We start from the raw sequence: 54,487 nt of genomic DNA, 5'->3' as shown, positions 1-54,487 counted from the left end.
AGCGAGGCACCGAGTGGTGGGGCGAGGACTTTTTGGTTACTTTTTGGTCCTTCAAAAAGTGACCCGCTGTAAGAGCGGAACCCTACGAAGCCGTTACCGCAGCAACGGATATGTACTCACATCTACCTAAAAACCCCGTCAAAAGCTCAGCGCAACACAAAAAGTTGCGTAGATACCCATGCCGCGATGGCACCAACCCGGTCTTCAGCCAACCACCACTTAAGGCGCCAACTCGAAAAACGCCTGGATCAGCCGCAACGAGCGGCGCCGCTCCATGCAGCCGAGCATGTGCCGGTTGAGCAACCCATCGCCCTGGATCGCAATCGCTTGCACCCGTGGGTCCGGACTGACCTCCATCGATGAGACCACGCCCACGCCCAGCTCGGCGGCGACGGCTTCGGTCACCGCCTCGCGGCTGTCCAGCTCCAGCAACACCTTGGGTTGCACCTTGGCCACCCGGCAGGCGTCATCGAAGGTGCGGCGGGTGATGGAAGTCGGTTCGCGCAACACCATGATCACCTCGTGCAGCTGTTGCAGACGAATGCCGTCGGGCTGCGCAGCCAACGGGTGACTGACGGGCACCAACGCGCAGATGCGCGACTCACTCAGCGGTTGCAGGTGCAGGCCGTTACGCGGTTCCACCTCAGTGAGCACCGCCACGTCCGCATGCTCGGACAACAGCGCCGCCAAGGTTTCCTGGGCATTGCCCAGCCGCAAGTTGACGGTAATGCCGGGATAGCGGGCGCGCAGGCTGGCGATCATCGGCATCACCAGGTGTGGGCCATCCGCCGCGACTTCGAGGCGCCCGGTAAGCAACTGGCGATTGGCCTCTAACAGCGTCTGCGCCTCGTCCACCAGGCCGAAGATCGCCCGAGTGATCGCCGCCAGGCGAATGCCCTCCTCGGTCAGCTCCACGCGCCGAGCTGTGCGGCGCAACAGCGGGATCTGGTAGTGCTCTTCCAGCGCCTTGATATGCCCGGTCACCGCCGGCTGGCTGATGAACAGCCGCGCCGCCGCTCGGGTAAAGCTGCCCTCGCGGGCCACCGCATCGAATGCACGCAGTTGGAACAAGTTCATAGCTATCGGCCTCACTGATAGCTCGCATAACAACAAACAATTTGATTGATGACAAGCCAAACTGCAATTTAGGCGCCGTAGATTCAACCCCCGATACCTTGCGAGGAATTGAGATGAGCCCTGCCGCGCCGATTCTGCTGACCCCTGGCCCACTGACCACATCAAACCGCACCCGTCAGGCAATGATGGTGGATTGGGGCTCCTGGGATGACCGTTTCAACCAACTCACCGCGAGTGTCTGCGAGCAGTTGCTGGCGATCCTCAACGGCCAAGGCAGCCACCATTGCGTGCCCTTGCAAGGCAGCGGCACCTTTGCCGTCGAAGCCGCCATCGGCACCCTGGTGCCGCGCGACGGCAAGGTACTGGTGCTGATCAACGGCGCCTACGGCAAGCGCCTGGCGAAGATCTGCGAAGTGCTCGGCCGCGATTTCAGCACCTTCGAAACCGCCGAGGATGAACCCACCACCGCCGCTGACGTCGACCGCCTGCTGCACGCCGACCCGGCCATTACCCACGTGGCGCTGATCCACTGCGAAACCAGCACTGGCATTCTCAACCCGCTGCCGCAGATCGCCGATGCAGTGAAAAGCCACGGCAAACGCCTGATTATCGATGCCATGAGCTCCTTCGGTGCACTGCCGATCGATGCTCGCGAAGTGCCGTTCGACGCACTGATCGCAGCCTCCGGCAAATGCCTGGAAGGCGTGCCGGGCATGGGTTTCGTCTTCGCCGACAAACAGGCACTGGCCGCCGCACAGGGCAACTGCCATTCCCTGGCGATGGACCTGTTCGACCAACACAGCTACATGGCCAAGACCGGCCAATGGCGCTTCACCCCACCCACCCATGTGGTCGCGGCCCTGCACGAAGCACTGCTGCAATATCAAGAAGAAGGCGGCCTGCCCGCGCGTCACCAACGCTACGCCCGCAACTGCCAGGCACTGCTGGACGGCATGGCCGAACTGGGCCTGCGCAGTTTTCTGCCGGCGGCGATCCAGGCCCCGATCATCGTGACCTTTCACGCCCCAAAAGACCCGCGCTACCAGTTCAAGGACTTTTATGAGCGGGTCAAGGCCAAGGGTTTCATCCTCTACCCCGGCAAATTGACCCAAGTGGAAACCTTCCGCGTGGGCTGCATCGGCCACGTCGATGCGCCCGGCATGCGCGCAGCGGTCAAGGCGATCGCCGAGGTGCTGCAAGCAATGGAAGTGTTGGACGTTTGACTGCCCCCATTACCCACAGGATCTGAACCATGAACTATCAAAACCCCAACACCCTCCAGGCCGTTATCCTCGACTGGGCCGGCACCGTGGTCGACTTCGGCTCCTTCGCCCCCACGCAAATCTTTGTCGAAGCCTTCGCCGAGTTCGACGTACAAGTCTCGATCGAAGAAGCCCGTGGCCCGATGGGCATGGGCAAGTGGGACCATATCCGCACTCTTTGCAACCAGCCAGAAGTCGCCGAGCGCTACCGCAAGGCCTTCGGCCGCACACCGACCGACGACGACGTCACTGCCATCTATCAGCGCTTCATGCCGTTGCAAATCGAGAAAATCGCCGAACACTCGGCGCTGATCCCTGGCGCCCTCGACACCATTGCCCGGCTGCGTGTGCAAGGCATCAAGATCGGCTCCTGCTCCGGCTACCCCAAGCAAGTGATGGACAAAGTTGTCGCCCTGGCGGCCACCAATGGCTACATCGCCGACCACGTGGTCGCCACCGACGAAGTACCCAACGGCCGCCCGTGGCCAGCCCAGGCGTTGGCCAACGTGATCGCGCTGGGCATCGATGATGTGGCGGCCTGCGTGAAGGTCGACGACACTGTGCCAGGCATTCTCGAAGGCCGTCGCGCCGGCATGTGGACCGTGGCGCTGACCTGCTCGGGCAACGCGCTGGGCCTGACGTACGAGCAGTTCCGTGCCCTGGACAGCAGCACCTTGGCCCGCGAGCGCAAGCGTATCGAAGCGATGTTCAAAGACTCGCGCCCGCACTACTTGATCGACACCATCAACGACTTGCCGGATGTCATCGCGGATATCAACCAGCGCCTGAAAAAAGGAGAAATGCCTCAGAGCCTATAGCCTTCGACGTGCCCACTAATACTCACCTTGCCGAGCGGGGTGAGTGAATGCAGTCAGAGGGCAAAGCCTGTGCGCTGCAGAGCGCAAAGTTGAGATTGCTTGAGCCACTTTGGGCACAAGCGTAGTGGCTATACCAATTCATGTGCCATGAGTTCTTGCTCGTCGCCCCAAATATCACGCCGAGTCGATACCCCCAGCTTTTCTGGGCCATACATGTCTACATACCCCTTCGACATGAGCATCGCATCATAACCAACAGTAACAACACCTATACCGCCCTTCGCTTCAAGTTCGGACACTGGCACCTGTCGTACATTACCCGTCAACCCTAGAGCGGCGAGCGCTTTATGTGCCCAAAAATTATCATTTAGCTGCTGCATCGCGGCCTCAAAGGGGTCGCTCAGGTGCCGCCTGGCATAAGAAATCCCGGCGTGCTTGATTCGCTCCTGCTCGCGCTTGGCCGTCACTGCATACATGAATACGGCATCTTTAATCATTCCAGGGTCGGTGCCCCTGAAATCCGCAACGTCCTTGGCCTTCGCGAGTTCGTCCTTGGTGATCATGACTTTATAGCCATCCCTCATAACCACTTCGCAACCCATTGGATGCTCACGAACACTGGAATAGACCCCTCGAGGGCTCTGACCAAACCGCATCATCCCCGCCTTAATACCTGCCAATACGCCTGAGTTGCTTCCCTCCCCTTCACTGAGCCCCAGCCAAACATCGCCAGGTGGTTGTCCAGGCGGGCTGTTGGAAATACAAGAGATGGGTTCATTCTCGGGAACGACAACGGTTGGGCGATTGGGCACAACGGTCGTTCGGTCCTTATCCTTATCAATACTTGATTCTTTATCTATGTGTACTTTGGCCTTTTCAAGCAGACCGAGTAACGCGTTCAACAACACGGCTATTTGAGCAATCAGGTTATCAGGATCGGTAGTATCCGATAGTAAGTGGTCTGCCCGAATAGGATGAGACGCCAGCGTAGGCTGATGCATCTCCCGACTCGATACGGCCCAACCAGATCCGCCCCCCAACGCTACCCCGGATGCCACTGCATTAGACTCAGCAGCGCTTTGTCTCGAAATGCTATTGCCGACCATGTGCCCCTCCTTCTCTCAGTTGATTCACTTCACACTCAGATTAACTCGTACGTCACGCCACGATGGTTATCCGGCAGTCTTTGTTTGGTCGTGCACCCATCCACCATTCCCTCAAATGCAAAGTTTGTGTTACCGCCAATTTTGACAACACCGATACCACCGCTCTGAAGCAGCGCCGGCCACGTGGTCAGGCGCATCACCCCTTCAAGCCCAAGTTGCTTGAGACTGGTCGCGGGGTCCTGGTTACTACACAAGGTATTTAGGCCATCCATAAAGCTTTTCGGGGTACCGCCAACGTGTTCCAACTGCGCTCGCTTGGCACTCGCGGCGTACATGAATGCCACGTCTTTATACATACCGCCATCTTCCGGATTAGGGCCGTGCTGAAACCCCGAGAACACTTTCGCCCGCGCTATTTCCTTCAACGTAAGGTGAAGTTCAAAACCATCTCTCATGACTACTTTGTAACCACTGTCCGACCGCACCACACTTGAAAATACGCCCAAAGGGCTTTGACCATACTTCATCATTGCCGCTTTGATCGCCGACAGAGCAGGCTCATTGTTTTTGGTCCCATACATGACACCCGCCCAGACATCCGTTGGTCGCTCACCTTTTTTCTTTTTAGACAGCGCTGGGTACTGATGACTATCAACCGGCGACTGCAATGATTGCTTGCTATCGTTGATTGCAAACTTATCAATGAGTGTTTTTTTAACCGTTGTTTGCTCCGGGCGCTGCGTTTTATTTTGAAGTAATCGCTCCAGCGCTGGCATGAGCGCATTCAGGGTTGAAAACAGTGATTTAACGGAGGCCTGTGTATCTGAGTCCGGGGCAACCGCCCGCTGACCAGAATGTTTGAACACTTGCGTTTCCTGCAGGCCCGCTGACACTTCATGACGTTTCGAGCTCGGCCCCTCCAATCCATTCGAATAATCTTTCGAACCCATGGAGCGATTGCCCAAGTAACCACTGATCATTTGCACTTCTCCACGACAATAAGAGCCCCCTATTTGAAGCTGAGCTCAATAGATGAACATTCACCGTAACGTCACGAGCAGAATTCAACGTACATCGGCTCGCCCCTAACTCTGTGATCGTCACAAGTCATCGAGTTCCTTCCTAGGGGCGTTAGCGCTGTAACCAAACGCTGCGAATCCATAGGAAAATTCGGAATACTGCCGCGCAATAATCCTGTTGAGCCCTAACAACCCAGGTGAAAAATTGATTTACCGCAGGCAGTTCCTGAGAAACCGGCTTACAGTTACAGGACTCCGTCGCTAAAGAACGGAGGTTTGCCCTGATGAGTGAGGAAGAAAGCGATGCCGTGGAAAAACTCCGATACGCGCTACAGCACCATGTCGATTGCGTTGCACTGGTTGATGGTGCTGCTGCTGGCAGTGGTTTACGCCTGCATAGAGTTACGCGGCCAGTTCCCCAAAGGCAGTGGCGCGCGAACACTGATTGTCGAAATGCACTTTATGTTCGGCCTCACCGTATTTGTGCTGGTGTGGCTACGCCTGTTTGCCCGCAGCCTGGGCGTGGCGCCGAAGATCGTGCCGACACCGCCGCAATGGCAAAGCCTGCTGGCGACCCTGATGCATGTGGCGTTGTATGCGCTGATGATCGGCATGCCGATTGCGGGTTGGCTGATCGTCAGTGCCGAGGGCCATTCGGTAATGTTTTACGGGATTGAGTTGCCGCCGTTGATCGCTGAAAACAAGGCGCTGGCCAAAGAGATTGAGCACTGGCATGTGCTGTTCGGCCAGGTCGGCTACTGGCTGATCGGGCTGCATGCGCTGGCCGGGATCATTCACCACTACATCCTGCGAGACAACACGGCGCTGCGCATGATGCCGGGCAAGAAGGCTATCCCATAAACCCTCGGCGGCCTTGCAGGCCGCCGGTATGCACGAAGATCAGGCGAGTGCCGGGAGTAAAACGCCCGGCCTCGATCTGTTGCTTGAGCGCCAGCAAGGCCTTGGCGGTGTAAAGCGGTTCCAGCGGTAAACCGCAGGCCTGTTCCGTGGCGTGCATGAACTCAAGCAATAGCGGGCCTACCTTGGCGAAACCGCCTCGGCTTGCATCCAACAATTCATACCCCTGCTGCACAATAGCCTGCACGTTCTGTGCAACACCGTGATCCTCCGGCACCGCCATTGCGCCGTATACCGGATGTGCCCCCGCCTCTGCCAGCGCCAGCCCGGCCAACGTGGTGCCGGTGCCCGCCGCCAGCCACCACGCGTCGTAATCGGCCCAACCGAGGTTGCTCAACTGCCCGCGCGCTTGCTCGACCAGCACCGCGCAACCCACTGCACCGGTTATGCCACCGCCGCCTTCGGGCACGGGGTACAACTGCGGATACTGTTCGCGCCATGGCAGCCAGAAACCTGGCTCGTGACGTGCACGATAGCCGCCATAGCCCAGCCAATGCAGCTGCATGCCGAAGGCTTTCAGATCAAGGACGGTGGGCGTGTCTTGAGGGTGGCCGCGCAGCAGGCCCACGGTGGGGAAATCAAAGCGTTTGCCGGCTGCCGCGAGTGCGTGCAGGTGGTTGGAGTGAGCACCGCCCAGGCTGATGACCCCGCTGGCACCGGCGGCTTGCGCCTGGGCCAGGTGTTCGGTGAGTTTGAACCACTTGTTGCCGCTGATCAGCGGGTCGATGCAATCCAGGCGCAACACGGCCACCTCGACGCCGTTCAGCCAGTCCAGCTGCAAGGGTTCAAGGGGCGCGTGGGGAAGCCAGTCGAAAGGGCCCATCGGGAGGCATCTGAATGAAAAAAGGGGCGGTAGTCTAACACCGCCCCTTCTTTCGTCTTACAGCTCGGCAGCGAGGCGCGAGCCCTGGTTGATGGCCCGTTTGGCATCCAGCTCGGCCGCTACATCGGCGCCGCCGATCAGGTGCACGTTCTGGCCGGCGGCGACCAGGCCGTCCTGCAGTTCGCGCAGCGGGTCTTGCCCGGCGCAGATGACGATGTTGTCCACCGCCAGCACCTGCGGCTCGCCCTCGGCGCCGATGCGGATATGCAGGCCTTGATCATCAATGCTCAGGTACTCGACGCTGTTGAGCATCTGCACGCGCTTGTTCTTAAGGCCCGTGCGGTGGATCCAGCCGGTGGTCTTGCCCAGGCCGTCGCCGACCTTGGAGGTCTTGCGTTGCAGCAGGAACACTTCACGCGCCGGGGCATGCGGCGCAGGCTTGATGCCGGCCACGCCACCACGGGCTTGCAGCTGGGTGTCGATGCCCCACTCTTTCCAGAACGCGTCGCGGTCCAGGCTGGTGGACACGCCCTCGTGCACGAGGAACTCGGACACGTCGAAACCGATGCCGCCGGCGCCAATCACGGCCACGCGCTTGCCCACCGGTTTACGCTCGAGGATCACGTCCAGGTAGCTCAGCACCTTGGCGTTGTCGATACCCGGGATGGCTGGCGTGCGCGGCGCAATGCCGGTGGCCAGGATGATTTCGTCGTAACCACCTGCCGCGAGTTGCGCAACATCCACGCGGGTGTTGAGGCACAGCTCGACGTGGGTGGTCTGCAATTTGCGCTTGAAGTAGCGCAGGGTTTCGAAAAATTCTTCTTTGCCCGGCACACGCTTGGCGATGTTGAACTGGCCGCCGATCTCGCTGGCGGAGTCGAACAAGGTCACTTGGTGACCGCGCTCTGCCGCCACAGTGGCCGCCGCCAAGCCCGCGGGGCCAGCGCCCACCACGGCGATTTTCTTGATCTGCTTCACCGGCAGGTAATTCAGCTCGGTTTCGTAGCACGCGCGCGGGTTGACCAGGCAGGTGGTCAGCTTGCCGCCGAAGGTGTGGTCCAGGCAGGCCTGGTTGCAGCCGATGCAGGTGTTGATTTCATCGGCGCGGCCGGCTGCGGCCTTGTTGACGAACTCCGGGTCGGCAAGGAACGGCCGCGCCATCGAGACCATGTCGGCATCGCCTTCGGCGAGGATCTGCTCGGCAATTTCCGGGGTGTTGATACGGTTGGTTGTGATCAGCGGAATCTGCACCGCACCGCGCAGCTTGGCGGTGACTTTGCTGAACGCGCCACGCGGCACTTTGGTAGCGATGGTCGGGATGCGCGCTTCGTGCCAGCCGATACCGGTGTTGATAAGGGTCGCACCGGCCTGCTCGATGGCCTTGGCCAACTGCACGATCTCTTCCCAGGTGCTGCCGCCTTCGACCAGGTCGAGCATCGACAGGCGGAAAATAATGATGAAGTTCGGGCCTACCGCTTCGCGTACGCGGCGTACGATTTCCACCGCCAGGCGCATGCGGTTTTCGTAGCTGCCGCCCCAACGGTCGGTGCGGTGGTTGGTGTGGGCGGCCAGGAACTGATTAATGAAGTAGCCTTCGGAGCCCATGATTTCGACGCCGTCGTACTCGGCGACCTGGGCCAGCAGCGAGCAGGTGACAAAATCCTGGATCTGCTTTTCGATGCCTTCTTCGTCCAGCGCCTTGGGCTTGAACGGGTTGATCGGCGCCTGGATCGCGCTCGGTGCAACCTGCTTGGGGCTGTAGGCATACCGGCCGGCGTGGAGGATCTGCATGCAGATCTTGCCGCCGGCTTCGTGTACGGCCTGGGTGACGATCTTGTGCTTCTGCGCTTCTTCGTCGGTGGTCAGCTTGGCAGCACCGGCGTACACGCCGCCTTCATCGTTCGGGCCAATACCGCCGGTGACCATCAGGCCGACGCCGCCACGGGCACGTTCGGCAAAATACGCGGCCATGCGTTCGAAGCCGCCGGGTTTTTCTTCAAGCCCGGTGTGCATCGAGCCCATTAGGGTGCGATTGCGCAACGTGGTAAAACCCAGGTCCAACGGGGCCAGCAGGTGCGGGTAGGCAGCAGCGGTCATGGTACAGCTCCACAACGGATCATCACGGGACGTGGAAGGCTCGAATGGCCTGCCATCGGTTTATGTCCCACAGACTAAGAGGCGATGGACTACTGCTCAATGACCTAAACTGACAACTTATTGATCGAAATGTACAGCGCCCCTTGGCAAGCGGGCACATGGGCCCTACCCTAGTCGCGAACCCTGCACACGGTCTGTTGTCTGTTGCCCCATGCGTAAACTTCTAGCATTCACTCTGATCATGGCCCTGGTTGCCGCCGTTTCTGCCTATCTGGTCTGGACCCAGGAGCGCCCCGTGGCGCACTACCTGTCGGACTTGCGCATCACCTTGGCCGTCAATGAAGGCGAGCCTGCCGATCGCGGCAACTTGTTGGGCATCCAGCCGGAGCTGTTCCCCGCCGATTACCAGAGCCTGGAACGCCTGCACCTGAAGCTTGCGGCCTACCTGCAAAAGGCCCAGGACCAAGGGCTGATCAATGAAAAAACCATCGTGGTGCTGCCGGAACATATCGGCACCTGGCTGATGCTCAGCGGCGAAAAAAACGAGCTGTACCAGGCAGTGCATTTGAAGGATGCAATGAACTGGCTCTCGGCGAGTAACCCGCTGCAGTTCGCACGTGCGTGGATCAGCGCCAAGGGCGATAACCGCATGGACGACGCGTACCTGCGCATGAAAGCCCCCGCCATGGCCCGCGACTATCAAGTGCTGTTCGGCGGCCTGGCCAAGGAATTTGGCGTCACGCTGGTGGCCGGCTCCATTGCCCTGCCCAACCCGAGTGTCGAACAAGGGCAACTGCACATCGGCCATGGCGCGTTGTACAACGCAAGCCTGGTGTTTGGTGCCGACGGCTTGCCGGTGGGCCAGCCGCAGCGCCAGTTCTATCCGATCTACGATGAGCGCGGGTTTATCGAACCGGGCGATGAAAACATCGTCAGCGTGGTCGATACCCCGGCCGGGCGTCTGGGTATCCTGATCGGCAGCGACAGCTGGTACCCGGACAACTACCGCAAACTCAATGAGCAAGGCGCGCAATTGGTCGCGGTGCCGGCCTTTGTCATTGGCCGCGACACCTGGGACCGCCCATGGCGCGGCTTCAAAAGCGTCTCGACGCCGCCCGAAATCAGCCTCAAGCCCGAAGAACTCAGCGAAGGCGAAGCCTGGCGCCGCCTGACCCTGATCAGCCAACAGCCGATCAGCCAGGCGACCGCCGGCATGAGCGTGTTCCTGCGCGGGCAGTTCTGGGATTTGGGCACCGCCGGGCACAGCTTCCTCAGCAGCAACGGGCAAATCAACGCCGACAGCGGTGCCCGTGGTGCGCGCCTGCTGAATATCTGGCTGTAGCGCCTTGAAGCCGGTGCGCCTTGGCGATCTGTCGGTGGGCTTCGTGCACACCCTGGCGGATGCTATTCAAAGCCATGGCCTGGACCCGCAACCGCTTTTGCTGCAATACGGTCTCGACCCGGCGCGCCTTGCCGAAGCCGGCGCGCGTTTGTCGATCCCGCGCTATATGCGCCTGGGCCACGCGGCCATCCAACTGACCGGCGACCCCAGCCTGGGCCTGCGCATGGGCCAGCTCAGCCGCTTGAGCCAGGCCGGCCTCGCGGGTGTCACCGCCGCCCAAGCCCCCACTGTGCGTGAAGCCGCGCGCACGCTGACCCGCTTTGAAGCGCTGTACGGCTCCAACTATCGCGGGCAGTCGAGTTTTCATGAGGATGCCGAAGGCGCCTGGCTGCGCTTTTATTCCATCAGCCCGTACAACGCCTACAACCGTTTTGTGGTGGATTCGATTATCGCCGGCTGGTTGCAGCAATTGTCCAGCCTGGCTCAGCAACCGCTGCAAGCGCAGCGCATCGACATCGAATTCCAAGCCCCCGAGTACAGCGAGCAGTACAGCGTACTGGGCGACAGCCCGGTGCACTTCGGCGCCGAGGCCAATCAATTGCGCCTCAGCCAACAGACGTTGGCACTGCGAAACCCGCAGCATTGCCCGAGTACCTGGCAGCTGTTGTTGAAGTTGTGTGAACACGAGTTGGAGCAGTTGACCCGCACCCGCAGCCTGCGCGAGCGCATTACCCGGTTGCTGGGGCCGATGCTCAATGGCGGCCGGGAACCCGACCTGGAAGAAGTGGCGGCACGCTTGAAGCTGCCAACCTGGACGCTGCGCCGCAAACTGGCCGAAGAAGGCACTCAGTTTCGCGCGATTCTCAACGATACCCGCCGCGATTTGGCCATGACCTACATTCGCGATACGGAACTGGCGTTCGGCGAGATCGCCTACTTGCTCGGTTTTGCCTCAGCCCAAGCCTTTCAACGGGCGTTCAGGCGCTGGAACAACCAGACCCCAGGGGAATTTCGCCGCAGTCAGCGGCATTCCGCCTGAAGTCGGTATTACAGCTCAGTTGCGTCATCGACCGGATCCAGCGGATCCAATTCAAACGCGTGGTACTCCAGCAGTTCTTCTTGGTAATCGTCCATGGTGGACTCCTTGTGGGTTTAAAGCGGCTGCCAATAAATGACCTGCACAGCCAGCCTAAAGTGCCGCGATGACAAAAAAATGTCTGCGCCATGACGTTCCTGCACGTGCTGATTAAACGTAGCAACGTTGGGTTGATTTAGCATTTGGGTGTTGATGCGCGATTGCAATCATTGCAAGTGCAATTACTTTTCCATTAGGGTACGAACTTCTGCTGCCAGGAGCCTCGCCCCATGCCCGCCTCTACCGCAAACGCCGCGCAGCTGTGCATCGACGCACTCAACACAGCCGTAGATTCGCGCAGCTCGCCGCTGTACACGGTCATGCACATGGCCAATACCCTGGAGTTCAGCCGACAAGCCTGGGTGATTCGGGGCCAGTCACGCAGCCGGCGCGTGGGTAATTGGCCTAGCTGGTTCGCGCGCAATACTGGGGAAAAACCACTGCTGTACCTGCACAGCGCGGCGTCGTCGGCGCAGTTATGTGCCCTGGCGGACGAAACCGCGCAGCGTGGCATCCTGTGCAACGACATCGAAAATCAACCGTCTGCGTGGCCCAAGGGCGCTCAACCGTCATTGCCGTTGTGGCTGGCGGCCCATCCACGTTGCACGCCGTATGACCCGGCCTCGGGCGAGGAAGCCCGCGCAATTGTGCTGGCGGGGTTGCGCACGCTATATGTCGACGGCAAGCCGGGGTTTTATTACTTGGCGCTGCATGATCAGGAAAGCGCAGTGACGCTGGATGCACAGGATCGTGAAGATGCGCTCAAAGGGATGTACCCAATCCAACGTCGCCAAGGGGATGTGCGATTGCTCGGCGCGGGACGGGCATTGGGCGAAGTGGTGCACGCCGCACACTTGCTGGAACAGGACTGGGGCGTCACGGCAGCGGTGTGGAGCTGCCCCAGCTACACGCGACTGGCCCGCGAAGCGGCAGCGGCTGAACGCTGGAATCGGCTGCATCCCACAGCGCCCAAGCAAAGCTGCCATTTACGTGATTGCCTGGCCGGGAGTACCACGCCAGTGATTGCCGTCACCGGTTATCCGCAGCCGATTGTCGATCAGTTGGCGGGGTATGTGGACGCGCGTTTTGTAGCGCTGGGCGCAGGCTCGGTGCAGGCGTCTGCGCCCAGCCGTTATTGGATTGTGGTGTGTGCGTTGAGGGCGTTGGCGGATGAAGGGGCTATCGATGCACAGCAGGTGGTACAGGCGATGAACCGGTATCCACTCAAGTGAATGGGAAAACCGTCAACTGTGGGAGCTGGGTCGCCTGCGATAGCAGCGTGTCAGGCACTGTATCTGATGCGGATGTACCGCTATCGCAGGCAAGCCAGCTCCCACATGGGTTCCTCGTATGCCTCAGATCTTGCGTCGACTGCGGGTTTGCACACCCGCCTCCACCGCCAACCCCGCTGCACGCTCCAAGGTATCGGCAAACAACTGGCGCTGCTCAGGCTCGATGTGCGACAGGAACAACTCGTCCACGGTGCTTTCGTAGATCTTCCACATCTTTTTGCGCAACACACGACCCGCGTCGGTGATCGAGGCAAATGCCGCACGGCCGTCGCCGTCAGACCGCGAACGTACCACCAGGCCGTCCTTTTCCAGGCGGTCCACCAGGCGCGTCAGGTTGTAGCGCTCGATCGCCAGCACATCGGCCAATTCGTGCATGCGGCGAGTGCCCTCGGGACCGCTTTCCAGGCCCCACAGCGCGTCATACCAGGCATACGGCGGCAGGTCAGCCTCGGCCAAGCGGCGTTCGATTTCACGGATGACCGTCCTGTGGGCCCTGACAAAACGGAACCATACATCAGGCTCTTTCGACGACATGCAACACCATCCGGGAAATTTCAAGAAGGTTGCAATAGTAGCTCATCCCGGGCTAGATTTAGGCATGTCGTTGCAATTGCAATTACATTTGCACTACTCCCACAAGGAGCTTGCCGCTTGAAATCCGCCTACCCTGGAGCCTCACATGACCCCCAATAACGCAGTAAGACTGGACGACGATCCACAGGAAACCCGCGAGTGGCTGGAGTCCATCGAATCGGTGCTGTCCACCGAAGGCCGCCCGCGCGCCCACTACCTGATTGATCAGTTGCTGGATTTCGACGTTGCGCGCCATGGCGACTTCTACGGGCGGGTGACTACGCCATACGTCAACACCATCCCCGTCGACCGCCAACTGCCCTACCCCGGCAACCTGGCCATCGAGCGGCGCACCAATGCGTTTATCCGCTGGAACGCGATGGCGATGGTATTGCGTGCAGGCAAACATTCCGGAGTGGGTGGGCATATCGCGACGTATGCGTCAGCCGCTGTGCTGTACGACGTAGGCTTTGACCACTTCTTCCGTGGGCGCACCGACAGCTTCGACGGCGACCTGGTGTACATCCAGGGCCATTCCTCCCCTGGCATCTACGGCCGCGCCTACTTGGAAGGCCGCATCAGCGAAGCGCAGCTGGACAACTTCCGCCGCGAGGCGGGTGGCGAAGGGTTGTCGTCCTACCCGCACCCACGCTTGATGCCGGACTTTTGGCAATTCCCCACCGTGTCCATGGGCCTGGGTCCGATCACCGCCGCCTACCAGGCGCGCTTTATGCGTTACCTGGAGTTTCGTGACCTCAAGCAGCACCAAGGCCGCAAGGTCTGGGCGTTCCTCGGTGATGGCGAAATGGACCAGCCGGAATCCCTCGCCGCGATTTCCGTGGCCGGCCGCGAGAAACTCGACAACCTGATCTTCGTGGTCAACTGCAACCTGCAACGCCTGGACGGCCCGGTGCGCGGTAATGCCAAGGTGATCCAGGAATTCGAAAGCCTGTACCGCGCCGCCGGTTGTAATGTGATCAAGGTGATCTGGGGCGGTGGCTGGGATGCGCTGCTGGAAAAGGACCACAGCGGCCTGCTGCGCCAACGCATGATGGAATGCGTGGACGGCGACTATCAGAACTACAAATCGCAGAACGGCGCCTATGTGCGCGAACATTTCTTCGGCAAATACCCCGAATTGCTAGCATTGGTTGCGGACATGTCCGACGACGAAATCTGGAAACTCTCACGCGGCGGCCATGACCCAGATAAGGTCTATAACGCCTACGCGGCCGCCGTGCGCCACAAAGGCCAGCCTACGGTGATCCTGGCCAAGACGGTGAAAGGCTTCGGCATGGGTGAAGCTGGCGAAGGCCAGAACATCAACCATCAGTTGAAGAAGATGGGCGCCGAGGCGGTAAAAGCCTTCCGCGACCGCTTCGGGCTGGAAGTGGCGGATGACCAACTCGACGAAATCCCCTACCTCAAGCCCGCGGCCGACAGCGAAGAAGCTCGCTACTTCGCCGCTCGACGCCAGGCCTTGGGCGGCTATGTGCCCGCGCGGCACACTGCCGTACAGTCCTTGCAGATCCCCGAACTGAGTGCCTTTGCAACCCAACTCAAAGACACCGGCGAACGCGCGATCTCCACCACCATGGCATTCGTACGGATCCTCGGCACGCTGCTCAAGGACCCGCACCTGGGAAAACTGATCGTGCCCATCGTGCCGGATGAGTCGCGCACCTTCGGCATGGAAAGCTTGTTTCGTCAGATCGGCATCCACTCGGCTGTAGGCCAGCTCTACACGCCGCAGGACGCCGGGCAATTGAGCTACTACAAGGAGAGCAAGGACGGACAGATCATGCAGGAAGGCCTGAATGAGTCCGGCGCCATTTCCTCGTGGATCGCGGCAAGTACGTCCTACAGCAACCACGGCCTGATGACCGTGCCGTTCTACATTTTCTACTCGATGTTCGGCTTCCAGCGCGTCGGCGACCTGGCCTGGGCGGCGGGCGACGCACGGGCGCGTGGCTTCCTGCTCGGCGCCACGGCCGGGCGCACCACGTTGATGGGCGAAGGTTTGCAGCATGACGATGGCCACAGCCACATCTTGTCGTCGGTGATCCCGTGCTGCGTCTCGTATGACCCGACGTTTGCCTACGAGCTGGCAGTGATTATTCGCGAGGGCATGCGGCGTATGTATGTCGAGCAGGAGGACATTTATTACTACATCACCCTGCTCAATGAAAACTACCCGCACCCGGCAATGCCCGAAGGCGTTGAGGAGGGGATTCTCAAGGGCATGTACCCACTGAGCAGCCACCCGCAAGCGCAGGTGCAACTGATGGGCAGTGGTTCGATATTGCGCGAAGTGATTGCCGCCAGCGAATTGCTCGACAAGGACTTCGCCATCCACAGCAATGTGTGGAGTGTGACCAGCCTGACCGAGCTACGCCGTGACGGGCACGCGGTGGAGCGCTGGAACCTGCTGCATCCGCAGAACGAGCCGCGCACCAGTTATGTCGAGCAATGCCTGGCCGGGCAAACCGGGCCGGTGGTGGTCGCCACGGACTACATGAAATTATTTGCCGACCAGATTCGCCCTTTCGTTCACGGCCGACGTTTTGTGGCGTTGGGCACCGATGGCTTCGGGCAATCGGATACCCGGGAAACCTTGCGCGAATTCTTTGAAGTGGACCGCCACTTCATTGTGCTGGCGACCCTGAAGGCGTTAGCGGATGACGGGCTGATCGGACGCGAGAACGTCAGTGAGGCGATCAGCCGCTACGGGATCAACGTCGACAAGGCGAACCCCGTAGCGGTCTGAGTTACTGCGCAGGTGTCGGCAGTGGTGGAATGGCTTCTGTTGGCGCCGGCAAGACCGGATTGGTCGGCGCTGCCGCTGGCGCCGGTGAAGGTGCAGGTGCAGGTGAAGGTTCTGCCTGCGGGGCAATCGGCGCCGCCTCCACTGGCGGTGCCAGGGGTTCGGAGGCGGCAGGCGCTGCCGGTGCTTCTTTCGGTGCCTCGACCTTCTCGGCGGCCGGAGCCGCCTTGGGTTCCGGCACACCGAGTTCAGCCTTGGGCTTCTCAGGAATATGCTCGGCCTTCTTCACTTCCTGCGGCAGAAACACGTCCACCAGCGCGAAGTAACGCTCATAAAACTTTGGCGCTGAGACCGTCTCGCTCGCGACCTTCACCATCGAGTCATCGGTGGAGCCAATCGGCATCGACACCGAACCCAACACGCCGACACCCAGGCTCGCGGAGTTGTTGACCTTCTTCAGCGCGTAGCGATCCTGCAAGGCATTGGCAAACATCGTCGAATGCTTAGCGCCTTTGCCATCATCGGCACACACCACGTTGAAGCTGATCTGCAGGTGGGTTTCGCCCGTCTGCTGGAAGCTCTTGTTACCGACCACCAGCTTAGGATCGCTGCTGGTGATGATGTAGCCCTGGCTCAACAGCGCACGGCGCGCCGCTTCACAGGCCGCCACGTCGCTGACCGGGTAATCACGGGAGAACGTACCGGAGTCGTCGAAATTCTCATGTTCGTAAATAGCGGTCTTGGGTGACGAGCAGCCCGCGGCGCCCGCCAGCACCAGCGCCAGCCCGAGGCTACGCAAGTGAAATGATGTCGACATCGAAAATCCTGAGGAAAACAGTCCGGGCGGTATTGTGCAACAGAACGAGGCCTTGGCGCGCGCATTCCTGTCGGTAAAACGTCACAGGCCTACAGGACGGCGCCTGCAGGAAAAAGCCCGGCACACATATGATCAATAAACACGCGCAGCTTGGCCGAGGCATGGCGACTTGATGGCCATAACATCCAGAAGCTGCCACGGTGCTCAAGATAATCGTCCAGCACCCGCTGCAAACGCCCTTCACGCACCGCCTGATTGACCATGAAATCCGGCAGGCAGGCAATGCCCAACCCTTCGTGCACCACATGGTTGAGGGACTCGATGGTGGTGCTGACCAGCGGTGCGCGCAGTGTGGGTTCCATTGAGCCGGGTACGTGCCGCAACGGCCAGGGTTCCAACTTGCCGGTGGCGCAAAATTTGTGGCGCAGGCAGGCGTGACCGTTCAAGTCCTGGGGCTGTTGCGGAGTGCCATATCGAGTGAAGTATTCCGGAGTGCCGACCAATACCAACTGGTAATGCCCCAGGTGACGCGCCATCAAACGCGAGTCTTCCGGCTTGCCGGTACGAATCACCGCGTCGAAGCCTTCTTCGATCACGTCGACCATGCGGTCGGAAAAGTCCACATCCAACTCGATGTCCGGGTAAGCCCGCATAAAGTCGCTGAGCACCGGCATCAACAGGCCGCGTACTTGCGGCAAGCTGATACGCAGCTTGCCCCGAGGCGTGGCGCTGGCCTCGGTCAACTCCTGCTCGGCCGCCTCGACCTCAGCGAGAATCCGCCGCGAACGCTCGAGGAACAGCGCGCCTTCACTGGTCAAAGTAATGCTGCGCGTACTGCGATGAAACAAGCGCACGCCCAGGCGCTCTTCGGTGCGCGCGATGCTTTTGCCCACGGCCGAAGACGACACCCCAAGCACGCGGCCAGCCGCGGTGAAGCTGCGAGTCTCCGCAACCTGCACAAAAACCGAGAGGCTACCCAAACTGTCCATCGCCCTACCCTTGAAGATTGCGGACATCAATGTCCGATAAGTTCGGAACCTTAGCCTGTTTTTCCGTAAGCAACAGCCCCCTACTCTGCCTGCTTGCCCTTTTTCATGGATAGCACGCGATGAGCAACAGCCCTTCACTGACCGATTCCCCCTCTGCAACCCAGCGTGACGCACTGCCACTCGGTGGTTTGCTGGCCTTGGCCGCGGCCGGGTTTATCACCATCCTCACCGAAGCCATGCCTGCCGGGCTATTGCCGCAGATGAGCGACGGGCTAAGCGTTTCGCCGGCATGGGTGGGCCAGTTGGTCACCGTGTATGCCCTCGGTTCATTGCTCGCGGCCATTCCCCTCACACTGCTGACGCGAGGCTGGCGGCGCCGGCCGTTGCTGCTGATCGCCATCGCCGGTTTTGCTTTGGTCAACAGCGTGACGGCGCTTTCCAGCCATTACGGCTTGACCCTGGTGGCGCGTTTTTTCGCCGGGGTCTTTGCGGGGCTGCTCTGGGCGCTGCTGGCCGGGTATGCCAGCCGTATGGTCGCGCCACACCTGCAAGGCCGGGCGATTGCCGTGGCGATGCTTGGCGCACCGTTGGCATTGTCACTGGGTGTACCGGCGGGCACCTTTCTCGGTACTGCCGTCGGCTGGCGCCTGAGTTTTGCGATCATGACGGGGCTGACGCTATTACTACTGGTTTGGGCGCGTTGGCAGCTCCCGGACTTCGCCGGCGAACCGGCAGGAAAACGCTTGGGGCTGCACAAAGTGCTGACCTTGCCAGGCATTCGTCCGGTGCTGTGGGTGACGTTTACCTACGTACTGGCCCACAACATTCTCTATACCTACATCGCGCCACTGCTCGAACCCGCCGGGATAGTTGCCGATATTGATCGCGTGCTGCTGGTGTTTGGCCTTGCTGCGTTGTTGAGCATCTGGCTGGCCGGTGTGCTGATTGATCGATGGTTGCGCGTGCTGCTGGTGATCAGTTGTGCGCTGTTTGGCTTGGTCGCGCTGGCATTGGCGTTCTGGATCACCTCGCCCGTGGTCATCTACGGCGCCGTGGCGTTATGGGGCCTAGCGTTTGGTGGGTTGCCGGCGTTACTGCAAACGGCATTGGCCAAGGCCGCGGGAGCGTCGGCGGATGCGGCCCAGTCGATGCTGGTCACTGTGTGGAACCTGGGCATCGCCGGTGGCGGGTTGGCCGGTGGTGTGTTGCTTCAGGGCTGGGGCGTCGGCGCTTTTGCTTGGGCGGTTGTGCTGCTGATGCTGTTGGCCTTGGCCGGTAGCCTGAATCGCGGTTAAAAAAAAGCCCCCGGTCTGAAAAGACCGGGGGCTGATCGTTCCCACACTCGCAGAGCGTGGGAGCGATCACCAACATCAGAATTTCTTGATGTCAGCCTTGGTTTCCAACTGCTTGCGGAACGCAGCAAAGTCTTGCTGGCCGATACGCGAAGCGAGGAAGCGGCGGTATTGCGCCTTTTCTTCGTCCGTCGGCGCAGCCGCTTCGTTCACGCCGTTCAAGCGCACGATCACCAGGCTACCGTCAGCCAGGGTCACGGTGGTGAAGGTCGGCTTGTCCTTGGCCGCAGGCTTAGGCATGCGGAACAGGGCTTGCAGCACGGCAGGTTCGACCCCTTCGGCGCTACGGGTAGCCGCTTCAGTGACTTTCCACGCCTGGCCGTCGATCGGCTGGTTCAGCGGGGTCTTGCCATCGCGCAGGCTGGCGATCAACTCGTCAGCATGAGCCTTGGCAGCCGCGCTGGCGCGTTCCTTGGTCATCTGCGCACGGATCGCGGCAGAGACGCTTTCCAGTGGCAGTTGCGTAGGCTTCAGGTGCTCTTTGGCTCGCAGCACGATGATGGTTTCAGGGTCCAGCTCGATGGCGGTGCTGTTGGCACCCTCATCAAGCACTTCCGGGCTGAACGCTGCGGTGACCACGGCGCGGTTGGCTGCAACGCCTTCGCCACCTTCACGACCGAACGGCGCGGAGGTGTGCACGGTCAGCTTCAGGTCAGACGCCGGCTGGGCCAAGTCGGAAGCTTCGAATGCCGCATCTTCCAATTGCTTGGAGGCATCGACAAAGCGCTGCTCAACTTGCTGGGTCTTGAGCTCGCGGGTCAGCTTGTCTTTCAGGCTGGCAAACGATGGCACTTGGGGTGCTTCAACGCCCAACAGCTTGATCAAGTGCCAACCGAACGTGGTGCGTACCGGCGCCGAAACCTGATCCTTGTTCAACGCGTACAGCGCCGTTTCGAAGTCCGGGTCGTAGACGCCTGGGCCGGCAAAACCGAGGTCGCCGCCATTGTTGGCCGAACCTGGATCCTGGGAGAACTCCTTGGCCAGGGCTTCAAACTTCTCACCCTTGGCCAGGCGTGCCTGGATTTCTTCGATCTTGGCCTTGGCTTGCGCCTCGGTGACCTTGTCGTTGACTTCAATCAGGATATGCGCGGCACGACGCTGTTCAGCGAGGTTGGCGGTTTCTTTCTGATAGGCAGCCTGCAGCTCTTCGTCCTTGACGGTGACCTGGTCGAAGAAGGAAGACTTCTTCAGTTCCAGATAGTCGATAACCACCTGGTCCGGGGTCATGAACTCTTTGGCGTGCTGGTCGTAGTAAGCCTTGACCTCGTCGTCGGTGAGCTTCACCGCCGCAGGGTTGGCCTTGATGTTGACGGTGGCGAAATCGCGGGTCTGTTTTTCCAGACGGGCGAATGCCAGCACTTCGGCGTCGGTGACGAAACCGCTGCCGGCGATACCTGCGCGAACCTGGCCGATCAGCATTTCCTGGGTCAACATCTGACGGAATTGCATGCGGCTGTAGCCCAGTTGACGGATCACCTGGTCAAAGCGTTCGGCGCTGAACTTGCCGTCCACCTGGAATTCCGGAGTCTGCAGGATCACCTGATCCAGGGCCGCTTCAGAGAAGCCGAACTTGGAATCAGCCGCGCCTTGCAGCAACAGCTTGCGATCGATCAGACCCTTGAGGGCCGCATCGCGCAGCAGTTTTTCGTCCAGCAGAGAAGCATCGAAATCCTTGCCCAGCTGTTGCATCAGCTGGCGACGTTGCATGTCGACGGCCTGGCTCAATTCGGTTTGGGTGATTTCTTCACCGTTGACCTTGGCCACGTCCTGCGTGTTGTTGGTCGAAGCCTGGAAAATAGCCTCGATACCGGTGAACGCCATCAATGCGACGATGATCCCGATAATAGTTTTGGCAATCCAGCCTTGTGAATTGTCCCTGATATTCTGCAGCATGCGTCCCCCAGAAACGGTTGATCTTCAAGAATTAGGCAACCGTGGAGCGTGGGTAGAGTCCGGATAGAAGAAAGGCGCATCCGAGGATGCGCCTTCTCGTAACTGGCGGAGCGGACGGGGGTTTGAACCCACACCCCCGGCGTGGCGACCCGATGGATACTTGGGTCAGCTGCCGCTCCGCTGCCAGGCCAGACCTGCGTCCGACCCGGGTAGGTAAGGCTTGAACGAAGCTTAGTTAACGGCTTCTTTCAGGGCTTTACCGGCTTTGAAACCTGGTTTCTTGGCAGCAGCGATTTGCAGTGCTTTGCCAGTCTGTGGGTTACGGCCAGTACGCGCTGGGCGGTCAGTCACAGAGAAAGTACCGAAGCCTACCAGCACTACGGAGTCGCCGGCCTTCAGAGCGCCAGTGACGGATTCGATTACTGCGTCCAGCGCACGGCCAGCAGCAGCTTTCGGGATATCAGCGGATGCGGCGATAGCATCAATCAGTTCCGACTTGTTCACTCTAAGTCCCCTTATATATCTATTGAGTATGATTCTAAGTTTTTTGGTGAAAGCAAAAACCAGTGCTGAATGGCCTACAGACACTTAAGAGCCGCTTTATAACAAGGGCTCTAAAAAGCTGTCAAGGAAGCCCCCAGGCTTATTCGCATTAATGCGTGCTAATTCTTTCCTTGGAATCAGACTCACGTTTTTCGTCCTTAGCGACAATCTCCGGAGCCACATCCGGCAAGGGCTCCGGCGCGTATTGCAGCGCAATTTGCAGGACCTCGTCAATCCATTTAACCGGTTTAATCTGAAGATCCGCCTTAATATTGTCCGGAATTTCCTTCAAGTCGCGAACATTCTCTTCAGGAATGATCACGGTCTTGATTCCACCCCGGTGCGCAGCGAGCAATTTCTCTTTCAGACCACCGATGGCCAATACCTGGCCACGCAGGGTAATTTCGCCAGTCATTGCCACATCGGCGCGCACAGGGATGCCGGTCAATGCCGACACCAGGGCCGTGCACATGCCTACGCCAGCGCTAGGGCCGTCTTTGGGCGTTGCCCCTTCCGGCATATGGATGTGGGTGTCGTGCTTCTCGTGGAAGTCCAGGGGGATCCCCAGGCTCTTCGCGCGGCTGCGCACCACGGTCTGCGCGGCCGTGATGGATTCGACCATCACATCGCCCAGCGAACCCGTTTTGATCAGTTGGCCTTTGCCCGGGATCACCGCGGCTTCAATGGTCAGCAATTCGCCGCCCACCTGGGTCCACGCCAGGCCAGTCACCTGCCCTACTTGATCCTGCTGCTCAGCCAGGCCGTAACGGAATTTTTTCACACCCAGGAAGTGTTCCAGGGAGTCGGCAACCACCTTCACCGAGAAGCGTTTTTCCAGTGCGTGTTCTTTGACCGCCTTACGGCAAATCTTCGCGATCTGGCGCTCAAGGCCCCGTACACCCGCCTCGCGGGTGTAGTAACGCACGATGTCACGGATCGATTCGACATCAAATTCGATCTCGCCCTTTTTCAGACCGTTGGCCGAAATTTGCTTGGGCGCGAGGTATTTGACAGCGATGTTGATCTTCTCGTCTTCGGTATAACCCGGCAGACGAATCACCTCCATCCGGTCCAGCAAGGCTGGCGGAATGTTCATGGAGTTGGAGGTGCACAGGAACATTACGTCGGACAGGTCGTAGTCGACTTCCAGGTAATGGTCGTTGAAATTGTGGTTCTGCTCAGGGTCGAGGACTTCGAGCAATGCCGAGGCCGGATCGCCACGCATGTCGCTGCCCATTTTGTCGATTTCATCGAGCAGGAACAGCGGGTTGCGCACACCCACTTTTGTCATCTTTTGAATCAATCTTCCCGGCATCGAACCGATGTAAGTCCGACGATGGCCGCGAATTTCCGCTTCATCGCGCACACCACCGAGGGCCATGCGCACGAATTTACGGTTGGTGGCGTTGGCAATCGACTCAGCCAGGGACGTTTTACCGACACCAGGAGGACCCACCAGGCACAACACCGGGCCACGAATCTTCTTCACACGCTTTTGCACGGCGAGGTATTCGAGGATGCGTTCTTTGACTTCTTCGAGGCCATAATGGTCGGCGTCGAGAATATCTTCGGCACGGGCCAAGTCCAGGCGCACTTTGGTCTGGGCCTTCCACGGCACTTGCACCAGCCAGTCGATGTAGGAACGCACCACGGTGGCTTCGGCCGACATCGGCGACATTTGCTTGAGCTTGTTCAGCTCGGCGTTAGCCTTGGTCAGGGCGTCTTTCGGCAGGCCGGCGGCGTCGATGCGCTTTTTCAGCTCTTCGATTTCGTTGTGGCCTTCCTCGCTGTCGCCGAGTTCTTTCTGAATGGCCTTCATCTGCTCATTCAGGTAGTACTCGCGCTGGCTGCGCTCCATTTGTTTCTTCACACGACCACGGATGCGCTTCTCAACCTGCAGCAGGTCGATCTCGCCATCCAGCAGTGCCAGCACGTGTTCGACACGGGCCGACAGGTCGATGATTTCGAGGATGTCTTGCTTCTGCTCAATTTTCAGCGCCATGTGCGCAGCCATGGTGTCAACCAGGCGGCTTGGCTCATCAATGCTGTTGAGGGACGACAGGACTTCAGCCGGGACTTTCTTGCCCAACTGCACATACTGCTCGAACTGCGAGAGCAGGCTGCGCACAAACACTTCGGATTCGCGCTCAGGGGCTTCGACTTCGTCGATCAGCGCCACTTCGGCGCGCAGGTGGCCATCCACCTCCATGAAACGTTCCACCGCGCCGCGCTGCTCGCCCTCTACCAGCACCTTGACGGTGCCATCGGGCAACTTGAGCAATTGCAGGACAGTAGCAATGGTACCGACGCGATACAGGGCGTCTTCGCCTGGATCATCATCAGCTGGATTCTTCTGGGCTAACAGCAGAATCTGCTTGTCGCCCGTCATCGCAGCCTCGAGGGCTTCGATAGACTTCTCGCGCCCCACGAACAGCGGGATAACCATGTGCGGATAGACGACGACATCACGCAACGGCAGGAGAGGCAATTCGATGGTTGTCTTCATGATTTCGCCTCTATGACAGTTGAAAAGTAAGCTTGAAACCAAGATGGGGGCTGCTTGCAAAAAAAACAAGCTCAATGCCAGCAGTTAAACGCATGAATAAACGCGAATTTAAAATAACTGCCGAAAAAAACCGACCACAAAAAAACAAGGGGCCCCGAAAGGCCCCTTGCTTGTACTGCGACGACTAAACGCTTACGCGTCGGGTGCAGCCTTGGCAGCCGGCTCACTGTTTTCGTAGATATACAGTGGCTTGGACTTGCCCTCAATAACGCTTTCGTCGATCACCACTTTACTCACCTCGGACTGCGAGGGAATTTCATACATGGTGTCGAGCAACACGCCTTCGAGGATCGAACGCAAACCACGTGCACCGGTCTTGCGCTCCAGTGCCCGCTTGGCCACTGATTTGAGTGCGTCGGTACGGAACTCGAGGTCTACACCTTCCATCTCGAACAACTTGGCATATTGCTTGGTCAGGGCGTTTTTCGGCTCGGTGAGGATCTGAATCAACGCAGCCTCATCCAGCTCGTCCAACGTGGCCAGGACCGGCAGACGGCCAACGAATTCCGGGATCAGACCGAACTTGACCAAATCGTCAGGCTCGACTTCACGCAGGGACTCGCCCACCTTCTTGCCTTCTTCCTTGCTGCGCACTTCCGCACCGAAACCGATGCCGCCACGCGTGGAACGCTGCTGAATAACCTTCTCCAGACCGGAGAACGCACCGCCACAGATGAACAGGATGTTGCGCGTATCAACCTGAAGGAATTCCTGCTGCGGGTGCTTGCGGCCGCCTTGTGGCGGTACGGAAGCAACCGTGCCTTCGATCAGTTTCAAAAGAGCTTGCTGCACGCCTTCACCGGAAACGTCCCGAGTGATCGACGGGTTGTCGGACTTGCGCGAAATCTTGTCGATTTCGTCGATGTAGACAATACCCATCTGGGCTTTCTCTACGTCGTAGTCGCACTTCTGCAGCAGTTTCTGAATGATGTTCTCGACATCTTCACCCACGTAGCCAGCCTCAGTGAGGGTGGTGGCGTCGGCGATGGTGAACGGAACGTTCAGCAGACGAGCGAGGGTTTCTGCAAGCAAGGTTTTACCCGAGCCTGTAGGACCGATCAGCAAGATGTTGCTCTTGCCGAGTTCGACTTCGTCGCCTTTCTTGTCACGCTGGTTCAAGCGCTTGTAGTGGTTGTACACCGCTACGGCCAGAACCTTCTTTGCACGCTCTTGACCAATCACGTACTGATCAAGGATGCCGCTGATTTCTTTAGGCGAAGGTAATTTATGCGCGCTGCTCTCGGCCTGGGCTTCCTGCACCTCCTCGCGGATGATGTCATTGCACAGGTCGACGCACTCGTCGCAGATAAACACCGAGGGGCCGGCAATCAATTTGCGCACTTCATGCTGGCTTTTGCCGCAGAAGGAGCAATAGAGCAGCTTGCCGTTGTCCTCGCCGTTGCGGGTGTCAGTCATTCGTTCGATCCAAATCCGATAGGCTTGCAACACAAGATGAAGGCTTATGCGGGCTTTTTCAAGCCCGCCGGTGGTCGGACATGCCGACCAGCCCTATTTTGAGGTGCTTATATTAAGCGGGGCGCTTTTCGATCACTGCGTCGATCAACCCATAGTCGCGCGCAGCTTCGGCGCTCATGAAGTTGTCACGATTGGTGTCACGCTCGATTTCTTCCAGGGTGTGCCCGCTGTGCTTGGCCATCAATGTGTTGAGGCGCTCACGAATAAACAGGATTTCCTTGGCGTGAATCTCGATGTCCGACGCCTGGCCCTGGAAACCGCCCAGAGGCTGGTGAATCATCACGCGCGAGTTAGGCAGGCAGTAACGCTTGCCCTCGGCACCTGCGGTGAGCAGGAACGCGCCCATGCTGCAGGCCTGACCGATGCAGGTGGTCGATACGTTTGGCTTGATGAACTGCATGGTGTCGTAGATCGACATGCCCGCCGTTACCGAACCGCCCGGAGAGTTAATGTAAAGATGGATGTCCTTGTCCGGGTTTTCCGCTTCAAGGAACAGCAGTTGCGCGCAGATCAGGTTGGCCATGTAGTCCTCTACAGGGCCGACCAGAAAGATCACTCGCTCCTTGAGCAGGCGCGAGTAGATGTCATAGGCGCGTTCGCCACGAGCAGATTGCTCGACAACCATCGGGACCAGGCCGCCAGCGGCCTGGACATCAGAGTTCTGCTGAATATAGGAATTAAGGAACATGCTCTGCAGTTACTCCCAAATAGTCATGTCTTGAAAACGCATAAGCCAGCGCGAGGCTGGCTTATGGTTGTATTTCCAACGAGTTGGACAATCAGTCGGCTTGTGCTGCTTCCGCCGGTTTGACTGCTTCTTCGTAAGAGACCGCTTTATCGGTCACCTTAGCCTTCTGCAGAACAGTATCCACAACTTGTTCTTCCAGCACAACCGAACGCACTTCGTTCAGCTGCTGGTCGTTCTTGTAGTACCAAGCCACAACCTGCTCAGGCTCCTGGTAGGCCGAAGCCATTTCCTGGATCATTTCGCGAACACGGTCTTCGTCAGGCTTGAGGTCGAATTGCTTGACCACTTCAGCCACAACCAGGCCCAGCACAACGCGGCGCTTGGCTTGTTCTTCGAACAGCTCGGCCGGCAGTTGGTCAGGCTTGATGTTGCCACCGAACTGCTGAACCGCTTGAACGCGCAGGCGATCCACTTCGTTGGACAGCAGGGCCTTAGGCACTTCGATCGGGTTGGCGGCCAGCAGACCGTCCATGACCTGGTTCTTGACCTTGGACTTGATGGCCTGACGCAGCTCGCGCTCCATGTTCTTGCGAACTTCGGTGCGGAAGCCTTCGATACCGGTTTCCTTGATACCGAATTGAGCGAAGAACTCTTCGTTCAGTTCTGGCAGCTTAGGCTCGGACACACTGTTGACAGTCACAGTGAACTCGGCGGCCTTACCAGCCAGGTCCAGGTTCTGGTAGTCAGCAGGGAACGTCAGGTTCAGAACGCGCTCTTCGCCGGCTTTGGCGCCAACCAGGCCATCTTCAAAGCCTGGGATCATACGGTTGGAACCCAGCACCAGCTGAGTGCCCTTGGCGGAGCCGCCAGCGAATACTTCGCCGTCAACCTTGCCAACGAAATCGATGTTCAGTTGGTCTTCGTTCTGGGCAGCGCGATCGGCCACTTCGAAACGCGTGTTCTGCTTGCGCAGGATTTCCAGCATGTTGTCCAGATCGGCATCCGCCACGTCAGCGCTCAGGCGCTCAACAGCGATGCCTTCGAAACCGGCAACGGTGAACTCTGGGAACACTTCGAATACAGCGACGTATTCCAGGTCTTTACCAGCTTCCAGAGACTTAGGCTCGATCGAAGGCGAGCCGGCTGGGTTCAGCTTGTGCTCGACAACCGCTTCATAGAAAGAAGCCTGGATCACGTCACCAATCGCTTCCTGACGCGCATCGGCACCAAAACGACGCTTGATTTCGCTCATTGGCACTTTGCCTGGACGGAAACCAGCGATTTTGGCCTTTTGGGCAGTCTGCTGCAGACGCTTGTTGACCGCAGTCTCAATACGCTCTGCCGGCACGGTGATGCTCAGGCGGCGCTCGATAGCAGTAGGTTTTTCAACAGAAACTTGCATGGATATTCCTCGTTGCACAGACGTTAGCCGGCCGTTTCCGACCCCAGAATCAAGGGCATGCATTCTAGTGGGTCAAACTCAAGAAGTCACCCTACTGAAAACGGGTGGAAAAACAGCAGACCATTTATAGGTTCAAGTGCACGCATGCACCTCATCCCGTTAGCAAATACAGCTCATCACGCCAGGGCTCTGCATCAACCCTTCTATATAGAAGGGCGTGGACACACACCCTCGGCGACCGGCCTTGCAGGCAAGGCCGTAGGGCACGGCAGCAGCATCGAGAAACACAAATACGACGAAACGCCCCACCCTCGAAACTCAAAACACTTAAACAAAAACGGCACAGCCCTTTTTCAGGTACTGCGCCGTTATTCGCTATTAAATAGCTGCACTGACCCTCATATAGCCTCGGATCAGTTCTACACGCTCAAAACCGGCAACGATTCTAACGCCAAGGCATTGAGAATGCTTGTTTTTTCTTGGCGTCAAGATCCACCGCACAAGCGATAGGAAATATCCGACACAAAAAAAGCGCCAGATCATTGATCTGGCGCTTTTTAATAATATGGGGTGGACGAAGGGGATCGAACCCTCGACAACGGGAGTCACAATCCCGTGCTCTACCAACTGAGCTACGCCCACCATATTGCATTAACAAAGAACTCAAACATCTTCTTTGTTGAACCCTGCACCACCTGACGGCGGCACAACGTTTTAATTGGTGCGGATGAAGAGACTCGAACTCTTACGCCTCGCGGCGCTGGAACCTAAATCATACGCATCAACGTAAACCAGTGCAACATCAATAGGTTACGGCGCCCGCAACCGTCACAACCGTTCAGAAGGATCGCATCATGTCACAATGTGCCATGACGTGCGACACAATATCGTCACAAGACCTTTATGCACCCCTCCCCGGCGTCCTGCCGACCGAACACAAACCACCCAAAGAACACCGGCTGCTAAGCTGTTCACTCTGCCGGAGGAACGCCGATGCCCAACTCAGACCTGCTCCCTTCCCTGCTCTCCAAGCTCTACGAAAACCAGCTGGCCCTCTCTTGGCGAATCATCAACCGCTGTACTAGCCAGTGTACTTTTTCAGCATCGCTGGGGCGACATCTAAGCATTTCTGCCAGCCGATCATAGGTCAGCTGCCGAACCAAGAATAGACCACACAGCGGCGACTGTATCAAGCCTGTCAAAAGACAGGTTTCCAGCTATAGAATGCCGCCACTATCAGAAGGGAATACTGATGTCTTCGATCACGCATAACAAAAATCTAGAAATTGAGGCGTTACGCGCCATTGCCGTTTTCCTCCCCGTCATGGGCCACCTAGGAAACCTTCTATTCTGGTATCCAGAAATAGGAAACTGGTCGTACGGGCTATGGGCAGGCGTAGATATATTTTTCTGCATATCTGGGTACGTAATCGCCAACGCTTTTTATAAAACCTTTTACGCATCAGCGAGATTAGAAAGCAAGGCAACCTTCGTTAAGGAAATGGTCTCGTTCTACATACGTCGCGCGTACAGAATAATGCCGTCTGCAATGCTATGGATTTTAATAGTCTGCGCGCTATCGGTCACATTCAATCAAACGGGAATATTCACGACGCTCAAGGCGAACATCTTTGACGGACTGTCGGTGGCAATGTTTATGTCAAACATCCATTTCGCCAGCTGTTATTTATCCACACTGGGAAACAAAGTTTGTGGGAGCAATGGGATTTATTGGAGCATCTCTCTTGAAGAACAGTTCTATTTTATATTCCCTTTCCTGTTCCTCCTAAGGCTGCGCTGGATATTCTGGCTCGCCGCTGCGGTTCTGGTGGGTACCGGTATTGCCTACTTTAACTTGACCATGCTGTATGTGCTGTACACCAGGATGGATGGGATTATGTTGGGCGTATGCCTAGCGATATTCAGGAACACAGCGGCCTACTCGTTGATTGAACCAAAGTTTATTGCAAATAGCCTGCTGAAATACTTCACAGCAATTGCATTGATAAGCGCAATCTTAATCGTCCCTTCCAATGGCGGTGTGGTTCCTTTCGTGTTCACAGCCGTTACACTGCTTTGCACGCTGACGGTGTGGCTTGGCTCATATCAAGGCGGCTACCTATTCCCTAAAGGCATTGTTCGCAACGCACTCGCGTATGTAGGTGTCAGGTCATTTGCAATTTACTTGGTTCACAACCCGGCGTTTTGGCTCACAAGAGAAATATGGGCGAGAGTTGAAGGTGTGGGATTCCAGTTTGATTCGCAGTATGACGTCAAGTTTTGCATAACCGCCATTACGCTGATCGCGATATTTTCCGAACTAAACTATAGGTTTATAGAAAAGCCTTTCAGGAAAATAGGCATAGAAAAGTCCAAGGCTTACCTACGCAGCAGGACTTCGACCGCCGAACCTGCTCACTCGTAAACGAAAGCGGGTGGTCGGCTACAGCCAGACCACCCAAGGATCAAAGATTGCCTCTCACAAAGCCTTGCCCACCCCACGAAGCTGATATGAATACTTGAGTGGCCGCACCAACAACAAGAAGCGTTAGGCTGCCGTCTGTCCCGACTGCTATACGGCACGGCACGTACTGGCTGGAAACGATAGCAATTGCTCCAAAATCGATGCCGGACGTATACCTGAAACCAACTGGCAAGACTCCGATCTGCAAACCATTCCCGCCACCGGACGGACAGTTCAGCGAGCCGTTAAGGAACAGACGGCCATCTGCCGGGGAGCTCATGACGTTCAACGGTTCTGCTCCGCCACCCGGGGTAGTGAAACTATTTAGAAGCGTAATTTGCTTGCGCAATCCGCGAGTTCCGACACCTAGGTCTGTAATGGCCTGAGGGAACGTGGTGCCGATTTCATTCTTTTCAATAATTGTGTCTGTAGCTGAGCCAGTTATAAAAATTGCAGAAGCTGCGTTGCTCGCCAGCGCCGAAGAAAATCTGTTATGCGAAACCTCAGTTTGTGCGGCGTTATTGATACGTAGAATCGTCGATAATGCTGCGGTGCCAAATGATCCGACACTATTCCCAGAAAACACCGCCCACGCCATCCCCCCTTCAGTCCCATCGAAATCTATGCACGCGCTAGATCCAGTGCCGGTACCATGACTTTGCTCGATGTTGTTGTTTATCATTGTCAGCTTTAGACCGTTGAGGGCAACGACCGCCCCGCCATCGCAATCAAAGTTAGACTGCTCAATGGTTAGTTGCGACGACTGGCCGCCACCCGCAAAAATACTTTTGTTGCTTACCCCGATGTGGCCAGTCCCCGGACTTGATCGAAAAATGCAGTTCCTGAATGTGTTGCTATCTCCTGCGTTTGTAAGCTTAGTCCCCTCCCAAAACGCGTTGCGCTCAAACAAGCTATTCGCTGGTCCGCCCTGCGGGTTGACGGTGTTGGTAAACCATTCGAATGAGTAATCGTTCCCTGGGCCGAAGTAGCACCCTTCCATATGAAAGCAGGAAGAGTTTGAAACAGCGCTCATATCCACATAGACAGATCGCTTGCCGCGCTTATTTCCGGGGTTGTTCGGATACGTAAATAATCCTTTAATCTCCACAAAGTCCAAAATAGTGGCGACTGTCGGCTTTATTAAAATGTAGTCGGCAGTATTAGGCAGGGTAGGCACAGGGACGATTTGCACGCGCAGTGCGCCCTCCCCAATCATTGATACGCCCTTGTTGAGAATACAGTACCCGGACCCTGGCGCGGATTCATCAACCATGTAAACGCCTGTTGGAAAATAAACCCCCTTGCGGGCAGATACGGCGGCCTCCATCGCGAGGTTGATAAACGGCGTATCGTTCGCGGTCCCATCCCCGCGGGCGCCAAACTGGCGAACATTCAACGGGCCGTTAGAGATGAGCTGCCAACTTGAGCCGGTGTAGAAATATTCGCCGCCACCACCATCTCCAGGACTGTAATAGCCGAGCGTTCGTGCGCGCTGGTTGCGGGTGGGCGATAGTGCGATCAGGGCGGCATGGGTATCAACTGTGCGTTGAACGCCGAAACGCAGATAGTCAAAAAGGGTTCCGGCGTCGTAAAGGATCCCTGTTGTGGTGTTGATCAACCCTGTCACGCCATCCAGAAGAAGGGACACCCAGTTCTTGGTTGCGGCATCTTGCGCATCTACTGGATCCTTAACGCTGGTGATCCGACGGTCCTCAGCGAAGAAGTAGTCTCGACCCAGCGGCCTGGTAAGCGCTCGCTTGAACGTTGATAGTCCCTGCTGAATCAGCATAGTCAGCTTGTCGAACACATCCTCATGCGTCTCGGCCAGGAACTTGCCCTGGTTGCGCAGGCTAGTTTGTTGAAACGCTTCCATTTCTCGCGACACGACAAGCTGGCCAGGACCCGCCAGGGCTGTGTTGGTAATGACACTCCCGCCCTGGTCATTGCCTGCACCGTTGGCCGTGTAGTGCGTTCCAAGCGTCAATATCGAACTGACACCCAGCGGGTTGACGTACGTTACGACCAAGTCCTCATTTGCCAGGAACTTGAAATAGAACGGGTAATTGGTCGTCACCCCATTGGTCTCAAACTCTGCAACGCTGCTGATTGTGTTGACGGTCACGGTTGTGACTCCTTTCCTGAAGGCAAAAAAAATCCCGCTCAATGGCGGGATTCCGTGGGGTTGTTCTTTTAGTTGCCGGCGGCGGCGCCGAGGTCTGGCGGCCTGGACGGGGACATTTCCCCAGGCTCCCACCAATAGCTTTGCCCGAAGTCGCGCTGTGCACGCCGCTCCATTCGGCCCAGATAGCCAGGCGAAAAGTACTCTTGCAGTTGGTGGAAAATCATGTGGTCGGTCGCCGCCTTGGTGTACCAAAGATTGGCGCCGGGAATATGCCCCTTACCCAGCTGGAGCAGGCGTGCGCCAATGCTTGATGGATCTTTATCGTCAAGCACGGCATTGGCGGTCATGCCGCGCAGGTTGAGCAGTGTTTCCACGTCGCCGGCGAGAGGCCCGCCGAAAGCAGCCAATGCGGATGTACCGCCCTGCGTGGTGTTGGAAAACAGGAAGTCCCCGTAGAGCGACAGCGCGCCGCCCTTGAGCATGGCGGCCATGCCGAAGCGAAGGCCAGGAATCCCGCCCAGTTCGTCGTCCGCCATGTTCTTGGGGTCTCGACCGCTGACAACCTCATTGAGTTGCAGCGCCATAGCCCCCAGCACGGTGGTGGTGGCGAATAGCGCAGCGGTGTAACCAGCTTTCCCCCAACCGGTTTCCTGTGCCAACGCCCGCTTGAAGTGCTTAGAAATCATCGATACGGAGAAGGATTTGAACTGCCAGAAGCTGCGCATCAGCTCCCCGCTCCACTCGCCGCGCTTGTTGTTGCCATGCATAAAGGCGCGCTCGCGGGCACCCGGTGCAGGTATCGCCATGCTGGTCTCATCGAGGACAACGCCCAGCAGCTTGGTGGCGGCCTGCTCCCTGAGCCGACTGGCGGATACACCCAACTGCCCAACCAGCGGCGCCAGATCAGCATCCGCAATGCGGTAGATACTTCCGGCGGTCAACACCTGGTCGCCAGCGCCACGCCAATCCTCAGGCTGGGCCAAACGCCATACAGACCAGTCCTGGTCAGTTATGCCGCGCGACTGCATGATCTTCCTGTCACCAGCCTCAAGCGCAGCCAGCGAATCAAAACGCCGGGTAAGATCTCCAGTCACGTCCATCATCACGGCGCCGAATGCGCGACGGTTACCGCCATCAATCGCGTTCATACCAGACAACTGCAGGACTTTGGTAGCAGCTGTCTGGGAGTACTTGGACATCCGACCGGCTACCTCGCCATCAATGCCAAGCCCCTCTGTTCCCCAGCGGCTTAGGCTGCCGATCAATTGATCAATCCCCAGGCCGGCGCGCATGGCAGTACGGCGGTGCGTAGCATCGGCCGGGTTAAGCATCCGCGCCTCATTGGCGAATACCTTCATTACCGGCATTCCGTTGATCTTGGAAGTAATGGCAATGGTGCCCTGGTCGCTGAGTCCAGTAATCACGGCAGAGCCAAGCTTGCCTGCTACGTTGGTCGCGCGGTAGGTGTCGAAGGCGTTGGCCAGGCCGGCTGATGCAGGCGGCTCGCGGGTGCCGGCCACTTCGGTATACAGGTTCTCCAGGCGGCGGATCTGCTTACCAAAGGCTTTCATTTTTTCGGGCTTGGCTGAAACCGCCTGTTTATAGGCGGTCTCAGTATGGAAGCGCATGGCGTTGTTCGGGTTGGGCCCCAGCGTTTCGACCAGTGCAATATCCCGAGCGGCGCGGTCAATATGCCCAAACATTAGGTCCATCAAGCCGCGGTCGCCGTACTTCTCCTGAGCGGCCATATAGGCGTCAGAATCACGGTAATGGATCTGGCGCGATTCGCTGCCACGGTTCGCTCTGGCGCCGCCACCGGTTATCGTCCCAGGTGTGATCTTGTTGACGCCTCCGGTAGATACTGTTTCCCAGGCATGGCCGAAGAACTCGTTCAATTCAACATCAGTCATACGGCTACCGTCCTCGTTGAGGTACTTGGAACGGTTGGCCCATGCCACGTGGTCGCTAACCCAGGCGTCTTTGTTTCGAGCCACTTTCAGTTGGCTATGGCTGCGGGGAATCGCCCAGTCATCGAGACGGCCAACATCGCCGCCCGCCCGGTTAAACCTTTGGCGCAGTCTTTCGGTGATATCGTGGAACTGCTTGGCGGCAATCTTTGCCTCAGGCACACCGCTGTTCTCGCCGTGCAACTCCTGCACCAACGACCGGGCCTTCTCTGCATCCGCGAACAAACCCATCATCTTGCCCCGGGTGAAGTCTATGGCATCAACCATACTGGCCATGGCTTCGGCGCGAATCCCGTTCGTTGCCGATTCAATCGAGAAAATTCCAGGGCCATCGGAAGAAAACGCCAGCATCCGGTCAAGCGCCAGCAGCGGGTCATCCGGGAATTGCTTCATATAGTTGGCAACGCGGTCGTGGGCAAGAATGGTCAGCCCCACGCGCTGCTTGTTCTTCGCTGCCTCTGCACGCAGCTCTTTAGCCGCGCTTGACGCAGCCTGAGTTAGGCGGTCGCCGGCAGTCAATGACTGCCAGGCCGGATCGGTTTGTGCGAGTTGGCGCATATTCCGAGAGATACGGGACTCAATGTCCTTGATCTCGGCCTGATTAAGTGCGCGACCAATGGCCTGCTGAACTGCTTGAATGCATTCCTGTTTCATCAGTTGCCAAACCTCAGCCCACACAGGGCGGCAGCAAGAAACCCTTTCGAGTCATTTTCGGCGCGGGCGATGTTGCCATCGGCCTCGGCCAGCATTTCGCGGGCGGATACGGTGACCGCTGAACCATCCTCATTGAATGCTCCGGTCGGAACCTGTACATCCCGCTCACCAGAAACAATGGAGTCAACGAGCGCGGGCAATGCAGTGTCGATATCGGCAAGAGGATCAATGGCAGCCGTTGACGGGTCGCGCATCTGTTCGGGGCCAGGTGTTGGCGCTTCTTGTGTTGCCTGCCCCTGCTGCTCTGCGCCTGCACGCGCGCCATCTGGATGAACAGAAACGTCCGGTGGCGCGGTTGATTCACCAGCCCTAGGCACTTCACCATCGGGCCGAGCCGCCGCGGGCGGTATGACGCTGTCGGGGCCGCGAGCCGGGCTTACCTTGATGTCGTCAACGATGTGCCCGCCTTCCCGTAACAGCCGCTCCATCTCCTTGCCGGCGGCGCGCATCAGTGCTGCGCCGTGGTCAGGGGAAACGCTGCTGGCGAGGGCTGTACGCTTAAATGCGCCGCCGATCTCTTTAGCCCGATCATCGACCTTACTTGCGAAACGGTCCGGCACCTGGCCACGGTCCATGGCGGCAAGGTCAGCGCTGGCCCGCTCGGCCGCTCGGTTACCCTCAAGCGCTTGGTTTATTTCGCCGATACGGCCTTCGGCGGCTTGTCGCTGTTCAGCTATGTCGTCCCGCGCAGCGCGCTCTGCCTGCTTGCGGCTCATGCCCTGGCGCTGGAAAGACTTAGCTGACTCGCGATAGGTACCATCGAGGCCGTCAACAGTCTTTTGCAGGGTGCCAAGTTCGGTGCGCAAATCACGCACATTCGGAAGGCCAGATGCTGCGACCGGCTCAAGCTCGGCACGGGCGGCCGCGAACACCTCCTGCTCGGCCTGCTGGCGTATTACCTCACGACGAGGACCAATCTGTTCAGTCCTGATAAAAGTGGCATCGTCTGCAATACCGCCTAGATTAACGGGTTCCCCACGACCAAGCTGAGCAATGGCCTGATCAAGGGCTGCCTGATGCGCGATGCTTGAGCGGGCATCAACTGGCGCGCCTGGCGCGGTGCCGTGCTGGTGATGAAGTCCGTTGTTCGCAGTCAGCGCCGCGTCAGCTTCCCCTGCCGAGACCCCGCGCGTCATAGCCCGGCCTGCCCCCCAAAACAATCCGCCCAGCAATCCGTCAACGGCGAGCCCCGTTGCATCTAGAGCCTTGTATTGCTGGGCCTGCTGCGTATACCCATTCTTTTCCAGCACCGCCCCAACGCCGCCACGGGCAGCGATACCCAGGCCCACGTTGGCACCGGCAGTAGCGGCCAGGTCGACAGCCGGAGCGCTGAACAGGCGCGCAGCAGGCAGGAAGGCGCCGACGCCAATCACGCTGCCTTCAATCGCGCCAGCAATCGCGGCCGTTTTGGTATCAACACCCTGGCCTTTCAGCTCGGTAAATCGCTGTTCACCCATCGATGAGCCGGCGGTCAGTGCGCCAACCGGCATACCGCCAGAAGCAAGGCCAAACGCAAATCGAGAACCGGCATCACCCAGGCCGAAAAGAACCTGCGCCGCCGTGCCGCTGGTTGCCGCGTCAGGCCGCATACGCTCTGTCAGCTCATTGCGCATATCGCCGATTTGTTCGCGGCGGGCAAGGTTGTCCTCATCGCTTTCAATGTTGAGCGATATCATCTGCGTAGGATCGTTGCCGTACTGGGCCGCCTGCAGAGTCAGCTGGGCAAGGCCCTGGCCGATACCGCTGAACAGCGCAGTTCCTGATCCGTCCCAGAAGCCGGGATCAGGAAGGGTCGTAGCAGGGTTGGCCAGCGCATCCTGCTCAAGCGTGCGCTGATCACTGAATGCCAGATCGCCTATAAGGCTCATTGTGCGTCCTCATTGACATTGACCATGAGCGGCTTGCCGTCGGTACCGTACTTGAACTGCTGGCCCTGCATGACGTAGTAGATGCCGTCTTTGTATTGGCGCAGGGTCAGTGCGTCAGCGGTGGAAATATCGGCCTCGCTCATACCCTGGGCCTTCATGGTGCCCACCAGCCTTTGCGTAGCAACATCGCGAAAGGTATGCCCAGGCATCCCCCACGGCGCCAGGGTCTCACCGCCATTGAAATCGACCACCTCGCCAACGGAGGCCTTGATCGCCTGACGCAAAAGCCCACGATCAACAACACCTGAGACATCCCCCTTCTCTGCTGCGGCGCCCGTGTAATAGGACTTCACTGCTTGCGCGGCGAGCTGGTAGGACTGTGGCTGACCGGCGAACACATTGCCCAACTGCTTGTTCAGCTCAAGCTGGAAGTCGGCTTGCTTGGGAATAGGGAAGGATGACCCCTTGCCGTCGGAACCTTTCTCCGTCTTGGACTTGTTGAGGATCGACTCGCCCAAAGCCATGGTCTTGGCTACGTCACCACTGGTAACCATGTCATCGGGCTTAAACCAGTTGGTGTTGGTAACCATAGAGCGCTGTTTGCCCGCAAGCAGGCCGGTAAGCGCGCGTATCGGAGAGTCAGGGGCAATCTGCTGCATGGCGCCGGAGTATGCTTTGTCGTCGCCCATGGCGCTGTGCAATGTCGCAAACAGTTGGCTCTGTTGTTCTGGCGACATCTCCGCGAGTTGGGCGCTGATCTGCTTGGCTTCTTGTGGCAGAAGCGGCTTCATCGCCACGGTCGAGCCAAATTTCTGCTGCATACCCTGAATAGCTGATACTCGGTCAGTCAGTACGGCTCCAAGATCAGGCGAGTTCAAGTCTACAGGTGTGACATCCCCGCCCAGCCGTTGCTGGAAATAATCAACAGGAGATTCAGTCATCATTTTCGCTGAGGCATCGACGGCGCGGGAAAGCCGGTTTAGGTTCGTGGCATCAGCGATGGTTCCGCCCTCGGTTTGAAGCTTGGCGGTTTTGGAGTTGATCGCCGCAATCTGCTGATCTATGGGCAGCCTGAGGATTTTTTGCGTATCCACCTCCTGCCTGATCAGTTCATTGAACTCGGCCTGGGCGGGCGTTCCACGGACCTGGCTCCCCCACTGCTTCCACATTTCATCTGTGGCCGGAATGCCGCTAGATATTTGAGCGTTGATCTTGCCCAGCGTGCGCTCGGCCTTGGCTTCGTTGCGAAGCTGGGCCATCTCGGCCTTTTGCTGTAACCGGTCTACTTTTCCTTCAATCATGCCGCCGACGCGCACCAGATCATCTGCGGTCATCGAGCTCTCAAACTGCTTGAGGCTTTTTTGCGCTTCATATGGGTTGTCGGTAGCCTGACGCTGCAGCACGTCGGAGACAAGCGAGCTGTTGTATTTCAGCTTTTCAGCTTGGGCAGCCTCAGGGGATAGGCCAAGGCGTTGGGCGCGACTATCAAGCACCGCGTCAATCTTGCTCCGGTACTGCTGCACCTTTGTCGGGTCGCGGTAATCAAGTGCTGCACCCTGCATAGATGTCGCAATCTGCCCGCTTTCCACCTGACCGTAATAATTCTGGCGCTCGCCGTACTCGTAGCGGTTAAGGTCACTCGACAGGGAGTTGCGCCGGCTGTTGACGATCTGCGCGTACCTGGTCTTCTGCTGGTCATTGGTCAGGGTTTTGGCGATCTCTGCCTGGGCCTTCTCGAACTGATCCAGCGTCTGGTTAGTGACATCCAGCGCATTCTGGCCCTTGCGGGTATAAACGCCGCCATCGCTGTACATGGCCTGCTGCTGCCACTTAGTGAGCTGGTTGTCGGCATCCATCAGCAGCGCGGTGTCGGCCTTCTCGCGCTCCTTATCCATGAGCATCTGTGCGCCGCGCCCAATCGCCTGGAGGCCTTGCCCAATAGATGTGGTATCAGGCGCAACGCCTTGCAGCTGAATGGGCCGGGTTGGCTGCTGCTGGACCTGAGCAGTTTCGTAAGTCGGTACCCGTGGCATTATCGAGCCCCCGCGAATGAACCGAAGGCGCCGCCGATACCGCCGAGGATTGAGCCCATGGCGGCAGTGTTACCGTTCTGCACGGTCTGGTTGGCGTTGAGCATGTCTTGCCTGGCCTGCACGCGGTAGCCGTATGCCTCGCGCGCAGCGTTGTTCTGGATCGTTAGGGCGTCCAGCTCGCCGAGCATTGCGGCGTCATCTTGCAGTTGTGCAGCGCTGCCACTATTCACGTCAATTCCGTTGGCGGCCTGCACGCTGCGCTGGGTGCCAATCGCCTGCCCAGTGCGCACGCGCTGCCAGTCTGCAGACGTGTCGCCGGCATTCAGGACTTCTTGGGCCGTCTGCCGTTTGAAGCCAGCGTTCTGCTGCATCATGTCCGACTGGAACCCGGCGTTCTGCTTCTGCCCCTGGGCCTGCATCATGCTACCGGCAAGGCCAATAGCAACGGGTATCAAAGCCATCCAGCACATGAGTTATTCCTCTCGATTCAGCGTAAAGGGGTAGAACGGCAGGCGCTTAGGTCCATACGGGACGGCCTCTCCAAAGTCGAAGCCCAGCCATTTCAGCCAGCGAATAGCCGAAGTATTGCGGGCGTCTACGTAGTTAATTAGGTGATGGTGGCGCGTCAGCATCTCCTGCACCTCCGGCTTGCAGACCTTGAGGAAGGCGCGTGCATGGCGCTCTACGTGGGTGGTGCTGATCAGCCAAGGCACACCTATAGAGCCAAGAACGCTGTGCACTGCATCGCCGAATACCGCGACGATATGCCCATCCACCACGATCTTTCGGGCGTTAAGGCTGCCGGTGATGCCTTCCAGAAGCTCCAGCTCCAGGGATACGCCGAGCCCTTCGACGATTTCATCGATATCGGCCTGGCGCACATCGCGCAGGATTACCGAGATGTCTTCGGGCTCAATGGGCAAAACATCAGCGACCGCCAATGGTCACCTCTGGAATCACCGCAAGGACAGACAATGGGAGCGGGTCGGTTTGACGGATGAACACCCTACCCTTGCCACCCCAATCGTTGGAAATTGGGATTTCGGCCTGGCCGGTGAGCAGATCAATGGGCGGCTCATACTCGTCACGGTCGGTCTTGCACTCGTACAGGTGGTTTTTGTCCTTGCCTGCGAAGATGCCCCGCGATTCTTCAACGCGTATGGTGAGACTGGTCACTGCAATCTTCTTGTCCAGAACCGTCTCGTTTGCGTTTTTAAGCTCGAGGTCGAGTGTTTCCATATCTGAGGTGTACTGCAGGCCGACGTGTACGATGCCGGCAGCCTCTTGCAGAACAATGGAGCCACCCGACACAACGCGCTGAGGGTGAACGCTGCCGTCTGCAAGTATGGAAACGGTCTTGCCTTCAAGATGCCCCAGGCCGGACAGCGTTTTAACCTGGCGCGCCCACTTTGAAACAGCCACTCCCCGTAACGACGCCGGGCAGATGATCAACAGCTTCACCGTGACAACGCTAGTGCTGGTGTATCCAACCACCTCAACCCGGACTATCTCGGTGGTCTGATCGCCGTTCGCGTCAGTGACGACCGCCTTAAGCGAGTAATTGACACCAACGCTACCGACCGTAAACGGTGCGTGCCCCACGGCTGTCATGGTGACCACCTCAGGGAAGCCCCAGGCCGTGCCACCGGATAGGGTCATGGTCTTGGTTGTGTCAGTGTTGCGGCCGTCGTAAGTCAACCCGCAATCGACGAAGAACGCGTCTTCAATGCTGGTGATCTGCCGGCTGGCCATGCGTTCGATATACCGTTTCTGCACGCCGTTGATGTTGCGGCGCACCACCATGTACAAAACATCCTCCTGGCCCTCGGGGATGCACGCAATGGACTCAACGAAACCGTCTGTGTCGTGCCAGTGCCAGCCAACCAGTTGCTGTTCCGGTACGTAGGTCATGCCCAGCAGCACGCCGTCGTCGCGCACATACCAGACAATCGAGTCGGGGACCTTCTGGTACGCAACGTTCGTCAGCTCTTTGCCCTTGAACAAGTGCGCACTGAACAGCGTCAGGTCATCAGCAGAGAACCCATCAGCATTCAGCGAGTATCCGAAGGAGGACACCCGGTTGCCGCGCGCCTGGACATATACGGCACTGTTGCCCACCACCACTGGTGGGACGATAGACGAACCGTCGTAACCCTCTGGGCTTGCCTGGACAGTCTTGGCTGACAGCCCGGTATCGCCGCCAGCAATGGTGAACTCTGCGCCAGTGGTGAGTGCAATAAGCTTGCGCAGGCCAAGCAGGTGGCGAACCCGATTTACCTTGTTGCTGCTCAGGGTGAAGGTGATAGCGTCATCATCCTTGTTCGGCACCGAGTAACCGAAGTTCTTGAACAGCCCGGTTTTACTGGTCCATACCGTCTGCGGCTTCAAATCGCTACCGGCGAATATCAAGCGCTGCTGGTAATACACCACGGCGCCCGGGTAATTGCCGGTACCCACGAACGGGTCATTGCCGTTCGGTGGCGTGTCAGTCTTGACGGCGGTGATGTTCTGGTCGGTGAAGGTGGTGCCAGTGGCGCGACCGATAAAGCCGTAGATGCCTGCGCCAGCATTGTCCTTATAGACGATGTAGTACGTCGCGCCGGTAACAGCGGCCCAAGTAATGGTTGCCGAGGCAATGTCGGCATGGCTAGTGATTGTGTTGGAAGTGGCCGGAAGTGACTCGTCCAGGGTGTTCCCATCATCCAGTACCGCGGTGACCTGGTAGCGCCAAGTCTGGGCAACACCAGTGCCGCCGCCGGAGACTGCCGTAGCGGATGCTGGAGCAGCAATGCGCGGGGCCAGGTTGATTTCGGCGGTGGTCCAGTTGTCGTGCGCCAGGCGGTTTAACTCTCGTGGCTTATAGAGCGGCTGGGCGAACGTCATTACGTCGGCGGACTGGGTGAAGCTGAGCAAGCTCAAGTCGTTCTGTGTGTACGGCAGCGCGAGTTCGAAGGGTTGACCGATGCTTGGACCTGAGCTGTATAGGACCTGTCCGCCATCCTTGATAACCCGCATGTTCAGGTCGCTGAACGCAAGCACGTAGGTCTGCACGTCATTGAACTGGAACGGGATCAACCGGCAGCGCTTGGTTGAATCCTTGACCTCGGCCACTAGGCGAGTGCCAGCCCGGTTACGCACGCCACCGTATGGCATCACCATGAAGTTGCGGCACAGTTTCAGACCGGTGTAGTAACGGGCAATGTCGGTACGAGCGCTGGCCGATGGCGACAGCTCGCCCGCCGCGAAGGTCGGTTGAAGTATTCCGCTCATGCTCGCACCGTAATAAATTCAGACTCCGGCTCTGCATCGTCCTGGGACTCTTCGAAGGCGGAGCCCTCGGCCAGGGTCAGGGCCATCTGGTATTGCTGGGCCGCAAACTGCTGTAGGTCTGACTTGGAGCTGAGCGGCAACGCCAGATCCATTGCCAAGCGCCAGGCCAGCGCGTCAGCGAACTGCGGATCGAAGAACGTTGAGTCCTCGACCTTGAAGGTGAAACGGCATGCCGCCTCAGGCTGATCGGTGTGAATCACTCGACCCCCGGCGCCATACCCAATCCTGAATGGGATCTGCTGGTCGACTGACAGCGCCCGACGCCAGCCTGGCTGCACGATGTCCCGCACCTGCAAACAGTCTGACGGGTAGCGATAACGATAGGCCCAGCCAGGCGAAGGACTGCCCAGGCTTGCCAGTGCAACAATGGATTCCGCGAACGGCCAGGGGAACGCCTGCAACACCAGTTCGCGCAGCGGGCCATAAAACACCCGGCACAGTTCAGCGGCCTTGCTCTTTTCCGTGAACGACACGATTGGCTGGGTGTAGGCAACCCGCGACAATGCGATGTTGCAGATCTCTACGTCGCTGGACATTTGGGAACCTCAGGAAAAGAAAAGGGCCCCGAAGGGCCCTGAAGGTTGTTTCTGGTGGTCAGGCGTCAGGAAGGTTACCGGGGCCCTGCTCAGTACCAGCGTTGCCGGCAGCATCGCCGCCAGCATCGCCGCCAGCGTTCAGGCGAGCAGCTTCTGTTTCAGTTTCATCCTTGTTGCCGGTGAACTCGCCAAAACGCTCGCCAGCCTTGTCGAGGATGATGAAGCGGCCGCCGCCATTGTGCTTGGCGGTGTACTCGGCTGCCGCCGCATCAGTACCAGCGTTGCCGGCAGCCGAAGCGCGGGAGCCCAGCTGTTTCAGGTTGCCGCCAGGGCTGTCGATTTCGAGCACCAGCTTTTCACCTGGCTGATAGAGCTGGCCGTTGATAAACGACAGCTCCAGCACCTCATATTGCTTAGGCATTGGTCTGCACTCCAGCGACCACGCCGGCAGTTACCTTGCCCAAAGTAGGCGCGGTGCCGGTCACGGTGTAGTTGAGGCGCAGGAAACGTTCAGTCTTCTGCGGCAGGGTGATGACGGGGGTCTGGTAACCCAGCTTCAGGTCGGCCAGTGGCACCACAACCGAATACAGCGACCGCGGCGAGCTGAACGCCGAGTTGTCATCGGTCTGCAGGTCGATGGTCAGACTGGTCAAGGTATTGAATGCCTCAACAACCTGGATCAGCAGCGGAATATCACCAGCGCGGCCAACGTCCTTGGTGTCGCCACGGTCGATGATGTCGGTCGATGCAGCCGTGGCAGTGATTACCTGGGCGCTCGACATGAGCAGCTTTGCGTCGAAAAGCATGATGGTTTCTCCGAGATGGGGGAAAACCACGCAGTCGTTAGACTACGCGGGCTTCGGTGTTCAGCAGTGCGTCAACACGCTTGATTGGGATGCCCAGGAACTCGGGGATCTTCTTGCCGGCGTATTCGCCGATAGTCAGGTTCACGTTCTTGGAGTTCATGGCCTGCAGGTGCAGGAAGGTCTGCAGGGTGCGGTTGGCGTAGATGACCGTGCGGCCTTCGCCCTGCATCGGGTTTTCCAGAAGGTAGTAGGCCTTGATCATCTGCTCGATCAGCTTGGTGCCAGTCGCGCCGTCAGCGGTCAGAGCAGTTACATCGATGTTGGCGATGCGCGAGTTTGCACGCCAGTCACGTACCGACATGCCAATGTCCCACTTGAAGTGGTCGCGATAGGCCTGGTACTCACCGCCAACCGCGTCCTTGACGGTGTCTTCGCCAAGATTGCGGTGCTGGAAGCCAGCCACGCTGCCTTTCGGATACAGCAGGTGCGTGGTCATTTCGCCCCAGGTAGGGTAGATGTCGCATCACCCGGTACCACTCGGCCTGGAACCCGGCGTCCTCGTTCAGCAGGATCTGCACGCCGATGTGCAGCTTGCAGTACTTGCGGGCCTCCCCTGCGTCACCGATCTGGGTCATCTCGGCGATGCGCTTGTACATGGCGAACCACAGCCGGTTCTGGTCCAGGGTGCGGTCCTTGCCTGGGCGAAGGCTCACCACCACAAAGTGCTTGTCCTCGAACATCTTGGACATTCGGGTGATAGCCTCGGCAAGCATGGAGCGGCAGTTGACGCTGATCTTATCGGTCATGTCCTCACCTTCCACGGCAAGAAAGCAGCCTTGGCAAGCATCTTCATTTCTGCGAAGCCGCTTCGGTTCTCCCAAAGGATCACGGCAGCGAAAATGAATGGGGAAGCCGGGAGCATCACCAAGCAGAAGGCGCGGGCCGCAAGCTGATACTTGATCATCCACGGCCGAATACCTTTCGGATTGAAGGTCGGGATCTTCATGGCTGCTCTCCCTTGCCCATGGCGGCGCGCGCTTCGGTTACAGAGGCCATGTCCCGCTCGTACAGGCGACGGGTTACGGGGTGCATGTCGTCTGGCAGTTGGCCGCCAAACTTCTGGAGCATTTCGCCATACAGGGAGTCGGAGCACTCGGCCAGAGCCTTACGCAGCGCCTCGCACTCAGCCCTCAGCTCAGCATTCACCCGCTCGTAGGCTTCGTAGCCGGTCTTGAGGCCTGCGACTTCGGCCTGGAGTGCTTCAACCTCTTGCCAGAGTCGGTCGGAAAGCGGATCGAACCAGCCAGCCATTTTTTGCAAGCTGCGAATGTGTGCGGCAAGCTCTGCGGATGTTTGTTCGCGGACGTATGTCATAGCCCTTGCTCCAGTGACTCACCACCATCACCCGGCGCAGATCCAGCCTTAGCCAGCGCAATGACCTTCTCGGCCTGCTCCAGCAACTCGGGATACTGGTCGTTCCAATTCTGCTTGTAGGCCTTGGACATCATCGCTTCGAGGGTCTTGAGCAGCTCTGGCGCGGTGCGCATCAGGTATGCGTTTGCCCACGACTCGTCGCCAATCACAAACTTGACGCCGTTGTGATCCATGGCGCCAATGGTGGCGATCTCAAGGGGCTCGCCATCTCGCATTACGCAGACGCAATAGTCCTGGCGATCTACCAGCCATTCTTCTTTCGTGTGATTGCTCATGCCGTCACCGCCATTGTGATCAGGACGCAGAACACGCCAATGCCAAAGCCTGCACAGGTGCAAGCGGCTCCAATTTGGAATTTGGTAGTCATGCTGCGCCCCGTTGAGAAGTCCGAAATATTTGGCGATCGAGAAATGACTTCAGTGCCGTCTCGCAAATGGTTGGCTCGGGCATGAGGGTTAAGCGCTGGGCGTTTGCCTCGGCATGCGTTTCGCGGAGCACGCGCTCCATGTCTGAGCGGTCCGCGCGAACCAGGAACATTTCCTCCATGATTTCGCCGATTGGACGCACGTAATCCATGTCGTCCTTCTGCACTGAGAGCGACATGCGTGCCGCTGCTTCGGGGCTGACGTAATCACGCACCAGGCACTGGAGATCGATGGGGGAGATGTTGTGGTGCCAGCCGTTTGCGCCACGCATAAGGAGCCCGCAATTGAACAGCCCGCCTCGGTCGGACTCAGGCAGCCCGATAAGAAACATGACCTCTTTGCCGGTCCGCGCCATTACTGCATCAGCCTTCTGGACTTCCTCGGGCGTTGGCTCCTTACCTTTCACTTCAAGGTAAATTCCCGCGTTCGGCAACCAGAAGTCCGGGAGGTAGTAACCCTCGTCGACGCGGACAAGGTCCGGCTCGTATAGGTAGAAGATTCCGGACGCTTCCAAGAGGCGGGCCCACATAAGCTCGGTGTAGGAGCGAAGGCGGTAGCCGTTGTGGTGATAGATCGCTCTGCGCTCTCTCATCAGAAATTCACCTTCACGACGTTGTCTTGGCGGGCGTGGTTGGCCAGCGGCAGGAATCGAGACTTAGCACCCTGGAAGGCGGTCGGGACCATGCCGATCTCTCCATCCCGGTTTTTGCGGATGAGAATTTCGCCAATACCCTTGTCCTGGGTGTTCGGGTGATAAACCTCGTCGCGGTACACGAACATCACGATGTCAGCGTCTTGCTCAATGGCGCCGGATTCGCGCAGATCGCTGAGGACCGGGCGCTTGTCTGGGCGCCCTTCGCAACCGCGATTGAGCTGGGACAGGATGATCACCGGGCAATCCAGCTCACGGGCCAGGAGTTTGATCTGTCGAGACATGGCGGTAACGTCTTCGGTGCGCCCTTTGCCCTCGCCTTCCACAAGGCCGAGATAGTCGATGACCACAAGGCCGAGAGAGCCCATGCGGTGCGACTGGCGGCGCGCAATGGAGCGGATGCGAGGCATGGTCATAACTGGCACGTCAGACACCGCTATGGGCGCATCACGAAGCCTCAGCACCGCTGCGTTCAACTCTGTCGAGTAGTCGTTGCTGCACTCGCCTGTTTTCAGCGAAGGGAGCGGTATGCCGCCTACTGCCGCAAGCAGCCGATCCATGAGCTGGGTCTTGCTCATCTCCAGGCTGATGACCAGCACGGGCTTTTTCTGGTTTATGGCCACGTCGGCGGCGATGTTCATGGCCAGGGTTGTCTTGCCCATTGCCGGGCGTCCGGCGACCACGATCATCTGGCCGGACTTGAGCCCCTGGGTGTAACCGTCCAGATCTGGAATCCCTGTACCGAGACCGTCGATGGTCACGCCTGCCGCAAACCGGTCCAGCCGCACCTGCAGCACCTCGACGTGATCGATCAGGATGTCGCCGATCATCTGGCACTCGCCATCGCTACCGCTGCTGTCCAGGCCGAGCACGATGGATTGGGCCAGGGAGATTTTGTCTTCGATGCTCGCTTCCTCGTGAGCGACCTCGTTGATTCTGGCGGCAGCAGAAGACATCAGGCGGCACACGGCGCGCTCTCGGATGATCTTGGCGTAAGTCATGGCGTTAGCAACGCTGGCCGTATTCGACTGAATCTCAGCGGCATACGCCATTACCCGAACGCCACTGGCAAGCTCTGAACGGCGGTCGTGAAGCGTCACCACGTCAACCGGCTGACCGTCAGCGTGCATTTCGAGGATCAGGCGGTACAGCTCGGCATTGTCGTCCCATGAAAATGCGTCAGCGGATAACTGGTCGCTCAGCACGTCGATCAGGTGCGGTTGGCAAAGCATGGCGCCGATAACGCCATGTTCGGCCTCAAGGCTATGAAGTTCGATCATTGCGCGGCCTCCGAGATTTCACGGAAGACGGCACGACTGACCAGCGATTCAAGGCGCGGGGCAACATTGGCACCACGGAAGAAAATCTGGCTGCGGTTGTTAGCCTTCTGGAAAAACTGGAGCCAGAAACCCTGGCCGCTCTGGTGCGAAGGGGATTCGTTCCAGCGTTCGGCGATCATGCTGCGCAGCACCTTGTCGCTCGTCACGGTGACGGCTGGCAGGCTCGGGCAGACCTTGTGGTACAGGTCGATGATCTTGTCCACCGGCACGCCAGCCTCCGAGGCGCCGCTCGGGTTTTTCTTGAACTCACTCCCAAGCCAGTTGACCAGGAACCGGCGCCAGTTCTTCTTCGGCTTGCTCCCGCTGGCCCAAGCGGCGGCACGTTTGATTTCCGCCTCAACGTCAATCGGCGAGTAGGCTTCTGCCCATTTTGTGATCAGGGTGGCGTCAACTTCGAAATCTTCGCCATCGAACGAAACCAGCGATGCCGGTTTTTCGATTTTGATTTCAGACTGGGTGGGTTGAGCCCCTTGGGGGGCAGTAATCTGTTTCGTAGAAACAGTTACTAGGGGTTCTTTCTTTGTATAAAGAAGGGAGTCGTCGGATTTGGTCTGTCTCGCAATGCTGACGACTCGGCCCGAATGATCCGAGTCGGACGATATGGTCTGATTCGGACATTCTTTTTTGTTGTCGTAGAAGACCCACTCAGAAGGGTCGCTGATACCGATATCGCCACGCGCTCCGCCAACCCGATACAGGATGCGGCGCTTCAGTAGATGGCTGATGGCCTTGGAAGCTACGTCAGGATGAATGTTGGTCGCCTTGGATATCTCGGTAGCCTGGATTCGCGCTTCGGTCACCTGATAGCCTATGGTGGCTCTGGCAACGTACAGCGCTACCTTCAATTCGCGCCCAGGCAGATCGACAACCATCAAGGCCTCGATGAGCTTGTTTTCCATCCGGGTAAATCCCCCGGTATTGCGAAGTGGGATGATATTGCTCATACTTAATTCGTCCTGATATTTGAAATGCTCGTTTCGGTTGCAGCCGAACGAGACAAAGAAGCCCGCAAATGACTTACACAGTCTTTGCGGGCTTTTTTCTTGGCTACGTCGCTGTAGAGGCTTCGGATCATTGCCGCCGCCTGCATTGCTTCCTGCATATGGAATTCTTTTGTTCCTGCCAGCACCGGACCTGACTCGCCCAGGGTCAACAAAACCCGGTCAATGACCTTGTTCACACTTTCCGCTGGATGCGCCGATCTGCTGGCCATAGTTATTCCTCTTGCAACTGATCGACGTTCTGGATCAGCTCCATGTACCGCTTGGCCTGATGCAGAAGGGTTTCGATATCTCGCTTGTCGAAGCACTGCATCGCCTTCGGCACGACCTTCAAATCGAGAACGGCCAGGATCTGGCAGAACTGCTCGAACTTCTCCGGCTTCATGCGACTGATCGTTGCTTCATCGACACCAACGGCATACGCCATGAGCCTGCGCGACTACTTCGCCGCAAAGGCCATGCAGGGGTTTTCAGCGAGCCCCAGCATGATCGACAGCAACGACTCTCGCGCAATTTCTTACGTAGCTGCCGCGTCCTATGCGATGGCCGACGCAATGCTCGCTGCACGCTCCGCCTAACCCCAAACACTGGAGGTCGCCATGAGCGATTGGATCAAGTGCAGCGACAGGCTGCCCGATCTGCCGAAGGGTGGAGGCAAGCACCACGCCATTGCCTACACCCCAGCGAGGGAAGCGCAACGGTTCGCCAATGGATCGCGCTTCCTCTACTGGAACGGCATCGACTGGCGCTATCCGGACGGCTCGCGCTTCGAGCACCGGGTAACGCACTGGCAGCCATTTCTCTCCCCGCCCACCGAATAACGCCACTCTGGAGGCGACCATGAACACAGCATTGAAGATATGCCAGGAGCGTTACGACGCTCAGTTGCCGCCTCCAGTGAGCGAGTCGGCGGTGGAGATAGCCCGCAAGGAGTGGATCGACAACGCGGTGGAAACGCTGGTTGATCGGCGCAGCGACGTGCAGTTCAAGCGCCGCCTGCATTCCGCGCAGGGCGTGACGTTCAAAGCCTTTGCTGCCGAGGTCGAGCAGTTCGCAATTAACAGTGACAGCAAGAGCCCATGCGCCATTGGCGAAATGGTAATTGCTGGGCTGCTTGGTGACCGCTTCCTGGCCCGCGATGGCGCCGAGGACCTGCTGGCGGTAGCCGATCCCAAAGAACAGCTCAGGATCATCGCTCAGGCTCTTGTCGAGCCATTGGCAAATGACGCACTGGCTGCCCAGGCCGAGGATGACGAATTATGACTTTGAGCGCGCACGTTCTTATCGGCGAAGAGCTTGAAACGCTTGAGGATCGCCAAACACCAGTCAGTTGGTCGTTGATGATCCAGAAAACGCTGAACGAAATGATGCTAGACGATCGCATCACCATATCCGAATTCAACCACTACTGCGGGCGCCTCAACAAGATTGTTGCCCGGCGCAAGGAGGCCGCATGACCATCATCGCCGGATCATTCAAAGGTATCGCCGAGGCCCTGAGAAATCAGGGCTTCTTGTTTCTGGTAGACGTGAAATGGATCGAGCAGCCTTGCAAGTGTGCGGGCCGCTGGACTTGCAAGGTGGCGCCATGACCATGATTTGCAGCAAGTGCAACAGGTACGGCATTCATTGGGTTGGCCCATACGGCAACCTGACCGGAACCAAATGCCCGCATTGCGGCGGTGAAAACTGCCAGCAGGATGTGCAGCCACTTGATCAGTGCCGTGAATGCGGTAGTGAGGTCTGCAACGGCGAGTGCTTCGGTGACGACATGATGGGGTCTTCCGGATGACTACCAACCAGCGCACCCGGCGCCTACTCATCTGGCGCGGCTCCTTCTCCGCCCTATCCGTCTGCACCTTCCTTATGTTGCTCAGCGCCCTCGCTGATCGAATCACTCAATAGGTAAACACCATGAAAAAGCATACTCCCGCACCGTGGACTGTCCGCGAGGTGCGCCACAGCAATGTGCCCGGCCAGCGCGCTTTCGCCATCGACTTCAACGATGACCAGGAACAAGTCGTCGATTGGGTCTACGAAGAAGCTGACGCGAAGTTGATCGCCCAGGCTCCAGGCCTTCTGGCTGATCTGATTGTCGCTGCCGGAACGCTGCGCCATTACGAGGCCTTGCACCGTGCCAAGGGTACTGCTGAAAGCACCGAGAAAGCCGAGGTGAACGCCGGGCTTGCTGCGCGCTTCGAACAAGCCATCGCCAAAGCCACCCAATAACCCCCTTCACAGCGCCCCTCTCCGGTGGCGCGGAGAGCAATCGTGTCCAACGAATCGAAAACCCACTTCAAGAAGGCCTTCAACAGCCCCTACTTGAGCAGTGCCGACATCGTCGGTCACATGACCTTCACCGTGTCCCACGTCAAGCTTGAACAGGACAAGACGAAGAAGACCAAGGATATGTTCAACACGGCCTACTTCGTCGAACGTGACATCCGCCCAGGTGAAAAGCTCAAGCCGATGATCCTCAACGTCACCAACAGCAAGACCATGAAGGCGCTGACCAACTCGCCGTTCATTGAGGACTGGCAGGGGATAAAGATCACCGTGTACGTGGATTCGAACGTGAAGTTCGGCCGCGAGGTGATGGAAGGTCTGCGGATCAGCCCCAAGGCGCCGGTAGTTGCGTGGCTGACACCCGACAACGTGCGTCCCTGGACCAATGCCAAAGCGGCTTACAAACGCGATGGCAACCTCGACGCAGTGCTGGCCCGATACTCCATGACCGATGAAAACCAGCAGCAGCTGATCAGGGAGTGCTCCGATGAATCGGCAGTGGCATGACGTTGAGCAGAACACCGAAGTTTGGCAGCAACTGCGCACCGGCACCAGGGCGATGGCCGAGGCTGGCAGCGTGATCGCCATCAAGGCCCTGGAGCTGGATGGCCTCATCCCGTCTTGCCTTGAGGGTCAACTGCTGATGGCGGCCAAGGCCGATGGCCTGGTGGAGCTGCGCGAAGACCGCTACCACTGGCTGAGTTCGCAGCGCTCCGCCGACCTCGCCTACAGCGTGGTCTTTGTAGGTGGCTGGCTCAACTACCACGCCAAGGGCTACGAGCGGTTCGCGCGCCCTGTCCGCCGTATTTATGTCACTTCCTGAGGATTGAATATGCCTGAAGAGCAATGGCGACGGATATCGGATTGGCCGGACTACGAGGTCAGCAACCAAGGTCGAGTAAGGCGCGGCTCTCACATCAAGAGCCACTACTTCGACAGCCCGCCAGCGTTATCGTCTGGGAAAACGTCCCCGGTGTCCTCAGCGACAAAGGGAACGCCTTCGGATGCTTGTGCAGGAATCGGAATGCGTGAAGGCCGGGCAGTCCGGCGACCAATTGAAGAAGGGGTGAGTGATGAGCAAGGAAGAGATGAAGCTGGAGCCGTGCCCGTTTTGCGGTGAAAAGCCAGTTCTGACAAAACACTTCAAGCATGAGATGTACAGTTTCATGCATCGCTGCTCTGTACTTGGTCCGATCAGTCGCGACTTCAGGGAGTTGGCGCAAGATCATGTCGATATGTGGAATACCCGCGCCGCCCCTGCATCGCCGCAAGCTGCGCAGCCTGTGGCTTACCAGTTCCAAGATCGCGACGGTAAGTGGTTCGGGTTCATGAACGAACGTCACTATCAGGATACTGTCGCGGACGGCACCTGGCCGATACGCGAGCTATTCACCCACGCCGATGCGGGCGAGGTTGAGCGGCTGCGCGCCCAGTTGGCCGAGCGGGATGCACTGCTCTACAAGTGGTCTATTCATCTGGGCAATATGCGAAATCTTTCAGAGTGTTTTTCGGAAACCGAAGCGCTGCTATCCACCACCGCAAAGCCGGAGGCTGATCATGGTCAAGGCTAGCAGTGTCACCAAATGCAAGGCATGCGACAGCACCGACCTGTTCTGGTTTGCGAACAAGACAGTCCCTAACGGTATTCTGCACAACCGGCTGAACACTCACGACGTGCAGTGCTCTTTTGTCCTGGGCTGCAACAACTGCTCTGAAACCCTGGCGGTAGTCAGCGCTGACAAAATCGCTGAATTGATGAATGCTCAATTTGAGTCGGAGGCTGATCATGAGTGAGGTTAAGCGGTATTTCATGGGTGCGGTTGAAATGGTTTTGGCTTCGGACTTCGACCGCGTAACCGCCGAGCGTGACGCCCTGCAACTGCTGCTCAACCAGCGCGACGAACAGGTCGAAAGCCTGGAGCAGCAGCGCGAGTCAGAGTTGCGCAATGGCCAGGATCTGCAACAGCGCCTGACCGCAGCGGATGAGCGGGCGGATGTGCTGGAGCAAGCGATGCATGCCTTATCTGCGCTGATCGGACTTCCAATCAATGGCCCTCAAGCGTCTCAGGATGCACTGCTGACGATCATATGGGATGCGCTCGGGGAAGAAGACGCCGCACTCAAGCAAGCAGATGGTGGTGAGGGCGTGACCTGTACGACGTGTATGGACAAGAAAACAATCAGAGGCAGCGGCGGTAAGTTCCCGCGCGACTGTCCTGATTGCTGCAATGAAGAAGGCTGATATGACACAACTCCCCGCCTACTGCTGGTGCCTGCTGGCACTGGCACAACTGACTTGCTGAGGTGATTTATGAAAGCTTTCATCTGGAAATTGCGCGCTTACCTGTACATGCAGCGACGCGCTGGCTGGGCAGATTGGGGCATGGTTGCATCGCTTTACGAGGCATACGCCGACGACTGGGAAATGTCGCCGGCTGAGGCGGTAGACGAAGACATGTCGTACTGGGGAGACTGATCATGACCAACAACCCAAAACCAACCGACGCCGAAATCAAGGGCCAGATCATCACCTGGGGCTCCCAGCAGATGACCTATGTCATCCGAAATGGCCTGGCCATGGACGGTCACAAGGACCTGAAAACAGACTGGGTTCGCCGCCAGCTGCAGCGCCTGGAGAAAGCCGGCGAGGTTAAGCGAGTGCCAACACCATATGCCCGGCAGATATGCTGGGCGCTGGCCGAACCGGTGACGCCATGATCGCCACCCTCTGGTTCGCCTACGTCTTCATCTACAAGGGGCCGAGGCCATGAGTGAGTACTCGCTTTACCTCGGTGACTGCCTGCAGGTCATGAAACATTTGCCAGACGCCAGCGTCGACATGGTGCTGGCTGACCTTCCCTACGGCACCACCCAGTGCGCCTGGGACACCATCATCCCGCTCGAGCCGCTCTGGCGAGAGTACTTGCGGATCGCCAAGCCGGAAGCCGCAATCGTGTTGTGCGCGGCCCAACCGTTCGCATCGATGCTGGTGGCGAGCAACCCGAAACATTACAAGTACGAATGGATCTGGGAGAAAGGCGCGGCCACGGGTTTCCTCAATGCCAAGAAGCAACCACTGCGGGCGCACGAAAGTGCCCAGGTCTTCTACCGCAAGCAACCGGTGTACAACCCTCGCATGACCACGGGCCATGAGCGCAAGACATCTAAGCGCAAGTCGGTGGAGTCGGAATGCTACGGGAAGGCGCTGAACCTGACCGAATACGATTCGACAGAGCGGTACCCGCGGTCGGTGCAGTTCTTTTCCAGCGACAAGCAAACCGCCAGCTATCACCCAACCCAAAAGCCCGTGGCATGGATGGAGTTTTTGATCAGCACATACTCCGATCAGGGAGGTGTCGTACTCGACAACACAATGGGTAGCGGTACCACAGGCGTTGCCTGCATGAACCTGCGGCGACAGTTCATCGGCATTGAGCAGGACGCCCGTTACTTCGAAACCGCCAAACAACGGATCGTCGAAGCGGCCACCATCCGCGACACCCCGGTACCGCAATTCGATCTATTCGCAACAGCCTAACCCCAATCCCCCTACATGCC

Annotated in this window: 57 protein-coding genes, 1 tRNA gene and 2 pseudogenes; 25 read left to right on the top strand and 35 right to left on the bottom strand. The window is 58.3% G+C overall.

The annotated features are described in order from the left end of the window. Window positions 1–219: 219 nt before the first annotated feature. Window positions 220–1,077 (bottom strand): LysR substrate-binding domain-containing protein, encoded by an 858-nt coding sequence (locus ACI77I_RS22165; protein ID WP_242150737.1) that lies wholly within the window; start codon window positions 1,075–1,077, stop codon window positions 220–222. A gap of 113 nt (window positions 1,078–1,190) precedes the next feature. Here ACI77I_RS22165 and ACI77I_RS22160 point away from each other — a divergent pair, with 113 nt between their 5' ends. Together ACI77I_RS22160 and phnX are read left to right on the top strand one after the other, a co-directional pair. Beyond that, window positions 1,191–2,300 carry a 2-aminoethylphosphonate--pyruvate transaminase gene (locus ACI77I_RS22160; RefSeq protein WP_242150740.1) on the top strand — a complete coding sequence of 370 codons (1,110 nt, stop codon included), beginning with the start codon at window positions 1,191–1,193 and terminating at the stop codon, window positions 2,298–2,300. A 29-nt stretch (window positions 2,301–2,329) separates the two neighbouring features. Then, a complete protein-coding gene (gene phnX / locus ACI77I_RS22155; RefSeq protein ID WP_406998436.1) occupies window positions 2,330–3,157 on the top strand; it encodes a phosphonoacetaldehyde hydrolase in 828 nt (275 codons plus the stop codon). Window positions 3,158–3,285: 128 nt separating this feature from the next. Here phnX and ACI77I_RS22150 read toward each other — a convergent pair whose 3' ends face one another. Next, a complete protein-coding gene (locus tag ACI77I_RS22150; protein ID WP_406998435.1) occupies window positions 3,286–4,158 on the bottom strand; it encodes a hypothetical protein in 873 nt (290 codons plus the stop codon). 140 nt (window positions 4,159–4,298) lie between these two features. Continuing rightward, window positions 4,299–5,243 carry a hypothetical protein gene (locus ACI77I_RS22145; RefSeq protein ID WP_406998434.1) on the bottom strand — a complete coding sequence of 315 codons (945 nt, stop codon included), beginning with the start codon at window positions 5,241–5,243 and terminating at the stop codon, window positions 4,299–4,301. Between the two features lie 342 nt (window positions 5,244–5,585). Here ACI77I_RS22145 and ACI77I_RS22140 point away from each other — a divergent pair, with 342 nt between their 5' ends. After that, entirely contained in the window at window positions 5,586–6,143 is a 558-nt protein-coding gene (locus ACI77I_RS22140) for a cytochrome b (RefSeq protein ID WP_094951496.1), read from the top strand. On the opposite strand, the gene ACI77I_RS22135 is transcribed toward ACI77I_RS22140, so the two are convergent. Beyond that, on the bottom strand, window positions 6,133–7,023 hold the full coding sequence (locus ACI77I_RS22135; RefSeq protein ID WP_406998432.1) for a 1-aminocyclopropane-1-carboxylate deaminase/D-cysteine desulfhydrase: 891 nt from the start codon (window positions 7,021–7,023) through the stop codon (window positions 6,133–6,135). The genes ACI77I_RS22140 and ACI77I_RS22135 overlap by 11 nt on opposite strands. A gap of 57 nt (window positions 7,024–7,080) precedes the next feature. After that, window positions 7,081–9,120, bottom strand: coding sequence for an NADPH-dependent 2,4-dienoyl-CoA reductase (locus ACI77I_RS22130; protein ID WP_094951494.1), 2,040 nt, complete (start codon window positions 9,118–9,120; stop codon window positions 7,081–7,083). 211 nt (window positions 9,121–9,331) lie between these two features. Between ACI77I_RS22130 and ACI77I_RS22125 the strand changes: the two genes are divergently transcribed. From ACI77I_RS22125 to ACI77I_RS22115, 3 genes are all read left to right on the top strand, one after another. Continuing rightward, complete coding sequence (locus ACI77I_RS22125) at window positions 9,332–10,462, top strand: carbon-nitrogen hydrolase family protein (RefSeq protein WP_094951493.1); 1,131 nt, start codon at window positions 9,332–9,334, stop codon at window positions 10,460–10,462. Window positions 10,463–10,466: 4 nt separating this feature from the next. Then, complete coding sequence (locus ACI77I_RS22120; RefSeq protein WP_094951492.1) at window positions 10,467–11,501, top strand: AraC family transcriptional regulator; 1,035 nt, start codon at window positions 10,467–10,469, stop codon at window positions 11,499–11,501. Between the two features lie 326 nt (window positions 11,502–11,827). Further along, window positions 11,828–12,829, top strand: a complete 1,002-nt coding sequence (locus ACI77I_RS22115; protein ID WP_406998431.1) for a transketolase-like TK C-terminal-containing protein — start codon at window positions 11,828–11,830, stop codon at window positions 12,827–12,829. 123 nt (window positions 12,830–12,952) lie between these two features. Here ACI77I_RS22115 and ACI77I_RS22110 read toward each other — a convergent pair whose 3' ends face one another. Continuing rightward, on the bottom strand, window positions 12,953–13,423 hold the full coding sequence (locus tag ACI77I_RS22110) for a MarR family winged helix-turn-helix transcriptional regulator (RefSeq protein ID WP_094951491.1): 471 nt from the start codon (window positions 13,421–13,423) through the stop codon (window positions 12,953–12,955). Between the two features lie 145 nt (window positions 13,424–13,568). Here ACI77I_RS22110 and aceE point away from each other — a divergent pair, with 145 nt between their 5' ends. Beyond that, a complete protein-coding gene (gene aceE / locus ACI77I_RS22105) occupies window positions 13,569–16,229 on the top strand; it encodes a pyruvate dehydrogenase (acetyl-transferring), homodimeric type (protein ID WP_406998430.1) in 2,661 nt (886 codons plus the stop codon). A 1-nt stretch (window position 16,230) separates the two neighbouring features. On the opposite strand, the gene ACI77I_RS22100 is transcribed toward aceE, so the two are convergent. Then, window positions 16,231–17,043, bottom strand: a complete 813-nt coding sequence (locus ACI77I_RS22100; RefSeq protein WP_406998429.1) for a DUF2242 domain-containing protein — start codon at window positions 17,041–17,043, stop codon at window positions 16,231–16,233. An 89-nt stretch (window positions 17,044–17,132) separates the two neighbouring features. Then, window positions 17,133–18,032 (bottom strand): LysR family transcriptional regulator, encoded by a 900-nt coding sequence (locus ACI77I_RS22095; RefSeq protein ID WP_094951488.1) that lies wholly within the window; start codon window positions 18,030–18,032, stop codon window positions 17,133–17,135. Window positions 18,033–18,151: 119 nt separating this feature from the next. Here ACI77I_RS22095 and ACI77I_RS22090 point away from each other — a divergent pair, with 119 nt between their 5' ends. Next, a complete protein-coding gene (locus ACI77I_RS22090) occupies window positions 18,152–19,327 on the top strand; it encodes an MFS transporter (RefSeq protein WP_406998428.1) in 1,176 nt (391 codons plus the stop codon). Window positions 19,328–19,402: 75 nt separating this feature from the next. Here the strand turns inward: ACI77I_RS22090 and ACI77I_RS22085 are convergent, their stop codons facing one another. The 6 genes from ACI77I_RS22085 to tig all read right to left on the bottom strand — a co-directional run bounded on the left by ACI77I_RS22085 (window position 19,403) and on the right by tig (window position 27,952). Beyond that, on the bottom strand, window positions 19,403–21,277 hold the full coding sequence (locus ACI77I_RS22085) for a SurA N-terminal domain-containing protein (protein WP_242150767.1): 1,875 nt from the start codon (window positions 21,275–21,277) through the stop codon (window positions 19,403–19,405). A 231-nt stretch (window positions 21,278–21,508) separates the two neighbouring features. Next, entirely contained in the window at window positions 21,509–21,781 is a 273-nt protein-coding gene (locus tag ACI77I_RS22080) for an HU family DNA-binding protein (protein ID WP_003174819.1), read from the bottom strand. Between the two features lie 148 nt (window positions 21,782–21,929). Continuing rightward, entirely contained in the window at window positions 21,930–24,326 is a 2,397-nt protein-coding gene (gene lon / locus ACI77I_RS22075; RefSeq protein WP_094951485.1) for an endopeptidase La, read from the bottom strand. A gap of 192 nt (window positions 24,327–24,518) precedes the next feature. Next, window positions 24,519–25,802, bottom strand: a complete 1,284-nt coding sequence (clpX, locus tag ACI77I_RS22070) for an ATP-dependent Clp protease ATP-binding subunit ClpX (protein ID WP_017136464.1) — start codon at window positions 25,800–25,802, stop codon at window positions 24,519–24,521. Window positions 25,803–25,914: 112 nt separating this feature from the next. Then, entirely contained in the window at window positions 25,915–26,550 is a 636-nt protein-coding gene (gene clpP / locus ACI77I_RS22065; RefSeq protein WP_094951484.1) for an ATP-dependent Clp endopeptidase proteolytic subunit ClpP, read from the bottom strand. 91 nt (window positions 26,551–26,641) lie between these two features. Further along, window positions 26,642–27,952 (bottom strand): trigger factor, encoded by a 1,311-nt coding sequence (gene tig, locus ACI77I_RS22060; RefSeq protein ID WP_242150770.1) that lies wholly within the window; start codon window positions 27,950–27,952, stop codon window positions 26,642–26,644. 144 nt (window positions 27,953–28,096) lie between these two features. Here tig and ACI77I_RS22055 point away from each other — a divergent pair, with 144 nt between their 5' ends. Beyond that, complete coding sequence (locus tag ACI77I_RS22055) at window positions 28,097–28,462, top strand: hypothetical protein (RefSeq protein ID WP_242150773.1); 366 nt, start codon at window positions 28,097–28,099, stop codon at window positions 28,460–28,462. Window positions 28,463–28,518: 56 nt separating this feature from the next. Here the strand turns inward: ACI77I_RS22055 and ACI77I_RS22050 are convergent. Then, a tRNA-His gene (locus ACI77I_RS22050) sits at window positions 28,519–28,594 on the bottom strand. Window positions 28,595–29,204: 610 nt separating this feature from the next. Here ACI77I_RS22050 and ACI77I_RS22045 point away from each other — a divergent pair. Continuing rightward, window positions 29,205–30,377: an acyltransferase family protein gene (locus ACI77I_RS22045; RefSeq protein ID WP_406998427.1), complete on the top strand. Its 1,173-nt coding sequence runs from the start codon at window positions 29,205–29,207 to the stop codon at window positions 30,375–30,377. A gap of 40 nt (window positions 30,378–30,417) precedes the next feature. Here the strand turns inward: ACI77I_RS22045 and ACI77I_RS22040 are convergent, their stop codons facing one another. The 20 genes and pseudogenes from ACI77I_RS22040 to ACI77I_RS21945 form a co-directional block, all read right to left on the bottom strand. Continuing rightward, window positions 30,418–32,538, bottom strand: a complete 2,121-nt coding sequence (locus tag ACI77I_RS22040) for a glycosyl hydrolase family 28-related protein (protein ID WP_406998426.1) — start codon at window positions 32,536–32,538, stop codon at window positions 30,418–30,420. A 68-nt stretch (window positions 32,539–32,606) separates the two neighbouring features. Continuing rightward, window positions 32,607–35,159 carry a hypothetical protein gene (locus ACI77I_RS22035; RefSeq protein WP_406998425.1) on the bottom strand — a complete coding sequence of 851 codons (2,553 nt, stop codon included), beginning with the start codon at window positions 35,157–35,159 and terminating at the stop codon, window positions 32,607–32,609. Continuing rightward, the gene (locus tag ACI77I_RS22030; RefSeq protein ID WP_406998424.1) at window positions 35,159–37,087 is read right to left on the bottom strand and encodes a hypothetical protein; all 1,929 of its coding nucleotides are present in this window, start codon (window positions 37,085–37,087) and stop codon (window positions 35,159–35,161) included. The genes ACI77I_RS22035 and ACI77I_RS22030 overlap by 1 nt, the downstream gene beginning before the upstream one ends. Then, window positions 37,084–38,988: a hypothetical protein gene (locus ACI77I_RS22025; RefSeq protein ID WP_406998423.1), complete on the bottom strand. Its 1,905-nt coding sequence runs from the start codon at window positions 38,986–38,988 to the stop codon at window positions 37,084–37,086. The genes ACI77I_RS22030 and ACI77I_RS22025 overlap by 4 nt, the downstream gene beginning before the upstream one ends. A gap of 131 nt (window positions 38,989–39,119) precedes the next feature. After that, window positions 39,120–39,590 carry a hypothetical protein gene (locus ACI77I_RS22020; RefSeq protein WP_406998422.1) on the bottom strand — a complete coding sequence of 157 codons (471 nt, stop codon included), beginning with the start codon at window positions 39,588–39,590 and terminating at the stop codon, window positions 39,120–39,122. 3 nt (window positions 39,591–39,593) lie between these two features. Further along, complete coding sequence (locus ACI77I_RS22015) at window positions 39,594–40,043, bottom strand: phage protein Gp13 family protein (protein WP_406998421.1); 450 nt, start codon at window positions 40,041–40,043, stop codon at window positions 39,594–39,596. Between the two features lie 4 nt (window positions 40,044–40,047). Continuing rightward, window positions 40,048–42,390, bottom strand: coding sequence for a hypothetical protein (locus ACI77I_RS22010; RefSeq protein WP_406998420.1), 2,343 nt, complete (start codon window positions 42,388–42,390; stop codon window positions 40,048–40,050). Then, a complete protein-coding gene (locus ACI77I_RS22005) occupies window positions 42,387–42,986 on the bottom strand; it encodes a hypothetical protein (RefSeq protein ID WP_406998419.1) in 600 nt (199 codons plus the stop codon). The genes ACI77I_RS22010 and ACI77I_RS22005 overlap by 4 nt, the downstream gene beginning before the upstream one ends. Before the next feature lie 58 nt (window positions 42,987–43,044). Further along, on the bottom strand, window positions 43,045–43,407 hold the full coding sequence (locus ACI77I_RS22000) for a hypothetical protein (protein WP_406998418.1): 363 nt from the start codon (window positions 43,405–43,407) through the stop codon (window positions 43,045–43,047). Further along, window positions 43,400–43,792, bottom strand: a complete 393-nt coding sequence (locus ACI77I_RS21995) for a Bbp16 family capsid cement protein (protein WP_406998417.1) — start codon at window positions 43,790–43,792, stop codon at window positions 43,400–43,402. Before ACI77I_RS21995 ends, ACI77I_RS22000 begins: the two co-directional genes overlap by 8 nt. A 37-nt stretch (window positions 43,793–43,829) precedes the next feature. After that, window positions 43,830–44,288: a major capsid protein gene (locus ACI77I_RS21990; protein WP_406998416.1), complete on the bottom strand. Its 459-nt coding sequence runs from the start codon at window positions 44,286–44,288 to the stop codon at window positions 43,830–43,832. Window positions 44,289–44,298: 10 nt separating this feature from the next. Then, window positions 44,299–44,598 (bottom strand): annotated as a pseudogene (locus ACI77I_RS21985) (hypothetical protein); the annotation flags it as partial. Next, window positions 44,595–44,798 carry a hypothetical protein gene (locus tag ACI77I_RS21980; protein ID WP_406998415.1) on the bottom strand — a complete coding sequence of 68 codons (204 nt, stop codon included), beginning with the start codon at window positions 44,796–44,798 and terminating at the stop codon, window positions 44,595–44,597. The pseudogene ACI77I_RS21985 and the gene ACI77I_RS21980, both read right to left, overlap by 4 nt. Further along, window positions 44,795–45,166 carry a hypothetical protein gene (locus ACI77I_RS21975; RefSeq protein ID WP_406998414.1) on the bottom strand — a complete coding sequence of 124 codons (372 nt, stop codon included), beginning with the start codon at window positions 45,164–45,166 and terminating at the stop codon, window positions 44,795–44,797. The genes ACI77I_RS21980 and ACI77I_RS21975 overlap by 4 nt, the downstream gene beginning before the upstream one ends. After that, the gene (locus ACI77I_RS21970) at window positions 45,163–45,501 is read right to left on the bottom strand and encodes a hypothetical protein (protein ID WP_406998413.1); all 339 of its coding nucleotides are present in this window, start codon (window positions 45,499–45,501) and stop codon (window positions 45,163–45,165) included. Before ACI77I_RS21970 ends, ACI77I_RS21975 begins: the two co-directional genes overlap by 4 nt. Window positions 45,502–45,589: 88 nt before the next feature. After that, window positions 45,590–46,243, bottom strand: coding sequence for a hypothetical protein (locus tag ACI77I_RS21965; protein WP_406998412.1), 654 nt, complete (start codon window positions 46,241–46,243; stop codon window positions 45,590–45,592). Further along, a complete protein-coding gene (gene dnaB, locus ACI77I_RS21960; RefSeq protein WP_406998411.1) occupies window positions 46,243–47,583 on the bottom strand; it encodes a replicative DNA helicase in 1,341 nt (446 codons plus the stop codon). The genes ACI77I_RS21965 and dnaB overlap by 1 nt, the downstream gene beginning before the upstream one ends. Continuing rightward, window positions 47,580–48,587 (bottom strand): replication protein, encoded by a 1,008-nt coding sequence (locus ACI77I_RS21955; RefSeq protein WP_406998410.1) that lies wholly within the window; start codon window positions 48,585–48,587, stop codon window positions 47,580–47,582. The genes dnaB and ACI77I_RS21955 overlap by 4 nt, the downstream gene beginning before the upstream one ends. Before the next feature lie 2 nt (window positions 48,588–48,589). Then, complete coding sequence (locus tag ACI77I_RS21950) at window positions 48,590–48,856, bottom strand: hypothetical protein (RefSeq protein WP_406998409.1); 267 nt, start codon at window positions 48,854–48,856, stop codon at window positions 48,590–48,592. 2 nt (window positions 48,857–48,858) lie between these two features. After that, window positions 48,859–49,029 (bottom strand): hypothetical protein, encoded by a 171-nt coding sequence (locus tag ACI77I_RS21945; protein ID WP_406998408.1) that lies wholly within the window; start codon window positions 49,027–49,029, stop codon window positions 48,859–48,861. 40 nt (window positions 49,030–49,069) lie between these two features. Between ACI77I_RS21945 and ACI77I_RS21940 the strand changes: the two genes are divergently transcribed. From ACI77I_RS21940 to ACI77I_RS21870, 15 genes and pseudogenes are all read left to right on the top strand, one after another. After that, a complete protein-coding gene (locus ACI77I_RS21940) occupies window positions 49,070–49,222 on the top strand; it encodes a hypothetical protein (protein ID WP_406998407.1) in 153 nt (50 codons plus the stop codon). Window positions 49,223–49,243: 21 nt separating this feature from the next. After that, complete coding sequence (locus ACI77I_RS21935; protein WP_406998406.1) at window positions 49,244–49,465, top strand: DUF551 domain-containing protein; 222 nt, start codon at window positions 49,244–49,246, stop codon at window positions 49,463–49,465. A gap of 19 nt (window positions 49,466–49,484) precedes the next feature. Then, window positions 49,485–49,907, top strand: coding sequence for a hypothetical protein (locus tag ACI77I_RS21930; protein ID WP_406998405.1), 423 nt, complete (start codon window positions 49,485–49,487; stop codon window positions 49,905–49,907). A gap of 2 nt (window positions 49,908–49,909) precedes the next feature. Then, window positions 49,910–50,101, top strand: coding sequence for a hypothetical protein (locus ACI77I_RS21925; RefSeq protein ID WP_406998438.1), 192 nt, complete (start codon window positions 49,910–49,912; stop codon window positions 50,099–50,101). Further along, window positions 50,098–50,235: a hypothetical protein gene (locus ACI77I_RS21920; RefSeq protein ID WP_406998404.1), complete on the top strand. Its 138-nt coding sequence runs from the start codon at window positions 50,098–50,100 to the stop codon at window positions 50,233–50,235. The genes ACI77I_RS21925 and ACI77I_RS21920 overlap by 4 nt, the downstream gene beginning before the upstream one ends. Before the next feature lie 322 nt (window positions 50,236–50,557). Further along, window positions 50,558–50,872, top strand: coding sequence for a hypothetical protein (locus tag ACI77I_RS21915; RefSeq protein ID WP_406998403.1), 315 nt, complete (start codon window positions 50,558–50,560; stop codon window positions 50,870–50,872). Between the two features lie 42 nt (window positions 50,873–50,914). Beyond that, complete coding sequence (locus ACI77I_RS21910; RefSeq protein ID WP_406998402.1) at window positions 50,915–51,436, top strand: hypothetical protein; 522 nt, start codon at window positions 50,915–50,917, stop codon at window positions 51,434–51,436. After that, entirely contained in the window at window positions 51,417–51,752 is a 336-nt protein-coding gene (locus ACI77I_RS21905; RefSeq protein WP_406998401.1) for a hypothetical protein, read from the top strand. Before ACI77I_RS21910 ends, ACI77I_RS21905 begins: the two co-directional genes overlap by 20 nt. A 9-nt stretch (window positions 51,753–51,761) precedes the next feature. Further along, a pseudogene (locus ACI77I_RS21900) lies at window positions 51,762–51,836 on the top strand (NUMOD4 domain-containing protein); the annotation flags it as partial. A gap of 166 nt (window positions 51,837–52,002) precedes the next feature. Further along, a complete protein-coding gene (locus ACI77I_RS21895; RefSeq protein ID WP_406998400.1) occupies window positions 52,003–52,500 on the top strand; it encodes a Lar family restriction alleviation protein in 498 nt (165 codons plus the stop codon). Beyond that, on the top strand, window positions 52,487–52,723 hold the full coding sequence (locus tag ACI77I_RS21890; RefSeq protein WP_406998399.1) for a hypothetical protein: 237 nt from the start codon (window positions 52,487–52,489) through the stop codon (window positions 52,721–52,723). Before ACI77I_RS21895 ends, ACI77I_RS21890 begins: the two co-directional genes overlap by 14 nt. Further along, window positions 52,716–53,171 carry a hypothetical protein gene (locus ACI77I_RS21885; RefSeq protein ID WP_406998398.1) on the top strand — a complete coding sequence of 152 codons (456 nt, stop codon included), beginning with the start codon at window positions 52,716–52,718 and terminating at the stop codon, window positions 53,169–53,171. The genes ACI77I_RS21890 and ACI77I_RS21885 overlap by 8 nt, the downstream gene beginning before the upstream one ends. A 69-nt stretch (window positions 53,172–53,240) precedes the next feature. After that, complete coding sequence (locus ACI77I_RS21880; RefSeq protein WP_406998397.1) at window positions 53,241–53,405, top strand: hypothetical protein; 165 nt, start codon at window positions 53,241–53,243, stop codon at window positions 53,403–53,405. A 2-nt stretch (window positions 53,406–53,407) separates the two neighbouring features. After that, window positions 53,408–53,647, top strand: a complete 240-nt coding sequence (locus tag ACI77I_RS21875; protein ID WP_406998396.1) for a hypothetical protein — start codon at window positions 53,408–53,410, stop codon at window positions 53,645–53,647. 49 nt (window positions 53,648–53,696) lie between these two features. Then, window positions 53,697–54,467 carry a DNA-methyltransferase gene (locus ACI77I_RS21870; protein ID WP_406998395.1) on the top strand — a complete coding sequence of 257 codons (771 nt, stop codon included), beginning with the start codon at window positions 53,697–53,699 and terminating at the stop codon, window positions 54,465–54,467. Window positions 54,468–54,487 lie beyond the last annotated feature (20 nt).

The organism is Pseudomonas sp. D47 (assembly GCF_045447305.1).
GTDB lineage: Bacteria > Pseudomonadota > Gammaproteobacteria > Pseudomonadales > Pseudomonadaceae > Aquipseudomonas.
This window is presented reverse-complemented; position numbering and strand designations above follow the sequence as displayed.

Excerpts from the sequence above, each read along its gene's own strand:
- ACI77I_RS22165 (WP_242150737.1), bottom strand. The coding sequence starts at position 1,077 with ATGAACTTGTTCCAACTGCGTGCATTCGATGCGGTGGCCCGCGAGGGC.
- ACI77I_RS22160 (WP_242150740.1), top strand. The coding sequence starts at position 1,191 with ATGAGCCCTGCCGCGCCGATTCTGCTGACCCCTGGCCCACTGACCACA.
- phnX (WP_406998436.1), top strand. The coding sequence starts at position 2,330 with ATGAACTATCAAAACCCCAACACCCTCCAGGCCGTTATCCTCGACTGG.
- ACI77I_RS22150 (WP_406998435.1), bottom strand. The coding sequence starts at position 4,158 with ATGCATCAGCCTACGCTGGCGTCTCATCCTATTCGGGCAGACCACTTA.
- ACI77I_RS22145 (WP_406998434.1), bottom strand. The coding sequence starts at position 5,243 with ATGATCAGTGGTTACTTGGGCAATCGCTCCATGGGTTCGAAAGATTAT.
- ACI77I_RS22140 (WP_094951496.1), top strand. The coding sequence starts at position 5,586 with ATGCCGTGGAAAAACTCCGATACGCGCTACAGCACCATGTCGATTGCG.
- ACI77I_RS22135 (WP_406998432.1), bottom strand. The coding sequence starts at position 7,023 with ATGGGCCCTTTCGACTGGCTTCCCCACGCGCCCCTTGAACCCTTGCAG.
- ACI77I_RS22130 (WP_094951494.1), bottom strand. The coding sequence starts at position 9,120 with ATGACCGCTGCTGCCTACCCGCACCTGCTGGCCCCGTTGGACCTGGGT.
- ACI77I_RS22125 (WP_094951493.1), top strand. The coding sequence starts at position 9,332 with ATGCGTAAACTTCTAGCATTCACTCTGATCATGGCCCTGGTTGCCGCC.
- ACI77I_RS22115 (WP_406998431.1), top strand. The coding sequence starts at position 11,828 with ATGCCCGCCTCTACCGCAAACGCCGCGCAGCTGTGCATCGACGCACTC.
- ACI77I_RS22110 (WP_094951491.1), bottom strand. The coding sequence starts at position 13,423 with ATGTCGTCGAAAGAGCCTGATGTATGGTTCCGTTTTGTCAGGGCCCAC.
- aceE (WP_406998430.1), top strand. The coding sequence starts at position 13,569 with ATGACCCCCAATAACGCAGTAAGACTGGACGACGATCCACAGGAAACC.
- ACI77I_RS22100 (WP_406998429.1), bottom strand. The coding sequence starts at position 17,043 with ATGTCGACATCATTTCACTTGCGTAGCCTCGGGCTGGCGCTGGTGCTG.
- ACI77I_RS22095 (WP_094951488.1), bottom strand. The coding sequence starts at position 18,032 with ATGGACAGTTTGGGTAGCCTCTCGGTTTTTGTGCAGGTTGCGGAGACT.
- ACI77I_RS22090 (WP_406998428.1), top strand. The coding sequence starts at position 18,152 with ATGAGCAACAGCCCTTCACTGACCGATTCCCCCTCTGCAACCCAGCGT.
- ACI77I_RS22085 (WP_242150767.1), bottom strand. The coding sequence starts at position 21,277 with ATGCTGCAGAATATCAGGGACAATTCACAAGGCTGGATTGCCAAAACT.
- lon (WP_094951485.1), bottom strand. The coding sequence starts at position 24,326 with ATGAAGACAACCATCGAATTGCCTCTCCTGCCGTTGCGTGATGTCGTC.
- clpX (WP_017136464.1), bottom strand. The coding sequence starts at position 25,802 with ATGACTGACACCCGCAACGGCGAGGACAACGGCAAGCTGCTCTATTGC.
- clpP (WP_094951484.1), bottom strand. The coding sequence starts at position 26,550 with ATGTTCCTTAATTCCTATATTCAGCAGAACTCTGATGTCCAGGCCGCT.
- tig (WP_242150770.1), bottom strand. The coding sequence starts at position 27,952 with ATGCAAGTTTCTGTTGAAAAACCTACTGCTATCGAGCGCCGCCTGAGC.
- ACI77I_RS22055 (WP_242150773.1), top strand. The coding sequence starts at position 28,097 with ATGCACCTCATCCCGTTAGCAAATACAGCTCATCACGCCAGGGCTCTG.
- ACI77I_RS22045 (WP_406998427.1), top strand. The coding sequence starts at position 29,205 with ATGTCTTCGATCACGCATAACAAAAATCTAGAAATTGAGGCGTTACGC.
- ACI77I_RS22035 (WP_406998425.1), bottom strand. The coding sequence starts at position 35,159 with ATGAAACAGGAATGCATTCAAGCAGTTCAGCAGGCCATTGGTCGCGCA.
- ACI77I_RS22030 (WP_406998424.1), bottom strand. The coding sequence starts at position 37,087 with ATGAGCCTTATAGGCGATCTGGCATTCAGTGATCAGCGCACGCTTGAG.
- ACI77I_RS22025 (WP_406998423.1), bottom strand. The coding sequence starts at position 38,988 with ATGCTCATGGATAAGGAGCGCGAGAAGGCCGACACCGCGCTGCTGATG.
- ACI77I_RS22020 (WP_406998422.1), bottom strand. The coding sequence starts at position 39,590 with ATGTGCTGGATGGCTTTGATACCCGTTGCTATTGGCCTTGCCGGTAGC.
- ACI77I_RS22010 (WP_406998420.1), bottom strand. The coding sequence starts at position 42,390 with ATGAGCGGAATACTTCAACCGACCTTCGCGGCGGGCGAGCTGTCGCCA.
- ACI77I_RS22005 (WP_406998419.1), bottom strand. The coding sequence starts at position 42,986 with ATGTCCAGCGACGTAGAGATCTGCAACATCGCATTGTCGCGGGTTGCC.
- ACI77I_RS22000 (WP_406998418.1), bottom strand. The coding sequence starts at position 43,407 with ATGCCTAAGCAATATGAGGTGCTGGAGCTGTCGTTTATCAACGGCCAG.
- ACI77I_RS21995 (WP_406998417.1), bottom strand. The coding sequence starts at position 43,792 with ATGCTTTTCGACGCAAAGCTGCTCATGTCGAGCGCCCAGGTAATCACT.
- ACI77I_RS21990 (WP_406998416.1), bottom strand. The coding sequence starts at position 44,288 with ATGACCACGCACCTGCTGTATCCGAAAGGCAGCGTGGCTGGCTTCCAG.
- ACI77I_RS21980 (WP_406998415.1), bottom strand. The coding sequence starts at position 44,798 with ATGAAGATCCCGACCTTCAATCCGAAAGGTATTCGGCCGTGGATGATC.
- ACI77I_RS21975 (WP_406998414.1), bottom strand. The coding sequence starts at position 45,166 with ATGACATACGTCCGCGAACAAACATCCGCAGAGCTTGCCGCACACATT.
- ACI77I_RS21970 (WP_406998413.1), bottom strand. The coding sequence starts at position 45,501 with ATGAGCAATCACACGAAAGAAGAATGGCTGGTAGATCGCCAGGACTAT.
- ACI77I_RS21965 (WP_406998412.1), bottom strand. The coding sequence starts at position 46,243 with ATGAGAGAGCGCAGAGCGATCTATCACCACAACGGCTACCGCCTTCGC.
- dnaB (WP_406998411.1), bottom strand. The coding sequence starts at position 47,583 with ATGATCGAACTTCATAGCCTTGAGGCCGAACATGGCGTTATCGGCGCC.
- ACI77I_RS21955 (WP_406998410.1), bottom strand. The coding sequence starts at position 48,587 with ATGAGCAATATCATCCCACTTCGCAATACCGGGGGATTTACCCGGATG.
- ACI77I_RS21950 (WP_406998409.1), bottom strand. The coding sequence starts at position 48,856 with ATGGCCAGCAGATCGGCGCATCCAGCGGAAAGTGTGAACAAGGTCATT.
- ACI77I_RS21945 (WP_406998408.1), bottom strand. The coding sequence starts at position 49,029 with ATGAAGCCGGAGAAGTTCGAGCAGTTCTGCCAGATCCTGGCCGTTCTC.
- ACI77I_RS21940 (WP_406998407.1), top strand. The coding sequence starts at position 49,070 with ATGAGCCTGCGCGACTACTTCGCCGCAAAGGCCATGCAGGGGTTTTCA.
- ACI77I_RS21935 (WP_406998406.1), top strand. The coding sequence starts at position 49,244 with ATGAGCGATTGGATCAAGTGCAGCGACAGGCTGCCCGATCTGCCGAAG.
- ACI77I_RS21930 (WP_406998405.1), top strand. The coding sequence starts at position 49,485 with ATGAACACAGCATTGAAGATATGCCAGGAGCGTTACGACGCTCAGTTG.
- ACI77I_RS21920 (WP_406998404.1), top strand. The coding sequence starts at position 50,098 with ATGACCATCATCGCCGGATCATTCAAAGGTATCGCCGAGGCCCTGAGA.
- ACI77I_RS21915 (WP_406998403.1), top strand. The coding sequence starts at position 50,558 with ATGAAAAAGCATACTCCCGCACCGTGGACTGTCCGCGAGGTGCGCCAC.
- ACI77I_RS21905 (WP_406998401.1), top strand. The coding sequence starts at position 51,417 with ATGAATCGGCAGTGGCATGACGTTGAGCAGAACACCGAAGTTTGGCAG.
- ACI77I_RS21895 (WP_406998400.1), top strand. The coding sequence starts at position 52,003 with ATGAGCAAGGAAGAGATGAAGCTGGAGCCGTGCCCGTTTTGCGGTGAA.
- ACI77I_RS21890 (WP_406998399.1), top strand. The coding sequence starts at position 52,487 with ATGGTCAAGGCTAGCAGTGTCACCAAATGCAAGGCATGCGACAGCACC.
- ACI77I_RS21885 (WP_406998398.1), top strand. The coding sequence starts at position 52,716 with ATGAGTGAGGTTAAGCGGTATTTCATGGGTGCGGTTGAAATGGTTTTG.
- ACI77I_RS21880 (WP_406998397.1), top strand. The coding sequence starts at position 53,241 with ATGAAAGCTTTCATCTGGAAATTGCGCGCTTACCTGTACATGCAGCGA.
- ACI77I_RS21875 (WP_406998396.1), top strand. The coding sequence starts at position 53,408 with ATGACCAACAACCCAAAACCAACCGACGCCGAAATCAAGGGCCAGATC.
- ACI77I_RS21870 (WP_406998395.1), top strand. The coding sequence starts at position 53,697 with ATGAGTGAGTACTCGCTTTACCTCGGTGACTGCCTGCAGGTCATGAAA.